The sequence below is a fragment of the Halomonas sp. IOP_31 genome, from assembly GCF_021151495.1.
GTDB lineage: Bacteria > Pseudomonadota > Gammaproteobacteria > Pseudomonadales > Halomonadaceae > Modicisalibacter > Modicisalibacter zincidurans.
The window spans coordinates 1-57671 of sequence record NZ_JAIRBP010000008.1 but is presented as its reverse complement, the minus strand read 5'-3'; the positions used below and the strand labels follow the sequence as shown (position 1 = coordinate 57671).

General features: G+C 64.5%; 52 protein-coding genes, 1 other RNA gene and 1 riboswitch (1 of these 54 running past the window's edge). Of the genes, 14 read left to right on the top strand and 39 right to left on the bottom strand.

Annotated features, from left to right (window positions below):
• The 14 genes from crcB to K7I12_RS06325 all read right to left on the bottom strand — a co-directional run.
• A protein-coding gene (gene crcB / locus K7I12_RS06390; protein WP_231663511.1) for a fluoride efflux transporter CrcB crosses the window boundary here: on the bottom strand, positions 1–207 show its 5' portion. Its footprint begins 192 nt before the window's first position; the window shows 207 of its 399 coding nt (coding positions 1–207); its start codon is at positions 205–207; its stop codon lies off the left edge, out of view.
• Positions 208–298: 91 nt separating this feature from the next.
• Positions 299–380: riboswitch (Fluoride riboswitch) on the bottom strand.
• 48 nt (positions 381–428) lie between these two features.
• Positions 429–1286, bottom strand: coding sequence for a phosphate ABC transporter ATP-binding protein PstB (gene pstB / locus K7I12_RS06385; protein ID WP_231663509.1), 858 nt, complete (start codon positions 1284–1286; stop codon positions 429–431).
• A 26-nt stretch (positions 1287–1312) separates the two neighbouring features.
• Positions 1313–2479 (bottom strand): phosphate ABC transporter permease PstA, encoded by a 1167-nt coding sequence (gene pstA / locus K7I12_RS06380; protein ID WP_231663507.1) that lies wholly within the window; start codon positions 2477–2479, stop codon positions 1313–1315.
• A gap of 22 nt (positions 2480–2501) precedes the next feature.
• Positions 2502–3758 (bottom strand): phosphate ABC transporter permease subunit PstC, encoded by a 1257-nt coding sequence (gene pstC / locus K7I12_RS06375; protein WP_231663505.1) that lies wholly within the window; start codon positions 3756–3758, stop codon positions 2502–2504.
• A gap of 100 nt (positions 3759–3858) precedes the next feature.
• Positions 3859–4887, bottom strand: a complete 1029-nt coding sequence (locus K7I12_RS06370; RefSeq protein ID WP_231663503.1) for a PstS family phosphate ABC transporter substrate-binding protein — start codon at positions 4885–4887, stop codon at positions 3859–3861.
• A gap of 103 nt (positions 4888–4990) precedes the next feature.
• Positions 4991–6202: a Bcr/CflA family multidrug efflux MFS transporter gene (locus tag K7I12_RS06365; protein ID WP_231663501.1), complete on the bottom strand. Its 1212-nt coding sequence runs from the start codon at positions 6200–6202 to the stop codon at positions 4991–4993.
• Positions 6203–6357: 155 nt separating this feature from the next.
• Positions 6358–6867 (bottom strand): STAS domain-containing protein, encoded by a 510-nt coding sequence (locus K7I12_RS06360; RefSeq protein WP_031383010.1) that lies wholly within the window; start codon positions 6865–6867, stop codon positions 6358–6360.
• A complete protein-coding gene (locus K7I12_RS06355) occupies positions 6854–8032 on the bottom strand; it encodes a PP2C family protein-serine/threonine phosphatase (RefSeq protein ID WP_231663499.1) in 1179 nt (392 codons plus the stop codon). Before K7I12_RS06355 ends, K7I12_RS06360 begins: the two co-directional genes overlap by 14 nt.
• A 12-nt stretch (positions 8033–8044) precedes the next feature.
• Complete coding sequence (locus tag K7I12_RS06350; RefSeq protein WP_231663497.1) at positions 8045–8785, bottom strand: MlaA family lipoprotein; 741 nt, start codon at positions 8783–8785, stop codon at positions 8045–8047.
• Positions 8786–8960: 175 nt separating this feature from the next.
• Positions 8961–13022: an ATP-dependent RNA helicase HrpA gene (hrpA, locus tag K7I12_RS06345; protein ID WP_442908024.1), complete on the bottom strand. Its 4062-nt coding sequence runs from the start codon at positions 13020–13022 to the stop codon at positions 8961–8963.
• 120 nt (positions 13023–13142) lie between these two features.
• On the bottom strand, positions 13143–14798 hold the full coding sequence (locus K7I12_RS06340) for an AMP-binding protein (protein ID WP_231663494.1): 1656 nt from the start codon (positions 14796–14798) through the stop codon (positions 13143–13145).
• 162 nt (positions 14799–14960) lie between these two features.
• Positions 14961–15770 (bottom strand): class II glutamine amidotransferase, encoded by an 810-nt coding sequence (locus K7I12_RS06335; RefSeq protein ID WP_231663492.1) that lies wholly within the window; start codon positions 15768–15770, stop codon positions 14961–14963.
• Positions 15763–17586: a VWA domain-containing protein gene (locus K7I12_RS06330; protein WP_231663490.1), complete on the bottom strand. Its 1824-nt coding sequence runs from the start codon at positions 17584–17586 to the stop codon at positions 15763–15765. The genes K7I12_RS06335 and K7I12_RS06330 overlap by 8 nt, the downstream gene beginning before the upstream one ends.
• A gap of 16 nt (positions 17587–17602) precedes the next feature.
• Entirely contained in the window at positions 17603–18034 is a 432-nt protein-coding gene (locus K7I12_RS06325) for a hypothetical protein (RefSeq protein WP_031383002.1), read from the bottom strand.
• Between the two features lie 52 nt (positions 18035–18086).
• On the opposite strand from K7I12_RS06325, the gene K7I12_RS06320 reads away from it, so the two are divergent.
• A complete protein-coding gene (locus tag K7I12_RS06320; RefSeq protein ID WP_231663488.1) occupies positions 18087–20222 on the top strand; it encodes a S9 family peptidase in 2136 nt (711 codons plus the stop codon).
• Positions 20223–20238: 16 nt separating this feature from the next.
• Here the strand turns inward: K7I12_RS06320 and K7I12_RS06315 are convergent, their stop codons facing one another.
• From K7I12_RS06315 to ffs, 7 genes are all read right to left on the bottom strand, one after another.
• Complete coding sequence (locus K7I12_RS06315) at positions 20239–20688, bottom strand: YcgN family cysteine cluster protein (RefSeq protein ID WP_231663486.1); 450 nt, start codon at positions 20686–20688, stop codon at positions 20239–20241.
• A gap of 41 nt (positions 20689–20729) precedes the next feature.
• Entirely contained in the window at positions 20730–21020 is a 291-nt protein-coding gene (locus K7I12_RS06310) for a YcgL domain-containing protein (RefSeq protein ID WP_231663484.1), read from the bottom strand.
• Positions 21021–21042: 22 nt separating this feature from the next.
• The gene (rnd, locus tag K7I12_RS06305; RefSeq protein WP_231663482.1) at positions 21043–22191 is read right to left on the bottom strand and encodes a ribonuclease D; all 1149 of its coding nucleotides are present in this window, start codon (positions 22189–22191) and stop codon (positions 21043–21045) included.
• 32 nt (positions 22192–22223) lie between these two features.
• Positions 22224–22829: a recombination mediator RecR gene (gene recR / locus K7I12_RS06300; RefSeq protein WP_031382997.1), complete on the bottom strand. Its 606-nt coding sequence runs from the start codon at positions 22827–22829 to the stop codon at positions 22224–22226.
• On the bottom strand, positions 22829–23155 hold the full coding sequence (locus K7I12_RS06295) for a YbaB/EbfC family nucleoid-associated protein (RefSeq protein ID WP_031382996.1): 327 nt from the start codon (positions 23153–23155) through the stop codon (positions 22829–22831). The genes recR and K7I12_RS06295 overlap by 1 nt, the downstream gene beginning before the upstream one ends.
• Before the next feature lie 65 nt (positions 23156–23220).
• Positions 23221–25065, bottom strand: a complete 1845-nt coding sequence (gene dnaX, locus K7I12_RS06290; RefSeq protein WP_031382995.1) for a DNA polymerase III subunit gamma/tau — start codon at positions 25063–25065, stop codon at positions 23221–23223.
• A 171-nt stretch (positions 25066–25236) separates the two neighbouring features.
• Positions 25237–25333, bottom strand: an RNA gene (ffs, locus tag K7I12_RS06285) — signal recognition particle sRNA small type.
• A gap of 227 nt (positions 25334–25560) precedes the next feature.
• Between ffs and K7I12_RS06280 the strand changes: the two genes are divergently transcribed.
• Positions 25561–26784 carry an ATP-grasp domain-containing protein gene (locus tag K7I12_RS06280; protein ID WP_231663480.1) on the top strand — a complete coding sequence of 408 codons (1224 nt, stop codon included), beginning with the start codon at positions 25561–25563 and terminating at the stop codon, positions 26782–26784.
• A gap of 33 nt (positions 26785–26817) precedes the next feature.
• Positions 26818–28839, top strand: coding sequence for a hypothetical protein (locus K7I12_RS06275; RefSeq protein ID WP_231663478.1), 2022 nt, complete (start codon positions 26818–26820; stop codon positions 28837–28839).
• A 113-nt stretch (positions 28840–28952) separates the two neighbouring features.
• On the opposite strand, the gene K7I12_RS06270 is transcribed toward K7I12_RS06275, so the two are convergent.
• From K7I12_RS06270 to K7I12_RS06260, 3 genes are read right to left on the bottom strand one after another with little or no spacing between them, the layout of a single operon-like run.
• Positions 28953–30470 (bottom strand): tripartite tricarboxylate transporter permease, encoded by a 1518-nt coding sequence (locus K7I12_RS06270; RefSeq protein WP_031382992.1) that lies wholly within the window; start codon positions 30468–30470, stop codon positions 28953–28955.
• Positions 30470–30922, bottom strand: coding sequence for a tripartite tricarboxylate transporter TctB family protein (locus K7I12_RS06265; RefSeq protein WP_031382991.1), 453 nt, complete (start codon positions 30920–30922; stop codon positions 30470–30472). Before K7I12_RS06265 ends, K7I12_RS06270 begins: the two co-directional genes overlap by 1 nt.
• On the bottom strand, positions 30919–31899 hold the full coding sequence (locus K7I12_RS06260; RefSeq protein ID WP_422723641.1) for a Bug family tripartite tricarboxylate transporter substrate binding protein: 981 nt from the start codon (positions 31897–31899) through the stop codon (positions 30919–30921). The genes K7I12_RS06265 and K7I12_RS06260 overlap by 4 nt, the downstream gene beginning before the upstream one ends.
• A 227-nt stretch (positions 31900–32126) precedes the next feature.
• On the opposite strand from K7I12_RS06260, the gene K7I12_RS06255 reads away from it, so the two are divergent.
• The 5 genes from K7I12_RS06255 to K7I12_RS06235 are packed head-to-tail and all read left to right on the top strand — an operon-like array spanning position 32127 to position 36754.
• Positions 32127–32747, top strand: coding sequence for a helix-turn-helix domain-containing protein (locus K7I12_RS06255; protein ID WP_231663476.1), 621 nt, complete (start codon positions 32127–32129; stop codon positions 32745–32747).
• Entirely contained in the window at positions 32747–33415 is a 669-nt protein-coding gene (locus tag K7I12_RS06250) for a response regulator transcription factor (RefSeq protein ID WP_231663475.1), read from the top strand. Before K7I12_RS06255 ends, K7I12_RS06250 begins: the two co-directional genes overlap by 1 nt.
• Complete coding sequence (locus K7I12_RS06245; RefSeq protein ID WP_231663473.1) at positions 33412–34809, top strand: sensor histidine kinase; 1398 nt, start codon at positions 33412–33414, stop codon at positions 34807–34809. The genes K7I12_RS06250 and K7I12_RS06245 overlap by 4 nt, the downstream gene beginning before the upstream one ends.
• The gene (locus K7I12_RS06240; protein ID WP_231663471.1) at positions 34806–35990 is read left to right on the top strand and encodes an ABC transporter substrate-binding protein; all 1185 of its coding nucleotides are present in this window, start codon (positions 34806–34808) and stop codon (positions 35988–35990) included. The genes K7I12_RS06245 and K7I12_RS06240 overlap by 4 nt, the downstream gene beginning before the upstream one ends.
• Complete coding sequence (locus K7I12_RS06235) at positions 35987–36754, top strand: TlyA family RNA methyltransferase (RefSeq protein WP_231663469.1); 768 nt, start codon at positions 35987–35989, stop codon at positions 36752–36754. The genes K7I12_RS06240 and K7I12_RS06235 overlap by 4 nt, the downstream gene beginning before the upstream one ends.
• A 7-nt stretch (positions 36755–36761) precedes the next feature.
• Here K7I12_RS06235 and mscK read toward each other — a convergent pair whose 3' ends face one another.
• The gene (gene mscK, locus K7I12_RS06230) at positions 36762–40103 is read right to left on the bottom strand and encodes a mechanosensitive channel MscK (RefSeq protein ID WP_084173337.1); all 3342 of its coding nucleotides are present in this window, start codon (positions 40101–40103) and stop codon (positions 36762–36764) included.
• 174 nt (positions 40104–40277) lie between these two features.
• Here mscK and K7I12_RS06225 point away from each other — a divergent pair, with 174 nt between their 5' ends.
• From K7I12_RS06225 to K7I12_RS06210, 4 genes are read left to right on the top strand one after another with little or no spacing between them, the layout of a single operon-like run.
• Positions 40278–41201 carry a phospholipase A gene (locus tag K7I12_RS06225; protein WP_035575146.1) on the top strand — a complete coding sequence of 308 codons (924 nt, stop codon included), beginning with the start codon at positions 40278–40280 and terminating at the stop codon, positions 41199–41201.
• A 59-nt stretch (positions 41202–41260) separates the two neighbouring features.
• Complete coding sequence (locus tag K7I12_RS06220; RefSeq protein ID WP_201448174.1) at positions 41261–41602, top strand: DUF883 family protein; 342 nt, start codon at positions 41261–41263, stop codon at positions 41600–41602.
• Positions 41602–41994 (top strand): phage holin family protein, encoded by a 393-nt coding sequence (locus tag K7I12_RS06215; RefSeq protein WP_031382981.1) that lies wholly within the window; start codon positions 41602–41604, stop codon positions 41992–41994. Before K7I12_RS06220 ends, K7I12_RS06215 begins: the two co-directional genes overlap by 1 nt.
• Positions 41984–42274: a YqjK-like family protein gene (locus tag K7I12_RS06210; protein WP_051907367.1), complete on the top strand. Its 291-nt coding sequence runs from the start codon at positions 41984–41986 to the stop codon at positions 42272–42274. The genes K7I12_RS06215 and K7I12_RS06210 overlap by 11 nt, the downstream gene beginning before the upstream one ends.
• Positions 42275–42381: 107 nt before the next feature.
• On the opposite strand, the gene egtB is transcribed toward K7I12_RS06210, so the two are convergent.
• Positions 42382–43698: an ergothioneine biosynthesis protein EgtB gene (egtB, locus tag K7I12_RS06205; protein WP_031382979.1), complete on the bottom strand. Its 1317-nt coding sequence runs from the start codon at positions 43696–43698 to the stop codon at positions 42382–42384.
• A 162-nt stretch (positions 43699–43860) separates the two neighbouring features.
• Complete coding sequence (locus K7I12_RS06200; RefSeq protein WP_031382978.1) at positions 43861–45042, bottom strand: NAD(P)/FAD-dependent oxidoreductase; 1182 nt, start codon at positions 45040–45042, stop codon at positions 43861–43863.
• Positions 45043–45208: 166 nt separating this feature from the next.
• On the opposite strand from K7I12_RS06200, the gene K7I12_RS06195 reads away from it, so the two are divergent.
• Positions 45209–45622: an STAS/SEC14 domain-containing protein gene (locus tag K7I12_RS06195; protein WP_084173335.1), complete on the top strand. Its 414-nt coding sequence runs from the start codon at positions 45209–45211 to the stop codon at positions 45620–45622.
• A gap of 37 nt (positions 45623–45659) precedes the next feature.
• Here K7I12_RS06195 and K7I12_RS06190 read toward each other — a convergent pair whose 3' ends face one another.
• The 12 genes from K7I12_RS06190 to K7I12_RS06135 form a co-directional block, all read right to left on the bottom strand.
• The gene (locus K7I12_RS06190; protein ID WP_031382976.1) at positions 45660–45908 is read right to left on the bottom strand and encodes a hypothetical protein; all 249 of its coding nucleotides are present in this window, start codon (positions 45906–45908) and stop codon (positions 45660–45662) included.
• 2 nt (positions 45909–45910) lie between these two features.
• Entirely contained in the window at positions 45911–46114 is a 204-nt protein-coding gene (locus K7I12_RS06185) for a hypothetical protein (RefSeq protein WP_031382975.1), read from the bottom strand.
• 217 nt (positions 46115–46331) lie between these two features.
• Positions 46332–46925, bottom strand: coding sequence for a DUF4202 domain-containing protein (locus tag K7I12_RS06180; protein WP_031382974.1), 594 nt, complete (start codon positions 46923–46925; stop codon positions 46332–46334).
• Between the two features lie 76 nt (positions 46926–47001).
• On the bottom strand, positions 47002–48591 hold the full coding sequence (locus K7I12_RS06175; protein ID WP_035575144.1) for an ABC-F family ATPase: 1590 nt from the start codon (positions 48589–48591) through the stop codon (positions 47002–47004).
• Positions 48592–48913: 322 nt separating this feature from the next.
• Positions 48914–49819 (bottom strand): ectoine hydroxylase, encoded by a 906-nt coding sequence (gene thpD / locus K7I12_RS06170; protein ID WP_031382972.1) that lies wholly within the window; start codon positions 49817–49819, stop codon positions 48914–48916.
• Between the two features lie 190 nt (positions 49820–50009).
• The gene (locus K7I12_RS06165; RefSeq protein ID WP_231663467.1) at positions 50010–51857 is read right to left on the bottom strand and encodes a protein kinase domain-containing protein; all 1848 of its coding nucleotides are present in this window, start codon (positions 51855–51857) and stop codon (positions 50010–50012) included.
• Between the two features lie 138 nt (positions 51858–51995).
• Positions 51996–52634 carry a LysE family translocator gene (locus K7I12_RS06160; RefSeq protein WP_231663465.1) on the bottom strand — a complete coding sequence of 213 codons (639 nt, stop codon included), beginning with the start codon at positions 52632–52634 and terminating at the stop codon, positions 51996–51998.
• On the bottom strand, positions 52634–53224 hold the full coding sequence (locus K7I12_RS06155) for an O-methyltransferase (RefSeq protein WP_231663461.1): 591 nt from the start codon (positions 53222–53224) through the stop codon (positions 52634–52636). Before K7I12_RS06155 ends, K7I12_RS06160 begins: the two co-directional genes overlap by 1 nt.
• 21 nt (positions 53225–53245) lie before the next feature.
• Entirely contained in the window at positions 53246–53743 is a 498-nt protein-coding gene (locus tag K7I12_RS06150; RefSeq protein WP_231663459.1) for a TauD/TfdA family dioxygenase, read from the bottom strand.
• Positions 53703–55160 carry an IS4 family transposase gene (locus K7I12_RS06145; protein ID WP_231663455.1) on the bottom strand — a complete coding sequence of 486 codons (1458 nt, stop codon included), beginning with the start codon at positions 55158–55160 and terminating at the stop codon, positions 53703–53705. The genes K7I12_RS06150 and K7I12_RS06145 overlap by 41 nt, the downstream gene beginning before the upstream one ends.
• 42 nt (positions 55161–55202) lie before the next feature.
• Entirely contained in the window at positions 55203–55418 is a 216-nt protein-coding gene (locus K7I12_RS06140; RefSeq protein WP_231663453.1) for a hypothetical protein, read from the bottom strand.
• A gap of 372 nt (positions 55419–55790) precedes the next feature.
• Positions 55791–56684: a LysR family transcriptional regulator gene (locus tag K7I12_RS06135; protein WP_231663450.1), complete on the bottom strand. Its 894-nt coding sequence runs from the start codon at positions 56682–56684 to the stop codon at positions 55791–55793.
• 211 nt (positions 56685–56895) lie between these two features.
• Between K7I12_RS06135 and K7I12_RS06130 the strand changes: the two genes are divergently transcribed.
• Positions 56896–57603: an FAD/NAD(P)-binding protein gene (locus K7I12_RS06130; protein ID WP_231663448.1), complete on the top strand. Its 708-nt coding sequence runs from the start codon at positions 56896–56898 to the stop codon at positions 57601–57603.
• The last annotated feature ends 68 nt before the right edge of the window (positions 57604–57671 follow it).

Genomic DNA, 57671 nt, shown 5'->3' with positions numbered 1-57671 from the left:
CACGAACAGTCGCCATTCCGTCGACAACGACGGCATCTGAGCGAACGACGCGAAGGCCACGCCGATCAGCCAGCTACCCAGCAAATTGGCGAGCAGCGTGCCGGGCGGCAGCGTGGGAAACAGCGCATTCAGCCAGAGACTCAGCAGCCAGCGCAAGTTGGCGCCTAGTGCCGCGCCGCCGCCGATGGCCAATATCGATAACCACATGCGTTCTTCGTCCTGTCATTTACAAGGGAAACGAAAGCAACGCGAAGCGGCCGGGAGGAAGGGACATACGATGCCTGCTACGCACCTCGGGCGCTTCGCAGGCATCATTAACCGCCGTGACGGGCGGTGGTTCGGTCTTGAAGACCCGGAGGAATGCCATCTCCGTGGCCGGTAGGTTTACCACGCCCGCCGGCTGCGGTTCAAGAAGCCCCAGGGGGTGATCAGCCGTAGCGACCGGTGATGTAATCTTCGGCTTTCTTGGTGTAGGGATTGGAAAACATCATCTGCGTGTCGTTGTATTCGATCACCTCGCCGAGGTGGAAGAACGCCGTGTAGTCGGCGACGCGCGCGGCCTGCTGCATGTTGTGGGTGACCGTGACGATGGTGAACTGCTGCTTGAGCTTGTCCATCAAGTCCTCGATGGTCGCCGTCGAGATCGGATCGAGCGCCGAGGTGGGCTCGTCCATCAGGATCACGTCGGGCTGCACGGCGATCGCTCGGGCGATGCATAGCCGCTGCTGCTGACCGCCGGACAGCGAGGTACCGGGCTGCTGCAGCTTGTCCTTGACCTCGTTCCACAGCCCGGCGTCGGTCAGTGCGCGCTCGACCAGTTCGTCCTGCTCGGCCTTGCGACCGACCAGGTCGTGCATGCGCGGTGCGTAGGCGACGTTCTCGTAGATCGACTTGGGAAACGGGTTGGGCTTCTGGAAGACCATGCCGACCCGACGGCGCAGCGCGACCTCGTCCATTCTGGCGTCATTGACGTCGCGACCGTCCATTTCCACCCGTCCGCTGACTCGCACGCCCTTGATCAGGTCGTTCATGCGGTTGAGGCAGCGCAGGAAGGTCGACTTGCCACAGCCCGACGGACCGATCAGCGCGGTCACGTTGCGCTGGTAGACGTCGATGTCGATATTTTTCAGCGCCTGGTTGTCGCCGTACCACAGGTTGAGATCGCGCACGCGGATGCTCAGTTCGTGATTGGCCTTCTCGTTGCGGCTTACCGGCCCACCGGGCGCCGGCTGACGCTGCACGCCATGGGGTTTATCGCGACTTTCGACAGTTTGCTCGTTCAGCATGATCTTGTCCTATGCAAAGTGGTGACTTACCAGCGCCGTTCGAATTTCTTGCGCAGCCACACCGCCGTGGCATTGAGCGAGATTAGCACCGCCAGCAGCACCAGGATGCCGCCGGCCGTCTTCTCGACGAAGGCACGGTCAGGCTCTCCGGCCCAGGTGAATATCTGCGCCGGCATCACCGTCGCGGCATCCGTGAAGGAACCGCCGACATCGGGGATGAAGGCCACCATGCCGACAATGATCAAGGGCGCGGTCTCGCCCATCGCCTGGGCCATGCCGATGATCGAGCCGGTCAGAATGCCGGGCAGGGATAACGGCAGTACATGATCGCGCACCACCTGCCAGCGCGAGCAGCCGACCCCGAACGCCGCCTGGCGAATGCCGTCCGGCACGCTGCGCAGCGCCGAGCGCGTGGTGATGATGATCACCGGGAGCGTCATCAGCGCCAGCGTCAGGCCGCCGACCAGCGGCGATGAGCGCGGCACGCCGAAGAAGTTGATGTAGATCGCCAGGCCCAGCAGCCCGAACAGGATCGACGGCACCGCCGCGAGATTGTTGATGTTGATCTCGATGAGCTGGGTCAGCCGGTTGTCGGGGGCGAACTCTTCCAGATAGACCGCCGTCATCACGCCGATCGGAAAGCATACCAGCATGGTCACGATCAGCGTCAGGACGGTGCCTATCGCCGCCGAGGCGATGCCAGCCAGTTCCGCCATCTTGGAGTCGCCGTTGGTGAAGAACGTGGTATTGAAACGCAACTCGGCGCGCCCGGCCTCGACCAGGCGTTCGACCACGCGGACCTCGCTGGCGCGCAGGGCGTCCTCGTTACCCTTGAGATACTGATCAACCGAGCTGTCGGCGAGCACCCACTCCATGCGGGTGGTGCCCAGCAGCTCGGGATTTGCGTCCATACGCCTGGGGATCAGGCGCAGATAACCGCGACTGACCAGCGCGCGCACGTCATCGTCGACCGCGGCCGGCGGAATTTCACGCGCCTGCTCGCTGTAGCGGACTTCGACCTGAATCTGCGCCTGCTGGAAGGCCGGCAGGCCCTTGACCAGCATGTCGCCGATGAAAACGAGCAGAAACGCCGCCGCCAGGATCAGCGCCCCCATCGACAGGTACTTGAGGCGCGCCGAGCGGCGATGACGCCGCTTCAGCTGGGCGGTGATCTCGTCAAAGGATTGGCTCATGAGCGCAACATTCCTCGTCGTGTCACAGGGTGTTGGTGCGGTACTTGTCGCGGAAGCGACGAATCATCAGGACCGAGACCATGTTGAGGATCAGCGTGACCACGAACAGCACCAGTCCCAGCGCGAACGCGGACAAGGTTTCGGCGCTTTCGAATTCCTGGTCGCCGGTCAGCGCGGCGACGATGCGCACCGTCACGGTAGTCATGTCCTCGAGCGGGTTGGCGGTCAGGTTGGGGCGCATGCCGGCGGCCATTACCACGATCATGGTTTCGCCCAGCGCCCGCGACACCGCCAGCAGCGAAGCGGAGATGATCCCCGGCAGCGAGGCCGGCAGCACCACGTTGCGAATGGTCTCGCCCTTGGTCATGCCCAGTGCCAGCGAGCCTTCGCGCATGCTGTCGGGCACCGCATTGATCACGTCGTCGGAAAGCGACGAAATGAACGGGATGATCATGATCCCCATCACCACCCCCGGTGCCAGCGCGTTGTTGTAGGACGCATCGAGACCGAAGAAGCCGGCCACGTCGACGATGATCGGAGCAATGGTGATTGCCGCGAAGAAGCCATAGACCACGGTGGGAATCCCGGCGAGCACCTCGAGCACCGGCTTGGCCAGGTCGCGTACCTTGGGCGGTGCGAACTCGGCCATGTAGATAGCCGCCATCAGCCCCACCGGGATCGCCACCAGCATGGCGATCAGCGAAATCAGGAAGGTTCCGGCGAACAGCGGCACCGAACCGAACTGCGCTCCTCCCGCGCCTTCGCCGGCACGCCCCGCGGAAGCCAGGAAACTGTCGCCCGGCGCCCAGGTGGTCCCGGAGATGAAGTCCCACAGGCTTTGCATCTGGAAAAAGCGGATCGCTTCGGAGACGATCGACAGCAGGATGCCTACCGTGGTGACGATCGACATCAAGGCCGCCGTAGCCAGCGCCAGGCGAATGACCCTTTCGATCGCCTGGCGGGCATGAAAGTCGGGGCGCACCTGCTTGAGTCCGACGAACAGGCCGATGGCGGCAATCACCATGCTGGCCGAGAGCAAGTACACCACGGGGATCTCGGCGCCCAGCAGCAGCAGCACGAAGGCGCCCAGCGCGCCGGCCAGAATCGCCGGGCCGGCCGTGGCAAGCACTGAGAACCAGGCGTACTGATCGGGCTGGGCAAACATCGCCACGCCAGAGACGCGTGTGCGTGTCGCCTTGCCACGCGCCGCGAAGAAGGCAACCAGCCCCAGCATCAACAGCACGCCACCGAAAAGCAGATAAATCAGGTTGGTCGACATAACATTCTCTTGGCAGGAGTCCGCTCCCTCAGGGCCACCCTGCATGCATGCGGGCCGGCGGCTTGCGCCACCGGCCCCACCGTTTCATGCAGCGACATGATTACTTGAGGTCGGCCAGTTCGAGCTTCTCTTGGTTCTCGACCGCCTGACGCTGTTCGCTACGCATCTCCTCGGGCAGCGGAATCAACCCCAGCCCCTTCAGATACCCCATCGGCCCGATCATCTTCTCGGTCATGAACAGATTGGCGTATTCGTACATCGCCGGCACGGACTCGGCGTGCTGGTTCTTGATATAGAAGAACAGCGAGCGGGAGACCGGATACTCGCCGGAGCTGATCGCGTCCGGGGTCGGCGCAACGCCATCGATGCTGGCGCCGATCAGCGTGTCGGTGTTCTCCTCGAGGAACGAGTAGCCGAAGATGCCGAAGGCCTTGGTGTCCTCGGCCAGGCGCTTGACGATCAGGTTGTCGTTCTCGCCGGCGTCGATATAGGCGCCATCCGAGCGGATGTCGGTATAGCCATCGCCGCCATAGGCTGGCATGTCTTCGGAGGCGGCTTCCATGACCAGTTCCTGGAAGGCGTCACGGGTGCCGGAGGTGGTAGGCGGACCATAGACGGAAATCTCGCGATCGGGCAACGAGGGGTCGATGTCGCTCCACTTCTGGTAGGGGTTGGCAACCAGCTTGCCGTCCTGCGGCACCTTGGCGGCCAGCGCCAGGAAGATCTGCTCGCGAGTCAGGTCGATCGGTTCGTTGCTGCTGGATTCGGCGAAGGCGATACCGTCATAGCCGATCACCGCTTCGGTGATGTCGGTCACGCCGTTCTGCTGGCAACGTTCGAATTCGGAAGTCTTGATGCGCCGTGAAGCATTGGTGATATCCGGCGTATCCTCACCGACACCTTCGCAGAACAGCTTCAGGCCGCCGCCTGAGCCGGTGGACTCGATGACCGGCGTCTGGTAATCGGTGGTCGCGCCGAACTCCTCGACGACATAGCTGGCAAATGGGTAGATCGTGCTCGAGCCGACGATGCGCAGCTGCTCACGCGCCTGGGCAACGCCTGCGACGCCCATCACGGCAGCGGCGATCGCGGTCGTCTTCACGATACGGCTGTTGAGGATGCGGTTCATTGTGTAACTCCTGTCGATGAGAGTGTTCAACTTTCGCCCGACACACGATGCCTAACCAAGATGACAGCTTCATGACACGATCGCCAATCGGCCTTGCACGTGACTACGCCTGCTCGGTCGCCAGTTTCTGCGCGCGCAGCGCCTGCCCCGAGAGTACACGCACTCCCAGGTTGCCGGCGATCGAAGCGCCGATCATGGTCAGTACCATCGGCCAGGCGCTGGGGATCTCGAAGGCACCGACCAGCACGCCGGCCAGCGCCCCGGAGGAGAACTGGATGCTGCCCTGCATCGCCGTTGCCGTCGCGCTCATTGTAGGAAAATGATCGAGCATCGACGACATCGCATTGGGCCCGATCAGCCCCTGCATGCCGACGAACACCATCAGCAGCGGCGCCACCGTGTAGAGCGAAGCCAGCCCGGTGGCGAACAGCACCACCAATGCCAGCCCCGCAGCGAACTGGATGCCCAGCCCCCACAGCAGGTTGCGCTGCGGCGACGAGCGCTTGAGCAGGCGGATGTTGATGCGGTTGGAACCGGCCATGATCAGGATGTTGGCGCCGAACACGAACGGGTAGACCGCCGGTGACAAGCCGAAATACTCCATGTACAGAAAGGGCGAACCGGTAATGAAGGCGAACATGCCGGCAAACGACATCGATACCGCGCAGATATAGCCCATCGCCTCGCGATGGCGCAGCACCGTCAGATAATTGCCCAGAACCTGGGCAAAGCTCGGCGCCTCGGGATCGCGGCCGTGGGTTTCGGGCAGATAGCGACCCAACAGCCACAGCAGAAAGACCGCATAAAGCGCCAGGAAGGCAAAGATCAGCCACCAGTCGGCAAGATACAGCAGCAGGCTGCCCAGCGCCGGCGCGACCAGCGGCGCCAGCATCAGGATCATCACCATGGTCGAGAGCACCTTGGCCGCTTCGCGGCCACTGAAGCAGTCGCGCACGATCGCCGCCGAGTTGACCACCGAGGCCCCGCCGCCCAATGCCTGCACAAAGCGCAGCGCCCATAGCGCCTCGAGGCTCTCGACCTGAGTGATCGCCAGGCTCGACAGCAGGAACACCACGATGCCGCCGAGCAGCACCGGACGCCGCCCCAACCGATCGGACAACGGGCCGAAGATCAACTGGCCGACGGCGAACCCGAACAGGAACAGGCTGACCGACAGTTCGGTCAGGTGCACGCTGGCCCCGACCGCCGCGGCCAGCGCCGGAATGGCCGGTAGATAAGCATCGATGGCCAATGGCGCAAGCGCCGTATTGGCTGCCACCAATAGCGCCACGCGGCGCGCATCGAGCTGCAACATAACGCTCCTTGTCAAGGCGGACGAATAACCGGGAGGGACCCAACGAGCCGCTAATGGTAGCAGCTCTTGACCGGCCCGTCGGGACGGCCCAGGCGGACAGCATGTCATCGTCGCCATGGGCCGGGACTCCAGTATGCGGGGGGGAACGCGCTACTTCAGGAGTCGCTGCGCTGCTGCTGGGCCTCGAGCAGGTCGACCAGTGGCTGGAACTCCGCACGATTGTGCTCGTTCATGCGCATCAGGATGCGATGGGCCTCGAGGATGCGCTCCTGCAGTCCCTCCTCGTCGGCTTTTACCGCCGGCAGCTCGGCCAGCCCGCCCGCCGGCTCGGCGATCGGCGCCTGGACCAGCGTGAAATAGCGCGAAAAGCCCATGACGTCGAGCATCCGGCGCACGTCGGGATGATCGACGACGATCGTCGGCGGATGGTCGAGCCGCGCCTTGACCGCCAGAGCGACCTTGGCCAGAAAGCCCAGCGCCGTGGAATCGACATTGGTCGCCTCGCGCAGATCGACGATCACCGTCGTCAATCCCGGCATGTCCGCCAGTCGCTGGGCTTCATTGTCCAGCGTGGCACACAGGGTCAAGCGAACATCCCCACATAACTTGAGCACGAAAACGCCGCCATCGAACGCCGCCTTCAATCGCCCGTCATGCGTTGTCATGATCGAATCCGCTTAGCGTCATAATAGTCAAATCATCCGGTCGTTTTTCGCCACCCGTGGCGGCATCCTGCTCGCCCGCCATCAAGGCGGTGCGCAAGGTAGCCAGATCGTCGCAGACGACGATGCGTCGCTTGAGATCGTCAAGCCGTGCCGTCAGCGTCTTGCCCGGCAGGCCTTCCAGCACCCCGTCGGAACACAGCCACAGGCGAAAGTTCGCCGGCAGCGACACGCGATAGGCGGGATACTCCACGTTCGGAAACAGCCCCACCGGCATGCCCTCACCACGCAATACGTCGACCTCGCCCCGACTTCTGTCGACCAGCACCGGCATCGGCAATTGCGCGCCCAGCGAATAGTGCACCTCGCGCTGATCATGGTCGATCACCCCGACGAACAGCGTCACGTGCTTGCCGATGCCGGTGTCGAGCAGCTCGCGGTTGAGCTGGGCCAGCCAGCGAGGCGCCAGAGCCTCGGGGCGCTGCCCATCCCATTCGCCCAGCCAGCGGTTGCACAGATAGCGCAGCAGCACCGTGACGAAGGCCGACGAAGCGCCATGCCCCGAGACATCGGCGAAGTAGAACACGCTGTAACGGCCATCGAAACGCTGATAATCGAGGAAATCACCCGACAAATAGAGCGATGGCGCCAACCAGTAATCGCAAGCCACGCCATTGATCGCCAGCGGCTGCGCCGGCAGCAGCTTGCGCTGGATATGCCAGCCGGCTTGCTGGTCGAGCCGCAGCAGCGCCAGGTGGGTTTCCAGGTTTTCGTTGAGCTCAGCCAGTCGCGCACGGTCCCGGGCATGTTCCTCGGCAAGCTGCCGATGCTCCAGGGCCCGCGCCACCAGGCGCCTGAGCACATCGGCGTGGCGCAGCGGCTCGACCAGATAGTCGACCAGGCCGGCGTCGACCGCCGGCAGCAGATCGTCGTCGATGCGCGTCTCGGTGACCACGATCGTCGGTAGCCGACGCGCCAGCAGCGGCCAGTCGTCGAGGCTCACCGCGCGCACGTGCGCAACGATCAGCACGACCTCCGCGGGCAGCGCGTCGACATGCTCGGCAACGGTCACCGTATAGGAGGCGCCCAGGCCGAGTGCCGCGGCCAGCGCATCACGCGCCTCACCGGGGCGGTCGAGAAGACCGATCAGCGTAGGGGACTTGACCATGGAGTCGAGTTCTCACTCTGCGAAATCATCCGCATTGAAATCGAAGTCGTCATCGGCGAAGCTGTCGCGACCCTGCTCGCCGTCATTGACCTTGAAGCGTCGCTGCTGCAGATAGGTATCGCGCAGAAAGCTGTAGCGATCGCCCTGGATCAACTGCTCCTGGTCGAGCACGCTGGCCCGGTAATTGATCAGCTCGAGACCGCGCAGGCCATAGCGGGTGGCGTCGTCCTCGACGTAGGTCACCGGGTCGGTATACCAGTCCGCCGGTAGCCCGCTGGCATGGCGCAGGGTGCGCCCGCCGAGCAGCGGCAGCACCACGTAAGGCCCTTCGCCGACGCCCCACACCGCCAGCGTCTGGCCGAAGTCCTCTTCACGCACGCTCCAGCCCATCTGGGTGGCCGGATCGAGGACGCCACCCAGCCCCAATGTGCTATTGACTAGCAAGCGCCCCGAGGCGACCCCGGCATTGGCCCATTTCCATTGCAGGGCACTATTGATGATCGTGCGCAGCTCGCCGAGGTTGCTGAAGAAGTTGCCGACGCCATCCTGTACCGGCTGCGGCGTGATGAAATCGTAGCCTTGGGCAGCCGGCTTCAACGCGTAACGGTCGATAGTCTCGTTGAAGGCAAACACGCGACGGTTGAAGCCTTCCCATGGGTCCGCCGGATTGACGTCCTGCGGCGCCTGGCTGGCACAGCCGGCGAGCGTGGCCGCGGCAACGAGCCCCAGAGTTGCTTTACCTAAGTTTTCCATCAGCTCACCTTTAGTAACATTATGCTGCCGGCACTGTAGCCGGCTCCGAAGGAACACACCACCCCCAGCGCGCTGGCCGGAAGATCATCGCAATGCCGCTGGAAAGCGCTAATCACGGCGTGTGTCATGGCGTTCTCCTCACGGCGGCCGAGCCGCCTCTCGCCCGTTGGGCACCTCAGGCCTCATGACGACCGGTGATCTCGGCCCAGCGGCGTTCGAGACGCTTGGCGGATACCGGCATGCGCGTGCTCAGCTGCTGGGCGAACAGCGATACCCGCAGCTCTTCGATCCACCAGGCGAACTCGACCAGCGCCGGGTCCTCCCAGCCATCGCGACGCTCGGCCTGACGGCGATTGGCCAGTCGGGTCTCGAAGTCCTGAGCCTCTTGCATCAGCATCTGATCGCGCATGCGCTCGCGCGGGGCCTTCTCGAGACGGATGCGCGCCGCCTCCATGTAACGTGGGTACTCCTGCAGCCATTCGCCTGCTTCGCTGACGAAGCCGGGATGGACCAGCCGCTGCATCTGCGCCTTGAGATCGCCATAGACCAGCGCCAGCGACAGGCTCAGGTTGCCTTTCAGCGCCTGGGTCACCGCCAGATGGCCCTCGAGCGCGCGCTGCAGCGTCGCCACCAGACCCTCGCCATAGGCCATGAGCTCGCCACGCCGCTCGTCGAGACGCTCGCTCAGCGCCTGGCGCGAACGGGGCAGCGGGTCGAAGGCGATCTCGTGAAGAAACACCGCCGCCACCAGATCGTCGGCGAGCTGCGCCTTGCTGCCGACCTTGGCGAACAGCAGCGCGCAGCGCTCGAGCCCCGGCAGGCGCTTGAGCGCCTTGACCTGCTCGGGCAGGCGCTGCATCGCCAACCGCTTGATGCCGTGTCGATGCGCCTGGTGCGCCTTGGCCGGGTGATCGAACAGCGCCACCGCCAGCGCGCCGGCTTTTGCCTTGTCGTCACGGCTGGAATTGCGCTTGGCGTCGCCCTGCTCGACCAGCGCCGGGTAGGCGGCGACCCGAATGCCCGCCTGGGTCGTGCTGCGCGACTCGGCCAGTGGCGTTTCGGGCAGGTCGTCGACCGCCTGGCGGGTGTCACCGGCCGCATCCAGGGCCTGGGCGCCGGCGTTGGCGGCCGCGGCGAAACGCCGCTCGAGCGCCGCTGGATCGCGGCCCTGTCCCAGTTCCCTGCCTTCATGATCGACCACTCGCAGGTTCATCACCAGGTGCGCTTCGAGCTGCTCGCTGCGCCAGTCCTCGGGAGCGAGCCGCAGTCCGGTCTTGACCCGCAGGAACTCGCCGAGCGCCTCGCTCAGCGGCACATCGTCGGGGCTCAGCGTCTCGAGCGCGGCATCCACCCAGTCGGGGATTGGCACCACCTGGCGGCGTACCGACTTGGGCAGCGACTTGAGCAGCGCGATGCACTTCTCGCGCAGCAACCCCGGTACCAGCCACTCGAGGCGCCGGCGCGGCAGTTGCGACAGCATCGCTGCGGGTACGGTCAGCGTCACTCCATCATCCTCGGCGCCCGGCGCGAAATGGTAACTCAACGGGTAGCGCACGCCCTTGAGCGTCAGCGTGTCCGGGTAGTGTTCCTCGCTGACCTCATCGGCCTGGCGGGCCATCAGGCTGGCCTTGTCGAGCTTGAGCACCTCCGGGCCGTCGCGTTCCGCCTGGCGCCGCCAATGCTCGAAGCCCTTGCCGTTGACGATTTCTTCCGGCAAGCGCTGATCATAGAAATCGAACAGCGTTTCCTCATCCACCAGAATATCACGCTTTCGCGCCCTGTCCTCCAGATCTTCGACTTCATCGATCAACGCTCGGTTGTGGGCGAAGAACGCCGCCTGGGTCCGGTATTCGCCCTCGACCAGCGCGCGACGGATGAACAGCTCGCGGGCCTCGGCGGGGGCGATCGGCCCGTAATGCACCTTGCGCCGGGCGACGATCGGCAGGCCGAACAGCGTGACCTGTTCGAAGGCCACCACCTGGGCGCGCTTCATTTCCCAGTGCGGCTCGCTGTAGCTGCGCTTGACTAGATGACCCGCCAGCGGCTCGATCCATTCCGGCTGGATGCGCGCCACGTCACGCGCATAAAGCTTCGAGGTCTCGACCAGTTCGCCGGCCATCAGCCACTTGGGCGATTTCCTGGCCAGCCCCGAGCCGGGATGAATGAAGAACTTGCGGTTGCGCGCGCCCAGATACTCGCGGTTCTCGGTGAGCTGGCCGATGTTCGACAGCAGTCCGCTGAGCAGCGCCTGGTGGAAGGTCGCCTGTTGCCGACGAACGGCTTCACGTGTGGCCGCCTGCCCCGCCTCGTCAGCGTCGGCGGACGTCTCGGCCGGGGCGGCGGCCGGCACGTGAATGTCCATGTCGCGCAGCAGCTGGCGCAGTTGCCTGAAGGTGTCATGCCATTCGCGCAGCCGCAGGTAGTTAAGATACTGCTCGCGACACCAGCGTCTTAACTGATTGCCCGAGAGCGCCTCGCGGGCCGCCTCGAAGCCGTTCCACAGATTGAGCCAGGCGGCGAAGTCGGACTCCGGATCGTTCCATTGCTGATGCTTCTGATCGGCGGCCTGACGCCTGTCGGCCGGGCGCTCGCGGGGGTCCTGGATCGACAGCGCGCTGACCACCACCAGCACGTCGCGCAGGCAGTCCTGCTCGGCGGCGGCCAGCACCATGCGCGCCAGCCGCGGGTCGATGGGCAGCCGCGCCAGCCGCCGGCCGAGCGGCGACAGCCGGTTGCCCGCGTCGACCGCGCCGAGTTCGAACAACAGCCGGAAACCATCCTTGACGAAGCGCGAGTCCGGCGCGTCGACGAACGGAAAGGCCGAGATGTCATCGGGTTTCAATGACAGCAGCGAGAGCATCGACAGGATCACCGAGGCCAGGTTGGTGCGCTGGATCTCGGGCTCGGTATAGGCCGGCCGGGCGAGGTAGTCCTCTTCGCTGTAGAGACGGATGCACACACCCTCGGCGATACGCCCGCAGCGACCCTTGCGCTGATCGGCGCTGGCCTGGCTGACCGGCTCGATCGGTAGCCGCTGGATCTTGGCGCGGTAGCTGTAGCGGCTGATGCGCACCAGCCCCGGGTCGATCACGTAGCGGATCCCGGGCACCGTCAATGAGGTCTCGGCGACGTTGGTGGCGAGCACGATACGTCGCCCGGCATGGCTCTGGAACACCCGGTTCTGCTCGGCGTTGGAGAGCCGCGCGTAGAGCGGCAGGATCTCGGAGCCCCTGAGGTCGGCGCGGCGCAGGGTATCGGCGGTCTCGCGGATCTCGCGCTCGCCGGGCAGGAAGATCAGCACGTCGCGCGGGCCGCTGAACCAGCGCTTGTCGCGCTCGATGGCCTCGATCTCCTCCACCGCGTGGAGGATGCCCTCCTGCAGGGTGCGGTCCTCCTCGTCGTCGGCGTCGCGCACCAGCGGCCGGTAGTGCAGCTCGACCGGGTAGGTGCGCCCCGAGACCTGAACCACCGGCGCCGGCGTACCGTCGTCGCGGGCGAAGTGCCGGGCGAAGCGCTCGACGTCGATGGTCGCCGAGGTGATGATGATCTTAAGGTCGGGCCGCCGCTGAGTCAGCCGCTTGAGATAGCCGAGCAGGAAGTCGATGTTGAGGCTGCGTTCGTGGGCCTCGTCGATGATGATCGCCTCGTAGCGCTCGAGGTCGGGATCGTGCTGGGTCTCGGCCAGCAGAATGCCGTCGGTCATCAGCTTGACCAGCGTGGCGTCGTTGGTCTGGTCGGTGAAGCGCACCTGGTAGCCGACCTGAGCGCCGAGCGGCACCTCGAGCTCCTCGGCAAGCCGCGTGGCCACCGAGCGCGCCGCCAGCCGCCGCGGCTGGGTGTGGCCGATCAGCCCGCGCCGGCCCAGGCCCAGTTCCAGGCACAGCTTGGGCAGCTGGGTGGTCTTGCCCGAGCCGGTTTCGCCGGCGACCACCACGATTTGATGCGCGCGCAGCGCGGCGAGGATGTTCTCGCGCTTCTCGGCAACCGGCAGCGACTCGGGATAATTCAGCATCACCGGCTGCGCCCGGCGCTTTTCGAGCAGCGCCTGCGAACTCGCCAGGCGCGCGTCGAGCTCCCGCAGCGCACGATCGATCGGCTGGCCGGCCTTGGCCCGCTGACGCAGCTTGGCCAAGCGCCGCCCCTGTTCGCGGGCGTCGCGCAACAGACAGGCGTCGAGTTGGGCCCGGCGACTGTCCAGGGCCCCTAGAGCATCGGGATGCGAAGCGGTAGCGCGCAAATCGTCCTCGCTGAATTCAATAAACGACCGGCCCGCCACGGTCGTGCCGTGGCGGGCCGGTTATTGTATCGCCTTGCTGCACCCGCGAGCCAATCGCTGCAGGCGACCTGCGATATCCGCTCAGGAATCGCGCAACTCGCGACGCAACACCTTGCCGACGTTGGTCTTGGGCAGCTCGTCGCGGAACTCGACGAACTTGGGCACCTTGTAGCCAGCCAGTTCCTTCTTGCACCAGCTACGCAGGGTCGCCGCGTCCAGCGACTCGTTGCGGGCGACGACGAACAGCTTGATCGCCTCGCCGCTGTCCTCGTCGGGCACGCCGATCGCCGCCGCTTCGATCACGTCAGGGTGACCGGCGACGACGTCCTCGATCTCGTTGGGATAGACGTTGAAGCCGGAGACGATGATCATGTCCTTCTTGCGATCGACGATGCGGATGTAACCGTCTTCCTGAAGTACGGCGATATCGCCGGTGCGCACCCAGCCCTGGGCATCGAGGGTCTTGGCGGTGTCCTCCGGGCGGTTCCAGTAGCCCTTCATGACCTGCGGCCCCTGCACGCACAGCTCGCCGGCCTCGCCCAGTGGCAGGTCGTTGCCGTCGGCATCGATGACCTTGACCGAAGTGCCCGGCACCGGTTTGCCGATGGTGCCCAGCTGGATCGCCGCGGGCGGGTTGAACGAGACGATCGGCGAGGTCTCGGTCATGCCGTAGCCCTCGGTGACCGGGCAGCCGGTGACCTCTTCCCAGCGCTGAGCCGCAGCCTTGGTCAACGCCATGCCGCCCGAGATGGTCAGCTTGAGCGAGGAAAAATCCAGCGCGCGGAAGTCCTCGCGGTTGCACAGCGCATTGAACAATGTATTGAGCCCGACGAAGCCGGTGAAGTGGATCTTGCGCAGCGTCTTGACGAAACCGTCGATGTCCCGCGGATTGGGGATCAGCACGCTGTGATTGCCGGTTTCCATCAGAAACAGGCAGTTCACCGTGAAGGTGTAGATGTGATAGACCGGCAACGGCGCGATCACCGTCTCGCAGCCCTCGCCGAGCACGTCGCTGATCACCGCCCGGGCCTGCAGCATGTTGGCGACCAGATTGCGATGGGTGAGCATGGTGCCCTTGGCGAGGCCGGTGGTGCCGCCGGTGTACTGCAACGCGGCGATGTCGTCGCGGTCGCGCTCGAGCGGGCGATACGAGTGCTTGGCACCGCGCGCCAGCACGTCGCGAAAGCCCAGGGCGCCGGGAAGCGAGTACGCCGGCACCAGCTTCTTGATGTGGCGCACGGCGAAGTTGATCAGCGCACGCCTGGGCAAGCCATGCAGGTCGCCGATCTCGGTCACCACTACATGACGGATGTCGGTCTTGTCGATCACCCGCTCGAGCTTGTCGGCCATGTTGGCGAGAATCACGATCGCCTTGGCGCCGGAATCGGCGAACTGGTGATGCATCTCGCGCTCGGTGTACAGCGGGTTGGTGTTGACCACCACCAACCCGGCACGCAGCGCACCGAATACCGCCACCGGAAACTGCAACAGGTTCGGCAATTGAATGGCGATGCGATCGCCCGGCTCGAGTTCGGTCTCGTGCTGCAGCCAGGCGGCGAAATCCGCCGCCAGACGGTCGACGTCGCGATAGCGCAACACCTGGCCCATGCAGCTGAACGCCGACTTGTCGGCGAAGCGTTCGACCGAAGTCGCGAAGACATCGGTCACCGTGGCGTAATCCTCCAACCCCTGCAGGGCCGGTCCGGAAATATGAGGCGCAGTGGCGTGCTGGCTCATGAGCTGATCTCCGCTGATGCGTTCGACCGGAGTCGACGGACTTTCTTGTTTTGCCACTCGGCAAGCGATCCGCCGGTGCGCTTTATGGCCGCAGGCCCCTGGGCACGGCCAGTTCGGTTTACCTTAGCAGACCGCACCCGGACGTAAAACGACCGATTCAAACTAACGTTCAATCGCCGGCCGTGCCGCTGTATCGGCACTGTAGCGGGCCTGAATCTCGCCGTCGCGCCAGACCAGCAGCTCCCCCGGCTGCATGGCGGTCCAGTCCTCGTTGGCCGTCAAGGGCTCGGTGGCCATCACCGAGACCACATCGTTGAGTGTGGTGTGCTCGCGAAAGTCGACACTCATCTCGGTGTCGCTGAGATGGGCATGGCCAAACGGCGCACGGCGGGTAAGATGAACCAGCTTGGTCGAGCAGTAGACGTACAGATGCACGCCGTCCGAGAACAGCAGATTGCACACGCCCAGACCGCGCAGTTGCTCGCACAGCGCATGCAGCGTCGTCCACAGCGGGCCGGGCTCGGCGGGCGGCTCGGCAAAGCGCTGACGCAACTCGCCGAGCAACCAGCAAAAGGCATGCTCGCTGTCGGTATCGCCCACTGGACGGTAGAAGGACAGCGCCAGCGCGTCCCAGCCCTGCAATTGACCATTGTGAGCGTAGCACCACGGACGCCCCCACATCTCGCGGGTGAAGGGATGGGTATTGGCCAGGCGCACGTTACCGACATTGGCCTGGCGGATATGGCTGATCACCACGTGGGACTTGATCGGATAGTCGCGGATCAAACGGGCGATCGGCGAATCCGCCGAGGGGCTGGGATCGCGGAAGTCGCGATAACCGCCCTGCTCGTAAAAAGCGATGCCCCAGCCGTCGCGATGCGGTCCAGTGCGTCCGCCGCGATGCAAAAAGCCGGCGAAGCTGAAGCAGATATCGGTGGGCACGTTGGCGCTCATGCCCAGCAACTCACACATGGGGCTCCTCCCGCTCGGCGTGATGGCGGCGCGCACCACGCCGCCGATGCCGCCGACGCCGCCGGGCGTTGCGACGCCGGCGCCAGAGCAGCAACAGCACGACCAGCGCAGCCAGCAGCCACCACAGCGGATTCCGGCGCGTTTCGCGGGCGGCCTGCTGCAAGTTCGTCGGCGCCTTTTCCCACAGCGACTCGAGCCTGGACGGCAACGCCGCCAGCCACTGCCCCAGCGCATCGCCCAGCGCATCGAGCGACGAGCCGGAAGCCGCGGGCTGCTGATCCGGCTTTGCTTCCTCGAGGACCTCGGCCTCGGGTCGGTCGAGGCTCACCCCGCGCAGCCCGGTATCGGCCTCGGGGTTGAGCATCACCGGGGGCAGCTCGATGGTTCGCGTATCGCCATCCAGCGTCACGTTGGCCGTCAGCGTCAACGCCAGCGAAAGCGACTCGTCGATCGCCGGCAGCACGACCCGCCAGCGCTTGTCGCCCTGCGTACGGACCGTCAACGACTCGCCCTGCAGTGTGGCGGCGATCCGCGTGTTGTCGCTGTTAAGCAGCGGATGCTCGGCGCGCAGCGCGACGCTGCCGGCTGCCTCATCGAGCTTGGCGCTGATCGGCGCCAGTACGTTGACCGCCTGGCGTCGTTCGCGAATGAACCGATCACCCTTCGCGACCACCGCCAGGCGTGCATTGCCGACCTTGCGCGGCGGTGCCAGAACGCCGCGATAACTGTCGCCGTCGCGCTCCAAGACGACCGACTGGCGCACCCGGCCGTCGATGTCACGCAGTTCGGCGCGCATCTCGAGCCCCGGCGGCGCGTCGGTCGCCGTATCCGGCTGGTTCAGGCTGGCCTCGATCGGCGTCTCGAAGCCTTGATAGAGGGTCGTCGGCAGTTGCGGAGCGCGAAGTGCCAGGTCCGACTCGATGCTGATCCGACTGTCGGGCCCGACTTCGCCTTCGATACGCCATTTCCCGGCCTGGGGCTGCGGAACGCGGATGATGTCGAAACGCGGCTGGTGCTGCCAACGGATCGCAGGGGAGTGCTCCTCCAGCGTGTGACGGGTGCCGTCGGGGCCGATCAGCGCCGGCTCCGGCGAGTCCGGGTCGTGAAACAGCAAGGCCGAGAACGCATCGACACGCTCGTCGATCGGAAAGCTCTGGGTGTCGAGCGGCACCTGATCGCGGGGGAAGATACGGTCGAACACATCGAGGAAAGCCCGCAGCAATGCCGCGGGATCCTCGGCGACCGCGTAGAGACCGCCGGTTTCGCGGGACACGCCCGCGAGCAGGCTCGAATCCACTCCCGACGAAAAGGCGATGGTATGGACCACCACCGACTCGTCGGCCAGGGTGGGCGCCAGCTGCTTCAGCAGGCGCTGGCGTGACGCCTCGTTACGGCCACGCTCACCGCCGCCGGGTATGTCGATCATCCCGTCGGTGAGCAGTATCAGGTGCCGCTTGCCATCGGCGGGCGCCGCGCTGGCCGTCTCGCGGACCGCCTGTTCGATATCGGTGTATTGCTGATAGTCGGACAGCGCCGGTTTCAACGCCAACGCCCGTTGGCGCCAGTCCGCGTCGACCGTCGCACTCGGCAGCGGGTTGGCCACGCGGCTGCCGAATGTCCACAGGCCGCCGCGTGCGCCCTCGGGCAACAACGTCACCATCAGTTCCAGCGCACTGTCGCTGAGGCGGTTGGGGTCGTTGCGCTTCATGCTTCCCGAGACATCGAACAGCATGCGCACGTCAGGGGGCGCCGACTCTGCGGCCGCTAGCGTCCCGCACAGCAGCAGCGTCAAGGCCGCAGCAATCAACCCTCGCATGGCAGTGCCCTTGCGCCTAGCCAATGATCGGTTCACGCCGCGGCGTCGACGCCGGGTCGTGATCGTCGCCCGCACTGTCATCGTTGCCCGCGTCCGGGCTGGCACGGCGACGCAGCCCCCACCAGGCCAGCACGCCGAGTGCCGCGCCCAGCACCGTTCCCAGCAGCAACAACGCGGCGGCGCTTCCCAGTGCAGCCATGTTGCCTTGCAGGAAGGCAATGCCGGCTACCACCACCGCCGGGGCCATGCCATGATAGGTCGCATCCGCATCAAGCAGCGGCAGGGTGAAACTACTGGGTATCCAGACCAGCCCTGCCACCACGCCGGTGACGACGAACCGCGGCAACCTCGGCAACCAGCGTATCGCCAGGTAGCCGGTAATCAGCACGACCAGCGACAATGCCACGTAACTGAACCAGAGAAGTGGCATCGAGTCGGAAATCAGCATTGCTCCAGGTTCTCCCTCTACACGTTTTGTTCATCATGGTACACCGCGTCCAATGAAAGCACAGCAGCCCGTTCCAACACCGCCCGAGGCCCCGATCACGCGCTTCAGGCGCTCCGCGGATATTGACTGGCACTGGCTTGAACAGCGCGACGATCCGCAGGTGGCGGCCTTTCTCGAAGCCGCCAATCGTGAATGCGACGACTGGTTCGAGCCGCTTAAGCCACTAATCGAGGCGCTCTACCAGGGCCACCTGGCGCGCCGGGAGCTCGCGGTCAGCGGCCTGCGCACGCCCCTCGAACGCTACACCTACTGGAGCGAGACGGCCGCCGACGCCGATTATCCGGTGTGGTGGCGCCACCCCAATGACCACGCCGAGCGCCCGGAGTGCCTGCTGGATCTCGAGGCACGTGCCGACGAGCGGCATTTCCTCGAGCTCGGCGACCTGGCGATCTCGCCCGCCGAGGACCGCCTGGCCTGGACCGAGGACAGCCGCGGCGACGAATACTTCGATCTGTATCTGCGCGCCCTGCCCGACGGCGAACCGCGCCTGGTGCTCGAAGGCATCGGCCCCGAGCTGACCTGGGCCGAGGACGATCGCACGCTGCTGTTCACCCGCTACGACGCCACTCAACGCCCGGCCAGCGTGTGGCGGCTGGACATTCACGGCGGCGAGCCGGTGATGCTGTTCGAGGAGCGCGATGTCGAATTCTGGGTCGGTCTGGGCAAGACCCGCTCGCGGACCTGGCTGGTGCTCGAGAGCGCCTCCAAGGATACTTCCGAGTGCCACCTGATTCCCGCCGCCGCGCCGCACACCCGGCCACGCTGCGTACGCCCCCGGGAAACCGGCGTCGAGTACGCGCTCGAGCATCGCCCGGGGTATTTCTACGTTCTGCACAATCGTCAGGCGACGCACTTTCGCCTTGACGTGGCCGAGGAGGACAGCCCCGAACGCTGGCGAGCATTGATCGCCCATCGCCACGCTCAGACCCTGGAAGGTGTCGACGCCTTCGCCTGGGGCCTGGTGATCACCGAGCGCGACCACGACCAGGCCCAGGTGCAGTTGCGCATCGTCAGCTTCGACGCGAATCACGCCATTAGCGGCGACCGGCGCCTGCCGCTGCCCGAGGCGCCCTGCAGTGTGGCGCTCGGCGACATGCCCGACTTCGCCACGCGCCGCCTGCGCCTGCGCGAGGAGTCGTTCACCCTGCCGCCGCGCTGGATCGAGCACGACCTGGACGGCGACACACGGCGCCTGCTCAAGGCCCAGCCGGTCCACGGCGACCTGGCGCCCGAGCAACTGGCCTGTCGGCGCCTGTGGGCCACCGCCCACGATGGCGAGCGCATCCCGGTATCGGTGGTGGCGCGGGCCGACCTGCTCGGCGCGAAGGCGTTGCCCACGTTGCTCTACGGCTACGGCGCTTACGGCGAGGTGCTCGACCCATGGTTCTCGATCGCCCGGCTCGAGCTGCTGTCGCGCGGCGCGGCGTTCGCCGTCGCCCATGTGCGCGGCGGCGGCGATCGCGGCGAACCCTGGTACCTGGCCGGCAAGCTCGAGCACAAAGCGAACAGCTTCCGCGATTTCCTCGCCGCCCGTCAGGCGCTGGTCGAGGCCGGCCTCGCCGACGAGCGACGAATCGCCGCCTACGGCGCCAGCGCCGGCGGCCTGCTGGTGGGGGCGAGTCTCAATCTCGATCCCGGCGCTTTCTGCGCGGCGGTCCTCGACGTGCCGTTCGTCGACGTGCTGCGGACCATGGAGAACCCCGACCTGCCGCTGACCACCGCCGAATACACCGAATGGGGCAATCCCGACGAGCCCGCTGCGCGACGCCGTATTCGCGACTATTCGCCACTCGACAATCTCAGCGACCAGCCCTACCCGGCGCTCTTCCTGCAGGGCAGCTGGCATGACTCGCGAGTGCCCTACTGGGAACCGGCCAAGCTCTATGCCCGGCTCAACGAACTACGCGGCGCGCACCTGGCCGCCGTTGGGCACGACCCGATGGAGGGCCGCCCCGCGGAGGGCCGCCCCGCGGAGGGCCGCCCCGCGGATCGCCGCCCGATCCTCCTACGTAGCGACATGAGCTCGGGGCACGGCGGGGCCTCGGGGCGTTTCAAGGCCTGGAAGGACAACGCCCGTCAAGACGCGTTCCTGCTCTGGGCACTGGGCCTTGCGGAGAGCCGCGACTAGCTCGCGACGAGGGGCGTCACTCGTCGATCGACAGGATGTCGATGATGCGATCTTCCCAGTCGGCTTCGTCGATGGCGTCCTCGGCGATCGCGAAACTGGCAACGCCGATCCCGGCACGCTGCACGCTGCCGGGATCGCCCGAGACCAGTGGATGCCAATCGGCCAGCCCACGCCGCTCCGATAGACGCCGATAGGCGCAGCTGGCCGGCAACCAGCGAAACTGCGCGACCCGCTCGCGGGTCAGCGGCACGCAGCCGGGAACCCGGGCACTGCGATTGGCATAGTCGCTGCACCGGCACGCCTTGATATCGAGCAGTTGGCAGGCGACATCCAGGGTGGCGATGTCGCCGCTCTCTTCGTCCTCCAGCTTGTGCAGGCAACAGCGCCCGCAGCCGTCGCACAGCGCCTCCCACTCCTCGCCGGTCAGTTCGGCGAGCGAGTAACGCTCCCAGAAACGCTCTCGCAACACGCACTCCCCGGTCGGCGATGCGACACCGACCCTGCTGGCTAGTCGGGCAGCTCGGCCGGCGCCCGATACAGGTTGAGTAGATAGTCATCCTTGCCCGGCGGCATCTGCAGGTAGTAGCCCTTGTCGGCAATGGCCGCCAGCACCTCGCCGGCATCGGCCCGCGCCAGCCAGCGCTCGGGGCCCAGCAGCAGGGTCAATACCGGCTGCGGCTTGCCGAAACGCTCGAGCAGCGCCTCGGGCACCGCGTCGAAACCTTGGCGCTTGTCGACGAACAGATATATCTCGTCCTTGCGCGGACTACGGAATATTTCGCATAAACGCTTGTCCATCTTGGCGATCCTCGTCGCGTTGCTATACCGAGCCCTGGGCATCGACAGCGGCGCCATCGAGCGCTTGGCGTAGCGGTTCGGCGAGCAGCTCGCCGCGCCAGCCGTCGGGCAGCGGCAACGCCCGGCCCTCGAGATCGGCAGCCACCAGCGCCTCCAGTTCGCGGCGTCGGGCCAGTACCTCGGGTGCCACGCCGAGCCGCTCGGCGGTTTCGCCGACACAGCGCTTGAGCCGCTTGAGACGCTTCTTGAACGGCCCCGACAGCGGCGACGGCAAGGCCGGCGGCAGTTCGGCCTCATCGAGCTGCGCCGCCTCGCGGACCAAGGCCAGCAACGCATCGCCCTCGCGCTTGACCAGGCTTGGCTTGATGTCCTCCACGGCCGCCAGTTCGTAGCGGTTGGCCGGCATGCGCTCGGCCACGGCGAACAGCACCTTGTCGCTGACCAGCCAGTTGCGCGGCAGATTGCGGCTACGCACCTCGGCTTCACGCCAGGCGGTCAGGCGCTGATAGGCGGCGATCGAGCGCGGGCCGAGCCGCCACAGCTGGCGATGGCGGCGAAACCACTCGCCGTCGCTGTCCAGGCTGCGCTGAGCCTGGGCCACCAGCGCGGCGCAGTCGGCTTCAAGCCAGCTCAGTCGCTGGCTTTCGAGCAATGCCTGTCGCTGCGCCTCCCAGAGCGTCGGCAGGTAGATCACATCGAGTGCTGCATAGCGCCGCTGGGCCTCGCTGAGCGGCCGCACCAGCCAGTCCGAGCGTGTTTCGCCCTTGGGCAGGCTGTCGCCGGTCCAGTGCTCGACCAGCCGCTGGTAGCCGATCGCCGGGTCTTCGGACAGCAACCCCTGGGCCAGTTGGGTATCGATCAGCGGCTGCACGACCACCCCGCTCCAGTTGAACAGCACCTCGAGATCCTCACTGCTGGCATGCAGCAGCTTGACCGGCCCTTCGGGGCCCAGCAGCCGGCATACCGCCGGCGTCGCGGCAAGCGCCTGAGGATCGACCAGGTAGGCATGCTCGCCAGCCGACAGCTGAATCAGCGCGGCCACCGGATAAAAGCTCGACTCGCGGAAGAATTCGGTATCCACGGCCAGCCAGCGGACGTCGGCGAGTTCGTCGCAGACCGCATCGAGGGCATCGGGGGTGTCTATCCAGTGACTGATCGGTTCCTGGGGCATGAATGTCCTGCAGTGAATGAAACGAAGAGCGGTCAATCGCCCTGGAAGGGCAAGCGACCGTTGAAGGCGCGGCTGAGGGTACCGCCGTCGACGTACTCGAGTTCGCCGCCCATGGGCACGCCATAGGCCAGACGCGACAGGCGCAAGCCGCGCTCGCGGATCTGTTCGGCGATGTAATGCGCGGTCGCCTCGCCCTCGACCGTGGGGTTGGTGGCGAGTATCACCTCCTCGACACCGCCCTCGTCGAGCCGCGCGTCCAGCAGCGCGAGGCCGATGTCGTCGGGGCCGATGCCGTCCAGCGGCGAAAGGTGTCCGTGCAGCACGAAATAGTGGCCGTGATAGCCCCCGGCATCCTCGATCGCCAGCATGTCGGCCGGCGATTCGACGATGCACAACAACGCACCATCGCGCCGTGCACTGCGACACAGCGTGCAGGTCGGCTCTTCGGTGAGGGTCCGGCAGCGCTGGCAGTAACCGACCTGCTCGAGCGCCGTGCCGAGCACTTCGACCAACCGGCGTCCGCCGTCGCGCTCACGCTCGAGCAGGTGCAACGCCATGCGCTGGGCGGTGCGCGGGCCGACGCCCGGCAACACGCGCAACGCTTCCAGCAAGCGATCGACCAGCGGTGAAAAGCTCATCAGAACGGCATCTTGAAGCCGGGCGGCAGATTGAGCCCCTCGGTGGCTTCCTCCATCTTGGCGCGGGAGCTGGTCTCGACCTTGCGCACCGCGTCGTTGACCGCGGCGGCCAGCAGATCCTCGAGCATCTCCTTGTCCTCGTCCATCAGGCTCGGGTCGATGACCACCTTGCTGACGTCGTGGCGCCCGTTCATGGTCACCGAGATCATCCCGGCGCCGGCTTCGCCGGTCACCTCGGACTTGGCGATCTCTTCCTGGATGCGCTGCATCTTTTCCTGCATTTCCTGAGCCTGTTGCATCAGGTTGCCCATTCCGCCCTTGAACATGGCGATCACCTCGTGGCTATGGCTGTCGATTGACGTGGTTGGCGCGTCGGGTCGCGGCATCGCAACTACCGGGCCGTCGGCGTCCCGGCCTGCGGCGCGACGCTCTGCTCGAGCAGCCGCGCGCTGAACGTCCGCTCCAGTTCCTGGATATGCGGGTCATCGCGCAACGCTTCAACTGCCTGGGCATGACGCTCGCGCGCCTCGCGGTCGCTACGCGACCTGGGAGTCTCGATGGCCGCCGGCAGCTCGGCGGAGTCGATGCTGATCCGCCGTTCGATGCCTGCCGCCGCCAGTGCCTTGCGCACCCGTTCGACGTGCACCTCGGCGTTCATGGCCGCCTGACCGGGGTCGAGACGTAACTGGAGCGTCTTGCCATCGTCGTGCTCGACCATGCAGTGCGCCGCCAGGTTGCGGGTCAGCCCGGACAGCGAAAGGCGCGGGAACAGCTCGAGCCAGGCGACATGATCGATCCCCCCCGGCGCGGCGTGCACAGCGTCCCCATGGGCTTCACCGATCCCCGGGGGCTCGCTCGGCGCGGCGTCTGACGGCTCGGGAAATGCAGGCGCCTGCGTAGATGCCTGATCAGCGAGCTGCTCGTCGGCTTCCCAGGGCGGGCGTTCGGCGGCCGTCGGCGGCGATTCGGCGGGTGCCGGCGGCGTTTCGTTCGGCGCGTCGGATATCGGCATCACCGCGCGTTCCTGCTGGCTGGCTGACGACTGCGCCATGCTTCCGGCGCCCCCCTCGCCGGGCGACGCCTCGCCGGGCGCAGCCTGCGGGGTCGAGTCGCCGCGCAACGGCAAGGGCGTCTGCGGCGGCCTGGGCACCCCCTGGGGGCGAAAGGCGAGCATGCGCAGCAGGGTCATTTCCAGCGCGGTGCGCGGCTCCGGCGTGCTGTCCATGTCGCTGCGGCCCTGCAGGCCGATCTGGTAGTAGAGCTGAACGTCCTCGGCAGTGAACCGCGCCGCCAGCGCCAGCAGCGTCTCGCGATCGCCATGCCCGTTATCGAGCGCATCGGGCACCATCTGGGCGATCGCCAGGCGATGCAGGATGCCGGTCAGATCGTCGAGCACGCCGGCAAAGTCGGGGCCCTGCTCGGCCAGGCTGGCGATCTCGGCGAGTACCCGCGCGGCATCGACCTCGGCCAGCGCCTCGACCAGCGCCAGTAGATGGCGATGATCCAGCGTCCCCAGCATCGCCGCCACATCCGCGTGCTGGACGCGCCCCTGGCCGAAGGCGATCGCCTGATCGGTCAGGCTCATGGCGTCGCGCATCGAGCCCTCGGCCGCCTTGCCGAGCAGCCACAACGCGGGCTCCTCGAAGGGCACCGACTCGGCGTCGAGCACCTTGGCCAGGTGTTCGACGATCCGTTCGGGCGGCATGTTCTTGAGCGCGAACTGCAGGCAGCGCGACAGCACGGTCACCGGCAGCTTCTGGGGATCGGTGGTGGCGAGCAGGAACTTGACGTGGGGCGGCGGCTCCTCGAGCGTCTTGAGCAGCGCATTGAAGCTGTGGGTCGAGAGCATGTGCACCTCATCGATGAGGTACACCTTGTAGCGCCCCTGCGAGGGGGCGTACTGCACGTTGTCGAGCAGCTCGCGGGTATCCTCGACCTTGGTCCGCGAGGCCGCGTCGACTTCGATCAGGTCGACGAAACGTCCGTCGTCGATGTCCCGGCAGGTCGAGCATTGGCCGCACGGCGTCGAGGACACGCCATTCTGGCAGTTGAGACACTTGGCGAGAATCCGCGCCAGGGTGGTCTTGCCGACCCCGCGCGTGCCGGTGAACAGATAGGCATGATGGAGACGCCCCTGATCGAGGGCGTTGATCAACGCTCGCTGGACATGCTCCTGACCAACCAGCTCATGGAAGGTGCGCGGCCGCCATTTGCGGGCCAGTACCTGATAGCTCATGCAGCGCGGAAGTCCTTGCGGCTGGGTCGGGTCGGCCGTGAGGCCCCCGAGGATATGCGCGAACAAACGTGGCGACGCCGGAGCGACGACGTATTCGCGTCGAATCGATTCATTCTAGCGGTTCGCCGCAGGGGGGAAAAGCGAGGTTTCGGGGATCGGAAATGGAGGCGGCCCCATCAGCCACATCCCGGCACACGCAGCCACCACTACCGTTGCTCCCTTCCGGGCCTGGCGGGGTTTGCGGTTTAGCGTTGCGAGAGGACCGATAGGGCCACCATAGACGATTGTTCGAGAAGCTTTAGCGATAACTTCGAAGCCTTTCGACAATCCGCGAACTGGCAATCCGTTCAACGACTTGCCTAGTGCGAGGCGCACTATAACAGCGGCTTTTAGCCCTAGCAAGGGTAAACCCGGGGCGAGCAAGAGGCATGCTTTGTAGGCTAGGCTAGGTAGTGACGAATCTGATCAACGAACAGCCCACGGAGGGCATAGACCATGGATAAGGACCCGAACAAGGGTTACGTCGCATTGCTTGGCTGGAGCCTCAACGCCGTCGAGGCCGCCGACAACTTCGATCGGCGTTACGTGGTCGTCGCACCGGAATGGGCCGAAGACTACTGCAAGCTGCACGACATCCCGTATGTCCCCTGGAACTTCGAGCGTCTCAACGATCGTTCGATGGAAATCGCCGAGACGCTCAAGGAGATGGGTGTCAACGTTGCGATTCCGCTCTACGAGGAGACCGTGGAATGGGCCGGGGCGATCAACTCGGTACTGCTCGACAATCCGCGCCTCTATGGCCAGGCGCTGTTGCTGCGCGACAAGGCATTGATGAAGCGCCGCGCCCAGTTGGGCGGCATCCGCGTGGGGATCTTCGAGGAAGCGCACGACCGGGACGACGTGATCCGTTTTCTCAAGCGCGTCAACCAGACGCTGCTCAAGCTCGACGGCGACCCCAACGACCCCATCCACCTCAAGGCCTTCGACAAGGCCGGCTGTCTGGGGCACCGGGTTATCCGCACACCCGACGAGGTCGACACCATCCCCGAAGAGGAATTTCCGGTGCTCATGGAATCGCACCTCGATGGCTGGGAATTCGCCGTCGAGGCGTGGATCCACAACGGCAAGATCCGCTTTCTCAACATCTCCGAGTACGTGACCCTGGGCTATTCGGTGTTCGTCCCGGCGACCCCCGAGCTCGAGAAATATCGCGAATCGATCACCCGGCAGATCGAGAAGCTGATCAAGACCTTCGACATCGACTTCGGCTTCGTTCACCCGGAGTACTTCGTCACCAGCGACGGCGAGATGTACTTCGGCGAGGTCGCCTACCGTCCGCCCGGCTTCAAGGTCTTCGAACTCCTCGAGCGGGCCTACGGATTCAACGCCTACCAGGGGCTGATCCTGTCCTTCGACCCGAGGACCACCGAACAGGAGATCACCGACTTCTTCCCCCGCGAAGTGGTCGACGCCAAGGGCGTCGCCGGCTGTTTCGGGGTCTATCCGCGGCGTCGCGTGGTCAGCCGCCTGGAGATGCCCGAAGAGACCGAGGACCACCCCTACTTCGAGTCCCACGAACTGACCGCGCCACTCGAGGAAACCGTCACCAAGCGCACGGCCTTCGGCACGCACTGGGGCCTTTTGTACTTCTTCGGCGACGACCCGCACACCATGCGCGACCTGCTCAAGCGCCAGGAAGAGCTGGATTTCTATGTATAATCGCGCCCGTACCGTTGGGCACAAGGAGCCCTTGTGACGAGCCACGACGAACACACTGCCGATAGCACCAAGCTGGACGAGCTGCTGGCGAAGCTCGACGAGGCCATCGAGATTCTCGCCAAGGCACGCGACTTCGCCAAGCCCGGCAAGCTGCGCCGGGTCTTCGACAGCGCCCGCAAGGTGATGCTGCAGCCCGGCGGCTGCGCCGCCATCGAGGCACGCGCCCAGGCGATCGAGGCGGCCGGGATTTTCAATGGCTCCGACTGGGCCCAGCCGCAGATTCTGGTGCCTTCGCTGACCGTGCATTCGCTGCAGGGCGGTGCGAACGATACCGTGGTGCTCGAGGCACTCAGCGAGTTGCGGCTGCTGGCGGTGGCGCGCGGCCGCTACGAGCATGCGCTGATCTCCGCCGAGCAGGCTCACCACTATCTGACCCAGGTGTTGGCGATCAATCTCGAGCTGCTGTTCACCGCGCCCAGCGAAGCCGAGCGCGAGACCCAGGGCCGGCTGGCATTGCTGACGCGCTCGCTTTTTGCGCACCTGGCCGAAACCATCGGCTACGAGCACGTCATCGACCAGTTGATCGATGAGATCTGGCGCATCCTTCAACAGCGACCGATCCAGGTCGATTCGATCAAGCGCATGATCACTCAGATCGCCCTCTGCCAGGCCAACCCCGACATCGACCTGGGCAACAGTGGCCAGGGCGCCGACCGGCTGGTCAGCAGCCTGTTCGGCGCGACTCAGGCATCTCGCGAGGATCCCGGGGTCGAGGTCTACCTCGAACGCCTGCAGGCGATGGATAGCGGCGCCCTGCAGTACGAAGCCACCGGTTTCGCCCGCGCCATGCACGATACCGGACTGGTCTCGGCCTATCATGCGGTGCTGTTGCGCTATCTGCTCGACCACGGCGATCACTTGCTGTCCGAGGCGCTGGGGCTTTCGGCGACCGGCCGCGACTGCCTGCTGTGCTATCGACAGCTGGTTCAGGCGCTGATCGAGGAAGGCGTTTACGCCGCCACGCCGCAGGCGGTCTACGGTCTGGCGCTGCTGCTCGAGCGCGGCATCCTCTATCAGCCGCCGGTCGCCCCGGCGCTGTGGCGCCAGATCGGCTTGCCGGTTTCCGCGTGGTCGCAGGAGCGCATCCGCATGGCCTACGGCGATGCGGTAGCGCCACGCGCGCGGCTGCTCGAGGGCGTGCTGTGCATGCTTGGCCTGCCGCTGGGCGTCGGCCAGGGCAACAACCCGACCTGCCAATCGGCGCGGGCGCTGTCGATGTGGGCCTACAACGATCCCGACTATCTCTTGCAGATGGTCGCCTGGGCAGCCCGCGACGACGAGATCATCATGCACTTCGAGGGCATGCCGCTGTCGTCGATGGCCAGCCTGTCCGGCGTGGCCTCGAACCTGCCGCTGGATCTCGACCCGGTATCGCTGATCGTCGTGCCGCATCTCGACCGCATCTATGCCGAGATGGGCCGGCGCTGCATCGGTCGCGAGGGCGACCCGCATCGTTGGGTCAATCCGGAATTCCATGGCTGGTGGGCCGGCCGCGGCTTTCGCATCAACGTCGACGTCGAAACCGGCCAGCTGCATGACCTCGAGGAGTTCCTGCGGCATTTCTACGCCAGCTATCACCCCTATTACAACGGCAACCAGCCGTTGATCCATCCGCAGCCTGCCGGTATCGCGGTGACCGACAGCGCGGCGCGCTTCATCGGCTGGCACGCCATCACCCTGCTGCGGGTCAATCTGGATCCGCAGGACGTGATGCGCGCCTATTTCTTCAACCCCAACAACGACAGCGGCCAGGACTGGGGCGACGACATCCAGGTCAGCACCTCGGGCCACGGCGAGCGCTTCGGCGAGGCTTCGCTGCCCTTCGAGCAGTTCGCCTCGCGGCTGTACATCTTCCATTACGACCCGCTGGAGCACGGCGAGCTGGCCAACATTCCCCAGGAGCAGCTCGATCGGGTGATCGGCCATGTCTATCGAAGCTGGGGCGCCGACCGGGTCCCGGCCGCCGAACTGCAGGCGCACAGCGGTCCGCGTTGAACGCACCGCTGAGTTGCACCCACGCTTCTTGATTATTCGACCACCCGGCATGCAAGACGGCCCCGCCAGCAAGCAGCCAGCGGGGCCGTGATTCTTCAGTGCAGCGCGGACGCTCAGTCCGGCTGATTGCCGGCGGCCGCCTGCATGCGGCGACGCAGGATCGGGCCGACGATGACCGGCAGGATCAGCCCGGCGATCGCCACGATCCACAAGCCCAGCGCCAGCCCGCTGTCCCACAGCACCGTCCAGTCACCGTCGGAGAGGGTCAATGCATGGCCCAGATTCTTCTCCATCTCCGGCCCCAGCAGCAGACCGAGGATGATCGGCACCATGGGAATCTCCAGCTTGCGCAGGAAGTAGCCGAACACGCCGAAGGCGACCATGAAGTACAGGTCGAACGCCGAGTTGCTGATCGAGTAGATGCCCACGAAGGCCACCATGGTGACGATCGGCAGCAGGTACATTGGCGGCACCGACAGCAGCTTGACGAAAATGCCCACCAGCGGAATGTTGAGCAGCAGCAGCAGGAAGTTGCCGATCAGCAGTGCCGCGATCACGCCCCATACGATATCCGCGTTCTGGGTGAACATCAGCGGCCCGGGAGTGATGTTCATCGAGATCAGCAGCGCCAGCAACACGGCGGTGGTGCCGCTGCCCGGCACGCCCAGGGTCAGCATCGGCACCAGCGCACCCGACGAGGCGCCGTTGTTGCCGGCCTCGGGGCCGGCCACGCCGCGCGGGTCGCCCTGGCCGAAGTAGCCTTTCTTGCCGATGATCTTCTTCTCGACGGTATAGCCGATGAAGCTGCCCAGCGAAGCGCCGGCGCCCGGCAGCACGCCGGCAATGAAGCCGAGGACGCCGCCGCGAATGCTCGACGGCATGATTTCACGGATGTCTTTCCACGAGAGCTTGAGCTTGTTGACGACCATCTTCCCCTTGCCGCCACCGGCACGCTCCTCGATGAAGAACAAAAGCTCGGAAATCGCGAACAACCCGACGATGGCGATAATGAAATCGACCCCTTCGTAAAGTTTCAGCATACCGAAGGTATAGCGCTGGGTGCCGGTGGCATCGATGCCCACCGTGGCGATCATCAGGCCAATCGCCGCGGCCAGGATCGTCTTGACCGGGTTCTTGCCGGTGATGCCGCCCAGGGTGGCGAAAGCCAGCACGAACAGCGCGAAATATTCCGCGGGCCCGAAGGTCAAGGCAAATTTGGCCAGGATCGGCGCCAGCAGAATCAGCCCGACGGTGGCGATCAAACTGCCCATGAACGAGGCGATCGCCGAGATCGCCAGGGCTTCGGCCGCCTTGCCCTTCCTGGCCATCGGGTAGCCGTCGAGGCAGGTCATCATCGCCGGCTCGTCACCGGGAATATTAAGCAGGATCGACGAGATACGGCCGCCATACATGGCCCCGGCATACACCGCCGTGAGCATGATCAGAGCGGTTTCCGGGCGCAGGCCCAGGCTGAAAGCCAGCGGGATGAGGATGGCCACCCCGTTGGCCGGGCCGAGACCGGGCAACGCGCCTATCAGGGTACCCAGGAAGGCCCCGATCAACGCGAACATCAAGTTATGTGGCTGAAGCGCGACGCCAAAGCCATCGATCAGATACCCCAGGGTTTCCATCAGCTTCCCTCCAATACGCCAAGCAGACCCAGCGGCAAGGCCAGGTCGAGACCGTAGGTGAACAGGGCAAAGACCACGATGCCCGCCACACCGCCGGTCACATAGGCGCGCACCGGAGCAGCACCCATGCGCCAGCACAGCGTGCCCACCGCCAGCAGGGTGGAGACGATAAAGCCCAGCGGCTCCAGCAACAGCGTGTAGGCGATCAGCACCAGCACGGCGATGACCAGCTCCAGCGCCGTGCGGCTCTTGGGCCAGGCATTGTCGGGATCCGGCTTGACGATCAGGTAGAGGCTGGAAAGCACCAGCACTACCGCGATGATGATGGGAAAGGTCTCGGGCCCGATGGCCTCCGACCCGCCGAACGGCACCGGGAACTGCGTGGCACCCCAGCCGTACGCGACGGCCAGGGTGAGCATCAGTATTCCGAAGATGCGGTCGTTGAGTGTCATTTAATCAGCCCGATGTCCTTGGAAAGCTTTTGGATATCAGAGATCTGGGTCTTGACGTACTGCTCGAACTTGGCGGACTCCGGATGGAACGGCATCAGCCCGTTCTGTTTCATGACCGACTTCCACTCTTCGCTCTTGTACACCGTATCGATCGCATTCACCCAGTACTGCTTGGCTTCCTCGGACACATCAGCCGGCATGTAGAAGCCGCGCCAGTTGGCACCGATGGCGTCGATGCCCTGCTCCTTGGCGGTGGGAATGTCGCTGAGTTTGCCGGGCAGGCGCTCTTCGGCCAGTACCGCCAGCACGCGCAGGTCGCCGGACTCCATGAACCCCTGGGCCTCGGAGATATCGCCGGTGAAGGCATCGACTTGACCGCCGACCACCTGGGTCATCGCTTCGCCACCGTTGTTGTACGACAGATAGGGAATCCGCGGCAGGTTGTCGACGCCGGCCGACTGCGCCGCGATCAGCACCTTGAGATGGTCCCAGCCACCCTTGGCGCTACCGCCGGCGAACTTGACGCTGCGCGGATCCTTCTTGAGCGCATCCATCAGTTCGTTGAGGTCGTCATACTTGGAATCCTTGGCGACCGCGATGATGCCGTAGTCGGCGCCCAGCGCTCCGAGCCAGTTGACCTGTTCGGCGTTCATGCCCGGAAACTGGCCCTGGGCCAGGCGGGTGGTAGTGGCGGTCGAGGCCGCGACGAGCAGCTGATCGTCGCCGGCGCGCTTGCTGACGGTATGGGCGTAGGCCACACCGCCTCCGGCACCCGGCATGTTGACGGTCTGCACGCTGCCCGGTACCAGGTCGAGCTCCTCGAGCACGTTACCCACGCTGCGGCAGGTGAAGTCCCAGCCGCCACCCGGGTCGGCGGGCGCGATACATTCCACCTTGCCTTGCGGCTCGAAGGCCATGGTCATGCTGCTGACCAGGGTCAGCGAAGCAGCGGCAAGAAGCTTGAGAGGCATTCTCATCGACATTGTTCTAGTCCCCTTGAAAAGAAAAGATGAGCGAAAGGATCGCTTGCAGGAACTCGACCGCTGACCTTACAATTCCGTAAGGAAGAATGGCGTTCCTCAGGATGGAAATTAGGCGGATGCCTTCCACGAGTCAACGCCTATCCAGGGGCTTAATACCAAAGTTGAACCCGGCGAAACGCACGAGCGACGTTCGACAAGCGCATCGAGAGAAAGGCACGGACATGGCACAGGACCGGGTTGAAGCGGTAGAGCGAGCGCTGACGATCCTCGACGTCTTCGATGCACCCCAGGAGCGCTTCACACTGGCCGACCTGGCCAGTGCCACCGGCTTCTACAAGAGTACGCTGCTGCGTCTGCTGGGCTCGCTGGAGCGTTACGATTATGTCCAGCGCGGCAGCGACGGACGCTACCAGCTGGGCCACAGCCCGGTACGCCTGGCGCGGCGTCACCCGCCCGGCCGCCAGCTGGCGGCCTGGATCCAGCCGGCGCTCGATGCGCTGGCCGAGCACAGCGGCGAAACCGCGGCGCTGCTGGAAGTCGCCGCCGGGCGCGCCGAGTGCCTGCTCGTCGCGATGCCCGGCGTGGCGCTGCGCCATGAACTGCGACCCGGCGAGCACTGGCTGCTCGGCGACCCGCGCTCGCCGGCGCTTGATTTCGCTGGCGGCATCATGGTCTGCCAGGCGCTGGACACCGTGCTGGAATCCCGCGCCTTGTGGCTGTCGCTATCCGGTCCCGCCGGCCGTCTGCAGCCGCCGGAAGCCGCTGCCCGGCTCATCGCGGCCGTGGGCGATCTGACGCGCAGCCCCGCCTCCCGCCAGGCCGCCGCACCGGAGGCTCGCTGATGCAACTGCTGCTGATCGAAGACGATGCCCTGCTCGCCGAAACGCTTGAGGATGCCCTGCGCCTCGAAGGCTACTCGGTGCTCGCCATCGCCGATGGCGAAGTCGGCTATCAGCGCCTGGCCAGCCCCGCCCCCCCGCATGGCCACGAGCTGATCCTGCTCGATCTCAACCTGCCGGGACGCAGTGGCCTCGAGATCCTCGAGACCCTGCGCCATCACGACAGCGCCACGCCGGTGCTGATTCTCACCGCCCGCGGCGCCATCGAGGACCGCGTGCGCGGACTCGACCTGGGCGCCGACGATTACCTGGCCAAGCCGTTCGCGCTCGATGAACTCGAGGCGCGGGTGCGCGCGCTGCTGCGTCGTCAGAAACCCGGCGTGCGCCTGCAGGTCGGCAGTCTCGTGTTCGACAGCCTGGCGCAGCGCTTCACGCTGGGCGGTGAGCCGCTCAGCCTCCCGCCGCGGGAACAGCGCCTGCTGAGCTGCCTGATGCGCCGCGCCGGCGAGCCGATCGATCGCCGGCAACTTGCCAGCGAAGCCTTTGCCGGCGAAGCGCTCGGCGACAACGCCATCGAGGTCTATGTCCATCGCCTGCGTCGCCGGCTGGGCGACAGCGACGTCACGCTGCATACGGTGCGCGGCCTCGGCTACCTGCTGGCACCGACATGACCGGTCGCGAGCAGAACAACGCCGCCACGACGGGCGGTGGCAGCCTCTACCGCCGGCTGATGGCCTGGCTGCTGCTGCCCCTGCTGGGGCTCGGCGCGTTGATGCTCATCCAGGCTTACCTGGGCGCGCGGGATACCGCCGACCGCGCCTTCGACCGACTGCTCGAGGCCGCCTCGCTGGCGATCGCCGAGCAGGTCAAGAAGCAAGACGACCAACTGTGGCTGGATCTTCCCCCGGCGGCGCTCGAGATGCTCGCCACCGACGCCGAGGAGCGGGTCTTCTATGCGCTCTACAATGAGCGTGGCGAATTCGTCACCGGCAACGCCGATCTGCCGGCCCCGGTCCGCCAGAGCGACGACCCTCAGCCGCTGCAGTACAGCGACACCAACTGGCGCGGCATGGCGCTGCGCGTCGCCGTGCGCACCTCGCAGCTCGAGGGCTGGAGCCAGCGCGAGCGTTTCGAAGTGCGCGTCGCACACACCCGCGAAGGCCGTGAGCGGCTGACCTGGGCGCTGTTCCAGGGCAGCCTGGGGCGCATCGCCGCCATGGCCCTGCTCGCCGTGGGCGTGGTGCTGCTGGCGGTACGCGTCGCCCTGGCGCCGCTGACCCGGTTGCGCCGGGCGATTCGCGAACGCGACCCGCGCACGTTCGCCCCGCTGTCCCTCGAGCTGCCCCGCGAACTGGCCGAGCTGCGCGAGACCCTCAACGAGCTGTTGGCGCGAATGCGCCGCGTGCGCGCCAACCAGGAACGCTTCGTCGGCGACGCCTCGCATCAGTTGCGCACGCCGCTGGCCGGGATCTCGGCGCGCGCCGAGCTGGCCTTGCGCAAGGACCAGCCCCAGGCTTGGCACAGCGCCCTGGAAACCATCCAGGAAGCCAGTGCACGCACCGCCCGGCTGGCCGTTCAGCTGCTTTCGCTGACCCGACTCAACAACCCCGAGGCCAAGCCCGAGCTGAGCCGCCTGGAACTGACCGCCATCGCTCGCGAGGCGACCCGCAGCGCCCTGCACGCCTGCTATCGCGACGGCGTCGACCTGGGCCTTGAGGCACCCGACGAGCCCGTCTTGATCGAGGGCATCGGCTGGCAGCTCGAGGAAGCGCTCGCCAACCTGATCGACAATGCGCGACGCTATGGCGCGCGGCACATCACCGTGCGAGTGAGCGCCGCCCCGCCCGCCCTGGAGGTCGAGGACGACGGTCCGGGCATCGCCGCCGAATGGCGCTTGCTGGTACTGAGGCCTTTTCATCGCGGTCGCAACGCCGGCGAGGGCTCGGGGCTGGGCTTGGCGATCGTCGATGGCATCGCCCGCGCCCACGCCGCTCGACTGACCCTGCACGAAGCCAGCGGCGGCGGCTTGCGCGTGACCATGACATTCCTGGGAGACCGTGCATGACGACACCCCACACCAATCGGCTGGTCGCGCTGCTGGCCGGCCTTGTGCTGAGCGGCCTGAGTCTCGGCGCCTTCGCCCAGGCGCAATTGAACTATCCCGCGCTAACCGACGGACCAGCGCTCAACGACGGACCGGCTCGGAACGGCGAGCGGCCCCGTTCGCGCCTGGTCATTAACGCCGCGCTCGATACGCCGTTGATCGCACCGCTGCTGGAAGATTTCCAACGTCGCAACCCGGATATCGGGATCGTCTATCGCAACCTCTCCACCCTGGCGGTATACCGCACCTTTCTCGACGCGGGAGCCGCCGAGCGCGCCGACGTGGTCATGTCCTCGGCGATGCCCTGGCAGTACTGGCTGGCCAACAACGGCTATGCGCAGCCGCTCGACAGCGCCGCGGCCCGCGCCTGGCCGGCCTGGGCGCGCTGGCGCCAGGAGCTGTTCGCGATCACCTTCGAGCCGGTAGTGATCGTCTATCGCCGCGACGTCGCCGAACGCTTCGGCGCGATCGACAGCCACGCCGATCTCCTCGAGCGCCTTGAGCGCCATGCCGAGGCGCTGCGTGGGCGCGTCGTCACCTATGATCCGGCAACCAGCGGCGCCGGCTACAGCTATGCCATCGAGGAGGCGCGCCTGTCACCACGCTACTGGGAGCTGGTGGCCGCGCTCGGCCGGGTCGATACCGCGCTGGTCGGCACCACCCGCGAAATGCTCGAGGGGCTGGCGCAAGGACGCTACTGGATCGGCTACAACCTGCTGGGCAGCTACGCCCGGGAATTCGCGCGCGAGCACCCCGAGCTGGAAGTCGTGGTGCCCAAGGACTATGCGCTGGTGACGCACCGGCTGGCCTTCATCGCCCGGGATGCCCGCAATCCGTACGCCGCACGCCGCTTTCTCGATTACCTGCTGAGCGAGCAAGGCCAGCGCGCGATCGGCGAGCTCACGCCACTGGGGACGATCCATCCGGCGCTGCACGGCCCGGGGAGCGCCAATGCCCTGCGCGAGCGGCTGGGCGATGCGCTGCGTCCGATCGACATCGGCCCCGGCCTGCTGGCGACCCTCGACAACCTCAAGCGCGAAGCGCTGCTGAGCCGCTGGAGGCGCGAGTTCCAGCGCGCAACCCCGCCCGCCGACATACCCGCCGCTGCGCTCGACGTACCACCCAGCGAGGCGGCCCGATGATGCGACTCGATCAGTTGCTGCTGGCGCTGGGTCTGGCGCGCTCGCGCACCCGCGCCCAGCGGCTCATCCGTCACGGCCGAGTGACCCTCGAAGACGCCCCGCAGCGGCCGCTGACCAAGCCCGGCGAGAAAGTTCCCGACGACAGCCGCCTGGTAATCGCCGAGGACGCCGAGGAGCGCTATGTCTCCCGCGCGGGACTCAAGCTCGAGGCGTTGCTGGATGCCCTGGAGCTACGTCTCGATGGGCGCGTGGTGCTGGATGTCGGCCAATCCACCGGTGGCTTCACCGATTGCGCACTGGCACGCGGCGCGGTCCACGTGATCGGCATCGAAGTCGGCCATGACCAGCTCGATCCGACGCTGCGCGACGCTGTCCGCGTGACCTGCATCGAAGGCCTAAACGCCCGGGCAATGGCCGGCGATGCCCGACTGCACGCCGCCATCGAGCGATGCTCGCCGCTGCGACCGACGGCAGCGGTCATGGACGTTTCGTTCATCTCGCAGACGCTGATCGTGCCCCAACTGGCGCAGTTGCTGGCCGGCGGCGGCGATCTGCTGTCGCTGGTCAAGCCGCAGTTCGAGGTCGGCCCCGGCAATGTCGACGCACGCGGCATCGTCAGCGATACACGCCTCTATGTTGGCGTCGAGGCGCGCATCCACGCCTGCTGTGTCGAGCATGGCTTCAGCGTCGAAGCCTGGCGCGAAAGCCCGATCCGCGGTGGCGACGGCAACCGCGAATTCCTGCTCCACGCGCGACGCCGCTGACCGCCCGTCAGGTCTCAGCGTCGTCCGCATCGGACTGCCCGCGCGGGCCCGGTCTGCGCCGGGGTTCGTCAACGCCGCCCAGCGGGCGGGCGGCGCCACTTTGCGAGCTCACCTGAGCCACCTGGCCATCGCTGTCGTGCAGCCAGACATCCATCTGATTGAAGGCGACGCGAATGCCGTGCTCGCGGAACAGCGCATCCAGCCGGCGATTGATCTCGTCGGCCGCGTAGAGCCTGTCGAGCAGGTCGTTGACGAAGACTCGCAGCTCGAAGTTGAACGCCGTGGCGCCGTAGCTGGTGCAGAACACCTGCGGCTCGGGGTCCTTGAGCACGCGCTTGTTGTCGTCCGCCACCGCGCGCAACAGCCGATGCACCGTATCCAGGTCCGAGCCGTGCGCCACGCCGTAATTCAGCACCACTCGGGTGATGTTGTCCGACAGCGACCAGTTGATCAGCTGGTCGGTGACGAAGGTCTTGTTGGGGATGATGATCTCCTTGCGATCGAAGTCGGTCACCGTGGTCGCACGGATGCGGATACGGCTGACCGTGCCGTGCAACTGGCCCAGCGTGATGGTGTCGCCGATCCGCACCGGGCGTTCGAAAAGGATGATCAACCCCGAGATGAAGTTGGCGAATATTTCCTGCAGGCCGAACCCCAGCCCCACGCCCAGCGCCGCCACCAACCATTGCAGCTTGTCCCATGACACGCCCAGCGTACCCAGCGCGATGACGATGCCGGTGCCGACGATGACATACGACAACAACGAGGAAATCGCGTAGGCACTGCCCTGCTTGAGCGACAGCCGCGAGAGCACCATCACCTCGAGCAGGCCAGGCAGGTTGCGTGCCATCAATGACGTCAGGACCACCGTGATCAGGCTGGTCAACACGTCGGCGATGGTGATCGGCGTCTGACCGATCGCCTCGCCGCTGCCCTGCTCGATCGTCCATACGGCGATACTGTCGAGATACGCCAGCGCGGTCAGCAGGTCGGCCCAGACCAGGTAGAGCACCAGCGTAAAACCGAGGAACAGGATCAGCTTGGAGAGCCGCAGCGACTGCTGGTTGACCTGTTCGAGATCCAGCGGCGGCTCCTCGATCAACTCCAGTCCGCCCTCGGCGCCCTCCTGGGCCTGGGCGCGGCGACGCGCCACCGCGCGCCGGTAGGCCAGGCGCCGAGCCGCCACCGCCAAGCCGCGGACCACTGCAGCCTCGATAAGTATCCAGGCGCCCAGGATGTACAGGCTGAACACGAAGCGGCCGACCAGTTGCAGCGCGGTGTATTCGTAACCCATCACGATCAGCCCGGCGAGTACCACGGTCACCAGCGACAGCGCCAGACCCAGCAGCAGCCGGAACACCTTGGTCCCGAAAAACGGTATGTGGGCCAGGATCAAGCGGGCGATCAGCACGCTCAACGCCAGCAGCCCGCTCAGCAGCAGAAACAGCGCGATCGGCTGCTCGGCCAGGGTCGGACCGTTGTCGCGTGCCAGGGTGCTGATCAACAGCACCGGTATCAACGCGACACCAAGCCACCACAGCAGCCGTCGCAACCGCGAGGCATAGCCGCCGGGCCAGTGGAAATGGCGCACCGCGACGCCATCGCTGATCAACAGCCGCCGCGCCAGTTCGATCACCCCCCAGGCCAATGTCAGTTGCAGCAGGGCCATGCCCAACAGCTGCGCATTACCCTCGGTGCCCTTGGCCAGCGCCAGCCCGGCGCCGGCCAGCGCCAGCGGCCAGGGCGCGGCCAGCAACGCATTCATGGCGATCGCCCGCGGCGTGTGCATCTGGGTGTCGCGCTTGAGTCGGCCGATCTCGTCATGCAGCGCCAGCAGGCGTTGCTTGATCCGTCGCCGACGCAACAGCAGCACGCCCGCCGACAGCCATACCGGCAGCGCCCACAGGGCCTTGGCCTGCAACGGCTGCCAAAGCGCCGCCAGGCGCTCCTGCCAGATGGCCGGGCTGGCATTGGCGGCCAGCGTGGCGGGCAGCTTGCGTAGCCAGCCGAGATCGAGCGGGCTGCGATTGGCCACCCAGAACAACTGCTCCTCGATGGTCGAGCGCAGCGAACGGCTGATCGATACCAGCTGCTGCTGAGTGAGCTGCAGATCGATCGCGGTGGTCAACAGCTCGCCATATTCCTGCTCGAGTTGGTCGATGAGCTCACGCCGTGACCGGTAGAGGCCGGACAGCGAATCGAGCAGTGCCGGGGTGGCCTCGACGTCGGCATCCCCGATCCGCTGTCTGGCCAGCGCTTCAGCATCGCGCAGCGACTCGCGTTGACGGCTCAGTTCGAACTGCTCGAGACGCACGTCGGCGATGACCTCCTGCAACCCGTCCTGGGCATCTATCGAGGGTAGCGAGCTGCGCTGTTCGCGCAGAATGCGCGACAGCAGCAGGCTGCCGCGAATCGCCTCGATCTGCTCGTTGAGGGTGCGCTGTACCTGGCGCACCCGGTCCAGTTGAGTGCGCACCTTGATGGCTTCGCGTTCATAGCGATAGCGGCGATCGATGGCGTCGAGCAGCGACTGGCTGAGTTCGCGGTTTGTCGACTGAGCCCGCATCACCATCGGATGCTCGTTGGCGATCAACGGGTCGCGACTGGCCGCTTCGGCAATCGTCGACTCGAGTTCCTCGCGACGGCGCTGGTCGAGAATGGCCTGAAGCAGATCGAGTCGGTCCTGGAGCGCCTTGTTCTGTCTGATCAGCGCATCGCGACGTTGCTGGGCGAGTTCGCGGCTACGCGCGTTGGTCTCCAGCTGGCGACGCTTGAGGGCCAGTTCGCGCTCGGCAAGCTGCATCTCGACCTGGATCTTCCAGACTTCGGGTCCGTCCGCGCCGGTCGGCAGCTGATCGCGGGCAGAGCGCAACGCTTCGATCCTGTCCAGCGATTCGCTGATCGTCGCCTGGGCGCGTTCGGGCAGGGTCTGGGCGGCGATCAGCCGCGAATTGGCATCGGCCAGGCTATCGCGCAGGCTCTGCAGCCGATCAAGCATCTCGCTGACGTTGGCTTCGAGTTCATCGCGGGGGGTATTCTTCAGCGCCTCGGCGCTGGGCAGCTCGGCGTTTTCGGCTTGCCGGGCAGCACGCTGCAGCCGCTCGATCGCCTGGGGACCCTGCTCGAGGCGCTGTTCGAGCTCAGTGCGCGCCTGGGCGATGTCCTCCAGCTTGTCGAAGGTATCGAGCACGCCACGCAGGATATCCATGGCTGCCTGCTCGCTGCTGTCGGGCTTGTCGATGGCCTTGAGCGTCTCCAGACGCTGCGAGACCCTGTCCCGTTCAGGCAGCGCCATGTCCTCCTGCGCCCATGCCGGGCCACCCAGCAAAGCGATCATTGCGATCGCCATCAGCCATCCTGTCCACCACCGCTGATTCGCCACGCCTGCCCGCCTTTACTGTCGACTGTTTCGCCAAGCGATTGTGCGGGGACCCACGATCCTTGGCAATTGCCGCCGGGAATTGACTTGCCGGCAAGTCATGGTAGAAACGACTATCCGAATGTCTTCCTACAGGATGTCCCTATGGCTGCGCCGATCGCTCTGCCGATCTCACTCTTACTGGCCGCGTCACTCACCCTGCTGCCCCTGGCGGCCATCGCCCAGGATGCCGAACAGGGAGGCGCCACTGAATCGGCACTCGAGCAGGCGCAGAAGCGTCGGGAATACGAGAACGAATCCAACCGCAACCCCTTGGCCATCACCGCCTATCGGCGTAATTATCTGCTGCCCTGGACATACAACACCGATCCCAACCAGGGCGCTTTCAACGCCATCAGCGACGACGCGGAGGCCGATAGCTCCGAGGTGAAATTCCAGCTCAGTCTCAAGATCAACGTGCTCGACGATCTATTCGGCGACAACGGCGATCTGTATTTCGCCTACACCCAGCGCAGCTGGTGGCAGGCCTATAATTCCGACGCCTCGGCGCCGTTTCGCGAGACCAATTACGAGCCCGAGGTCTTCGTCAGTTTCGACAATGATCTCTCGTTTCTCGGTTGGACCAACACCTTGAACCGCATTGGCCTTGCCCATCAGTCGAACGGCCGTTCACAGCCACTGTCGCGCAGTTGGAACCGGGTCTACGCCGACCTGCTGTTCCAGCGCGGCGATTGGGCGGTGAGCATCGCACCACACTGGCGGATACCCGAAAGCAAGAGTAACGACGACAACCCCGATCTTGAAAGCTATGTCGGCTACGGCGACATCACCGTCGCGCGGGCCTTCGGCGACCAGGAGCTGTCGGTGATGGTGAGGGGCAACCCCGGCAAGCATAACTACGGCGTACAGCTCGACTATTCCTTTCCGCTGGCCGGCAAGATTCGCGGCCACGTGCAATATTACGACGGCTACGGAGAAAGCCTGATCGACTATGACAACGACGTTCAGCGTCTTGGCATCGGTTTCAGCCTCAATACCTTTCTGGCGGGTATACCCGGCAGCCGTTGATACACCAAGTCATGCTGCTATGATGAAACTGTTATTCACCGTCAAAGGAAAGACACCACATGGCCATGTTCCCCATCGGACAGCATGATAACAACACCAGCACCGCTCAGTTGAAGGAAGATCTCCGCCAACTGTCCCATACTGTCGAAGAGTTGATCAACGCGACTGCCGAAGACTCCCGCAGCAACGTCAAGGAAATGCGCGACCGCGCCCAGCGGAGCCTCAAGGAAACCCGCGGAAGACTCGAAGCCCGCGGTGAAAAGCTTTACCACGATACGCGTGACGGCGTTCTCGATAGCGCCGATCTGTGCGACCGTTACGTCCACGAGAATCCCTGGACCAGCATCGGGGTCGGCACCGCTGTCGGGGTGGTGATCGGCTTGCTGCTTGGACGTCGCTGATGACCGATGGCCAGGGACCGGCAGAGCGTGTCATTTCGGCGGCACGACGCCTGATCGGCAATGTCGTCGCCATGGGCGAGACGCGTCTACGTCTCGCCGTGCTCGAACTCGAACTCGAGCGAGACCGCCTGCTTTCGCTACTGTTGCTCGCCGGAGCCAGCCTGATCCTGTTCTCGTTCGGCGTCGGCATGCTGTTGTTGCTGGTGGTCGTCCTCTACTGGGACGACCATCGCCTGCTGGCCATTGCCTTGTGCTCCTTGGTGCTATTGCTGGCTGCCGCATTGCTCGCGGCCAAGGCCAAGCAGATCGCCAATCAGCGCAAGTTGATGGAAACGACCCTGCATCACATGCAGCAGGATCGTCAGGCGCTGGAGTCATCGCATGACGCATAACGATCGCCTGGCGCGACGCGATCAGCTCGAGACGCAGATCCTGCAACAGCGCCTCGACATGGGCATGGCTCTGCGCGATTGGCGCGAGGCCACCGCACCGATCGACCATGGCTGGCAGAAACTCATGCAATGGCGGGCGCCGACCATTGCCGCACTGGGCCTGGTATCGTTGCGCGGGGTCACCCGGCCACGCGCGACCGGCCGGATGATACGTCGGGTGATGACCGGCCTGCTGCTGGCCAACCGGCTAAGGGCGGTTTACCGCGCCATCAATCGCTGATGCCGCTCACCGGAAAATGCCGAACCCCGCCACACCGGCGGGGTTCGGCGTCTTGATTGACCCTGTTTCAGCGCCTCGGGCGGTTCGCCCTGTCGCTTGCGCTGCGCTCATGCGTCGCGGGCCAGGCGCAGGCCGGAAAACGCCCAGCGCGCCTGGGGCGGAAAGAAGTTGCGATAGCTCGCGCGGATGTGCGAGCGCGGCGTGGCGCAACAGCCGCCGCGCAGCACCATCTGCCCCGACATGAACTTGCCGTTGTACTCGCCCAGGCTGCCTGGCAGCGTTCGAAAGCCTGGATAGGGGCGATAGGCGCTGCCGGTCCATTCCCAGACATCGCCGTATAGCCGGCCCGGCGCGGCGCCATCCGTGGCTTTCGCCACCGGCTGAAGATGATCGTTCTCGACGAAGTTGCCGTGGATGTCCACGCCCTCGGCGGCGACTTCCCACTCGGCCTCGCTGGGCAATCGCGCTCCGGACCAGCGCGCGTAGGCATCGGCCTCGTAGAAGCTGACATGACACACCGGGGCGTGCTCGTCGACCGGCACCAGGCCGCCCAGCGTCATGTGATACCAACCGTCATCGCGCTGCACCCAGTAAAGCGGCGCCGTCCACGCCTCGTCCTTGACCCTTTGCCAGCCATCGGCCAGCCAGTGGTCGGGGCGCCGATAGCCGCCATCGCGGATAAACGCCAGAAATTCGCCATTGGTGACCGGACGATCGGCGAGTTCGAAGGCCTCGACGAACTGCCGGTGGCGCGGCATCTCGTTGTCGTAGGCGAAGCTGCCGGTAGCCGACTCATGGCCGATCAGGCGCACGCCGGCGGGATAATTCAGCCAGGCCAGCTCGCCGGGCGTGGCCGCCGGCGACGTGGCGAGATCGTCGCGCAGGTCATCACGATAGACCGGGCACAACGGGTTCTGCGCCAGGATGTGCTTGATGTCCATGACCAGCAATTCCTGGTGCTGCTGCTCGTGATGAAGCCCCAGCTCCACGCGACGGCGGATCTCGTCGACATGCTCGACGGGCGGCGCTTCGAGCAGTCGGGCCATGGCCTCGTCGACATGGGCGCGATAACGGTATACGTCGTCTACGGTGGGCCGCGATATAACGCCTCGTTCGGGGCGTGGGAAGGGCGTGCCGTGGGTCTCGTAATAGGAGTTGAAGAGGAAGTCGTAGGCCGGATCGAGCGACCGGTAGTCCTTGAGAAAAGGGATGAGCAGAAAGGCTTCGAAGAACCAGCTGACATGGGCGATGTGCCATTTCGGCGGGCTGACATCGGGCATGCTCTGGACCATGTAGTCCTCCCGATGCAGCGGCGCGCACAGGCGCTCGGTTGCAGCGCGCACGCGCTGATAATCGCGCAGCCACTCCTTGGTGTGCCGAGTCTCGAGGGTGTCGCTTGCGAGCTGATGAGCGAGCGGGGCCATGGGTACACTCCTTTGCGCTGGGCAGGGTCCGTCAGTTTCCCTCTCAGCGTAGGCGCCATCTCACGCCCTTCAAGTGCGAAATCGACCCGGTGCGGCGCACGAAGCCGGCCATGCGCTTGAGGAGCCCGGTCACCTCAGCCGCCACGCGATGCCCCTGGGCCGCTACAACGCCAGGCCGCAGGCCACCGCCGAGGCCCAGGCCCATTGGAAGTTGTAGCCGCCCAGCTCGCCGGTAACGTCGAGCACCTCGCCGATAAAGCGCAGCTGGGGCAGTTCCCGGACCGCAAAAGTCTTCGACGAAAGGGCCGCCGTATCGACGCCGCCCATGGTCACCTCGGCGGTGCGCCAGCCCTCGGTGCCCGCCGGTTTGAGGCGCCAGCGATTGAGCCGCTCGGCCCACGCCTCGAGCTGGGCGTTGGAACGCTCGGCGAGCACCCCGTCGTCGCCGTACCATTCGATTAGAGCCTGGGCCAGGCGTCTGGGCAGGCGTTCGGCGAGCCACGTCGACACCAGCCGTCGCGGCGCCGCCCGGCGTTCCTCGCGCAGCGCCGCGCCGGCATCGAGCCCCGGCAGCAGATCGACGACGAGCTCGTCGCCGGGCTGCCAGTAGCTCGAGATCTGCAGCATCGCCGGCCCCGAAAGCCCGCGATGGGTAAACAGCAGCGGCTCGCGGTAATAGCCGCCGCGACAGCGCACCGCGACCTCGCAGGCGACCCCGGCCAGCGCCGCGGCGCGCGCCTTCCACTGCGAGGTCAGGGTGAACGGCACCAGCGCGGCGCGGGTCTCGGTCACCGCCAGGCCGAACTGGCGGGCGACATCGTAGCCGAAGCCGCTCGCCCCCAGCGTGGGGATCGACAGCCCGCCGGTGGCGATCACCACCGCCCCGCACTCGATCCGCCCCGCCGCGGTACTCAGGCGCATGCCCTCGGCGTGACGCTCGATGCGCTCGATGGGCGTGGCGAGGCGAATCGCCACGCCGGCCCAGTCGCATTCGGTGAGCAGCATGTCGAGAATCGGCCGCGACGAGTCGGCACAGAACAGCTGACCCGGAGCCTTTTCGACCGGCTCGATGGCGTGGCGCTCGACCAGCTCGAGAAAGTGCTCCGGGCGGTAACGCTTGAGCGCCGAGATGCAGAAGTGCGGGTTGGCCGAGAAGAAATTCGCCGGCGCGGTGTCCAGGTTGGTGAAGTTGCAACGCCCGCCGCCGGACATCAGAATCTTCTTGCCCGGCTTGCTGGCATGATCGAGCACCAACACGCGTCGGCCGGCGTAGCCGGCGGTCAGCGCGCACATCAGGCCAGCGGCGCCGGCGCCGATGACGACCACGTCGGGATGGCTAGGCATGCGGGAAACTCCGGACGACTCGAGACGGCGGTGCATTCTAGCCTGCCGCGCAATTTCGCCGCCAGCGTATGGCATGAACTTGTCCTCGACCTGCTGCCGGAGGGCGAGGCACTGTGCTCTTCGAGTGCTACGCTTGAAAGGCCCGTTCCCATTCGAGGAAGCCGCCATGCTCGAATTGCTCACCGCCCCGGCTGCGCACGTCGTCGCGCTGCGCGTCAGCGGGCGGCTCGACGCCCACCAACTGCAAACCGCCATCGACGCCATCGAGGCCGCCAAGCAGGCCCACCCGCGGGTCAGCCTGTACGCCGAGATCGATGCGCTGCGCTGGATGAGCGCTTCGGCGCTGCTGCGCGACCTGGGCTACGGCCTGACCCAGCTCGGCCAGCTGAGCCATTTCCACCGCGCCGCGGCGGTGACCGATCAACGCTGGCTGCGCCCGCTGGTCGCGGTCGAGAATCAGCTGTTCAGGCCGCTCGAGGTGAGGCTGTTCGCCAATGCCCGAAAAGCCGAGGCGTTGGCCAGGGCCTGCGAATTGCCGGTGGTACATGCGGGCACGGGCGGCCAGCGCCGGGCGGACTAGGCCGCACCCTGGATGGCCTTGATGAGTTCGGCCTTGGTCATCTGGCTACGCCCGGCGATAGCCATCTCCTGGGCGCGCTGATAGAGCGCCTGGCGCGCCGGCTCTCGGCGTAGGGCACCACCTGTTCGGCCTCGGGCTCGACCATCACCTGACGGACCGGGGCGCGGTCCTTGCGATGCAGCAGGCGAAAATGCACGCTGCGATCGGCCAGCGCGGCGTAGAGCTTGACCGGCACGCGCGCCTCGCCGAAGCAAAGCGCGCCGCGCCACATGGCACGGGCGCTCATCGTCACACCTCCTCTCGGCAGTCGGGACAGACGGTCTCGCGGCTCTCACGCAACTCGACCACGCAGAACGGGCAGATCGGCTGGTCGCAGTGCATACAGTAATAACCCGCCTCGACGTGGTAGCGGCGCAGGCAGAAGGGACACTCCTCGTCGCCGGCCTGCAGCCACCAGGGCAAGGCCGGGGCTGTCGCATCCTGGGTCATCATGGCGTCTTCGCGTATTGCACCTGCCTTTGCGAATTCACTGTTAATGGTTTCGCCGAATGACAGTGATCACCTACAAGGCTAGCCGAGCCAGCAACGCGCGCAACCGTCGGCGAAGGCGGCTCTGGCAAAACGCCGACCCCGACAGCTTCCATCCGCCGGCCGACGTCGCCGATCTGCGCCTATCAAGTTGCGTTGAGCGGCTTCGAGCTGGACCCGCTCAGGCCAGGGCGCGCTCGAGTAGTTGCTGCGCGCGCGGCGGCAGGCCGATCGTCGCCGCCAGTTCATGGCCGCGCGGCGACATCTTGTGCCAGGTCTTGCGCAGGATGCGGATCAGCTTGTCGTCGTCGTGGCGGCTGGCGAAGTCCGCGAACTCGCGTTCGAGAAACACCAGGCAGGCGCTATCCTCGAGCGCCTGGGCATCGGGATCGCTGCGCAGGCGCTCCTTGCGGATCATCTGCGCGACGTGCTCGCAGCTGGCCTGGTCGTAGCCGCTCTCGCGCAGCACCGCGGCGGCGGTCTCGGCCTGGCGACGTCCCAGCTCGCGCCGCCAGGCAAGGTAGCCCGGGCGATCGCGGGGATAGTCGTCGCGCGGGATTCGCCAGCGTTGCAGGTGCTGGGCGCGCACCGCCAGTTGCAGCACTTCGCTGGCCTCGGGGGCAACGCGCCCCAGCCATTCGCTCATCCAGCGCGCATAGAGCAATTCATAGGGAATGTGCTCGCCATCCTCGGTCCGCTCGAGCCGCGGGTCTTCGCCGTGCAGGGCGTCCAGCCGCTCGAGCGCGGCCTGAAAGCGGGGATTCTGGTCAGTCACGGTTGGCTTCACCTCGGAAGAACTTTACGTTTCACCATACGGTATCGCGCACTGGACACGCCAATCGCCGACTCGCTCAACCGTAGACGCCCTGGCTGCGCAGGTAGTCCTCGTAGCGGCCGGTGAAGTCGGTGACGCCCTCGCCGCTCATGTCGAGGATGCGGGTGGCCAGCGACGAGACGAATTCGCGATCGTGACTGACGAAGATCAGCGTGCCGGGATAGTGTTCCAGCGCCAGGTTGAGCGCCTCGATGGATTCCATGTCGAGGTGGTTGGTGGGCTCGTCCATGACCAGCACGTTGGGCTTTTCGAGCGCCAGCTTGGCGAACAGCATGCGCCCCTGCTCGCCCCCGGAGATCACCTTGACCGACTTGCCGATGTCGTCGCTGGAGAACAGCATGCGTCCCAGCGCCCCGCGGATAGCCTGCTCGCCGCCGTCGGTCCACTGGGCCATCCAGTCGTAGAGCGTGGCATCGAAGGCGAAGGCGTCGGCATGGTCCTGGGCGAAATAACCCACCTCGGCGGCGTCGGTCCACTTCACCTTGCCGTGATCCGGCGCCAGCGAACCGGTCAAACAGCGCAGCAGCGTGGTTTTGCCGACGCCGTTGGGGCCGATGATCGCCAGGCGTTCGCCGGCTTCGAGCTGCAGCCCCAGCTTCTCGAACAGCGGCGTGCCGTCGTAGCCCTTGGTCAGACCCTCGACGCTGAGCGCGCCACGATGGATCTTGCGTTTCTGCTCGAAGCGGATGAACGGACTGACCCGGCTCGACGGCTTGATCTCGTCGAGCTTGATCTTGTCGATCTTGCGCTGGCGCGAGGTGGCCTGCTTGGCCTTGGACGCGTTGGCCGAGAAACGGCTGACGAACTGCTGCAGCTCGGCGATCTCCGCCTTCTTCTTGGCGTTGTCGGCGTGCATGCGCTCGCGGGCCTGGGTCGCCGCGGTCATGTACTCGTCGTAGTTGCCGGGGAACAGCTGGATCTCGCCGTAATCGAGATCCGCCATGTGGGTGCACACGCTGTTGAGGAAGTGGCGGTCGTGGGAAATGATCACCATGGTGCTGCTGCGCGTGGTCAGCACGCCTTCCAGCCAGCGGATGGTGTTGATGTCCAGGTGGTTGGTCGGCTCGTCGAGCAGCAGCACGTCGGGATCCGAGAACAGCGCCTGGGCCAGCAGCACGCGCAGCTTCCAGCCCGGCGACACGGCACTCATCAAGCCGAAATGCTGGGATTCGGGAATCCCCAGTCCGAGCAACAGCTCGCCGGCACGCGCCTCGGCGGTGTAGCCGTCGAACTCGGCGAACTGGGTCTCCAGCTCGGCGACGCGCATGCCGTCGGCCTCGCTCATCTCGGCCTGGGCGTAGATCGCCTCGCGTTCGGCGGCGACCTGCCAGAGCTCGACGTTGCCCATGATCACGGTGTCGATCACCCGATGCGCTTCGTAGCCGAACTGGTCCTGGCGCAGCTTGCCCAGGCGAGTGCCCGGCTCGAGCATCACCTGCCCCGCCGACGGTTCGAGTTCGCCGCCGAGGATCTTCATGAAGGTGGACTTGCCGCTACCGTTGGCGCCGATCAGGCCGTAGCGGTTGCCGTTGTTGAACTTGACCGAAACGTTTTCGAACAGGGGCTTGGCCCCGAACTGCATGGTGATATTGGCTGTGGAAATCACTGAGGGTCCAATCGAAGAAGGGCCGGCAAGAGAGACCGGCGCGGGAATGGCCGAGCGGCAAAAGTGCGCGATTGTACCGATTCGCCACGCTTTCTTCATCCGTGGGCAGCCAGCCGGCGACGAAAAAGGCACCCTCGCGAGCGCCCTTGAAAGCCGACGATGCAGCCCTGCTCGTTCTAGAACCGGGCTGCCAACTGCCGAGCCAGGTTTTCGCAAGGGCGCTGTGAATCCTTCCATGGACGCTACTTTCGCCCTCCATGGCGAAAGACCCTTGCTTCAACCTGGCCGCGGCAGCCGGGTGAGGCAGGCTTTGAATGCATTCTCATTCAACCGGCGTCAGCGGCCGCCAGTCCTTGCGGTTGGCCAGGAACTCGGGACGCGGACGGTTGCCGCAGTACGGGTCGTGCAGCGTATTGTCGACGCTGTTGTAGACGAAGAACAGGTTGCTGCGCGGCCAGCACGACATGTTGATGTTCGAACCGTGCAGGGTGTTGCACTCGAACATCACCAGCGAACCGGAGGGCCCTTTGGGCGCTTCGATGTCGCCCTTGACCATCAGGTCGCGCAGGCTGGCATCGTCCGGCACGCCGATGTCCTGGCTCTTCAGCGACTCCTTGTAGTTGTTCTCCGGCGTGCGCCCGACGCAGGGCACGAAGTACTTGTGCGAGCCAGGCACCAGCATCAGCGGACCGTTGAACTCGCCGTTGTCGGTGAGGATGATCGAACAGCTCACCGAGCGCATGCGCGGCATGCCGTCCTCGCTGTGCCAGGTCTCGAAGTCGGAGTGCCAGTCGAAGCCCTTGCCCTTGAAGCCGGGCTTGTAGTTGATGCGCGACTGGTGGATGTAGACATCGCCGCCGAGGATCTGCTGGACCATCGCCAGCAGGCGCGGATCGCGGGTCAACCGGCTGAACCGCTCGGATACCTCGTGGATGCCGAAGATCGAGCGAATCTCCTCCTTGCCGGGCTCGAGAACGGTGCCTTCCGAGAGCTTGAGATCCTCGTCGCTCTCGTAATCGCGCAGCTCCTGCAGAAACGCTTGCATCTCGTCCTCGCCGAAGAAGCTTTCGAAGGAGAGAAAACCCTTGCGGTCGAATTCGTCGAGTTCATCCTCGCTGAGCGGACCCTTGCGTTGCTCGCCTTCGCTATGGACCACCGGGTCGATACGCTCGAACATCCCCAATTTGCGTTCCAGTCGGGTCGGGAACAGGTCTTGAGTCTCTTTCATCGCAAACTCCTCCATTAGTCTGCTGTAATGCGGCGCGCTGCCGTCCGTCCTGTAAACGTAGATGGGGAGGCAGGCCCCAGCAACGCCGTCTCGTCACTGCCTGTCGCCTTCCTGACGACTCGCTCGAGGCTACGCCTGCGAGGTTCGCATGTATTTAGCATGTGTTAAACCGATGGCCAGTCGGTTTGCCTCAACCGTTCGTCAGTGACGCTTCGCTACGCGGATCCCGGGGATAGAAACGCGCCGGCAGCCGGTCGATATGCGAGAACACCTTGGTGTCCTTGTAGGGCATCTTCATGTAGCCCGACACGCCCAGCCCGCTGATCTGCGGAACCGCCGTCAGCATCGCATCGAGACAGGCGCGGAATTCGGTCTCGCGCGCGGGGTCGAGCAGCCGGTAGTAGCTGTGGATCTTGAGGTGGGTGGGCAGCGCCTCGAAGATGATCAGCCCGGTGTGATGGATGGCGTTGAGCGCCTCGAGCTGGGCCATGATCGTCGCCGGCAGTTGCAGGAACTCCTCCGGATCGGGGCCGTCCTCGAAATACGAGTGCACCCGGGTGTGATCCTCGAGATCGGGCGCCGCGCTGACCTCGTAGGGCAACGTCAGCTCCGCTGCGGGCTCGAACGGCGCCTGGGGCGAATCACGGTCGATATGCAGGGTATCGCGGGCGTTGAACAGGCAGCTCTTGAAGACGCCACGGCGATAGATCGCCCGCGCCAGCGAGACCATGTTGTTGACCGCCGCGACGAACGCCGTCTTGAGTTCGAGATCGTGCAGGTTGAGCACGCTGTCGATGTATACGCCGTCGCTTTCCCAGCGCACCGCCAGGCCGCCGACCACCGGGTAGCGCCCGAGCCGGCTGACCGCGGCGAGAAACGCCTTCTCGGTCTCGCCCATGCCCTGCATGAAATTCTTGTAGTAGCGGTCGAGCTGGACGTCGTTGACTGCGCTCAAGGTGTCGCTGGCGGCCTCCTCGCGCAAAAACGACTTGCGCGAGCTGTAGACCACGGTATCGATCTCGCGGTTGCTGGGCCTGACCCACACCGGCACCCGCGCGGTCTCCGCCGGCTCGGCCAGGTCGAGCATTACCAGCCGCGCCAGGCGCGGCATCTCGCTGATGAAATGATCGCCGCCGCGGTGACGCCGCGCCGGGTCGGGGTCGAGCATCGCCTCGAGCATGCGCGCGAACTCCACCGGCAGGCCCAGCGCGGTGGGCGGAATCGCCCGATGACCGAAGCGGCACGATTGCGCCGAGGCCAGCGCATACAACGTGGCCGCCGTGCCCTGCTCGTCGAAGCGCGGCGACGACAATCCGCCGTTCAACTGCTCGTCGCCGATGAAATAGACGTCGCCGAGCCGCGCATTGGTGTGCTGCAGGTCGGCGGACATCAGCTCCATGACGTTGGTGGTCACGAACTGCTGGCCGGCGTCCAGCTGGGCGAATACCGACGAGCCCCAGTCGATCAGCGCGATGCGCTCGGTGGCCGGGTCGAAGACCAGGTTCGAAGGCTTGATGTCGCCATGCACGATCGGCCGCGCGTGCGGGCCGTTCTCGCGGCGTAGATGGCGCAGGATGTCGGCCAGCTGAGCGGCGATGCGCACCACCAGTCGCGGCGACAACCGCCCGTGACGTAGCGAGTACTCCTCGAGATTGATCCCCGGGGCGCGCTCCATGACCAGGATCGACTGGCGATTGAGGCGCTGGTAGGCGACCAGCCGGGGCACGCGCGGGTGATCGACCTGCTCGAGCATGAACGCCTCCTCCTCGAGGCGGTCCTGCAGATGCTGCGCCAGGGTGATGCGCGAGAACTTGAAGACATGCTCGGCGTCGTGCGCCCCGCCCTGCGGCAGCACGCCGGCGAACACGAAGCCGTAGGCGCCCTTGCCCACCAGCTCGATGGCGCGATAGCCGAGCTGTTCGAGCTGGCCGCGGCACAGCGCCACCCAATCCTTGAGCTTGCGGGCATCGTCGTGGCTGAGCAGGTAGATCGACTGCTCTTCGGGGATGTAGAACTGCTCTAGCCTGTCCTGGGCCATGCCGACCGTCCTGCCCGCAAAAAAACGCCATGAATCGCCATTTACTACTACAGCCGCAATTGCTTAATCTACACTAGATAAGTCGATCCTGCTTACCAAGAGAAAGCTAGCATGGGTTGCGCAGCGCGCTCTAAACTGTCAAACAAGAGGTATGCCCAAAAAACTTAATAGCATTTTGATTGCAAGTATTAACAACAACCCTCCAACGAGCGAGCTAAGCACATTCAGAGCTTGTATTGAGAGAACAGCAGATAGCTTTGTCCCCAACCATGTATACAGTAACAGGCTAAGCAATGCTAGAAAGATATGTATGGCAATGAGGACAAAGGAACTAGCCATGTATTCTACCCATCCATCCGATGTTTGGGCGATGCCTGGCAAGAAAGAAAGATAGAAAGCCAGGGGTTTGGCGTTAAAGAAGGATATAGCGAAACCATTAGCAAAAGGACTGTTTGTTGATTTATTTTTATCGGGGTCAGGAGCCTTCTTATAAGAAATAAGCATTTTCACCCCAATATAAAATATAAAAAATAAACTTACAGCCTTTAGCATCCTCAGAAATATAGGCGACACCAGATAAGAGATATAAGACAATAGTGACGTCACTGCTGTCAGCAACAATATTGCCAGCAAAACACCTAGCATAAGTCTATAGGATTGCTTGACTGGCGATGTTGCGGCAACAACAAATGCAAGTAAAGTGCTTGGACCCGGCGTTATTACCAAGCCACCTATCATTCCTGAAAACAGGAAAAAATTTAATTCATCTCCAGGCATTATTTCTTAACAACCACCATTTCACCTTTCCCTACGCCTATGATTGAGCTATCAACGCGCGGGTCCTCTTCTGCTCTAGCTATTACACTTTCGATTTCCTGTCGGTGACTTATAGCGTTGTCAGCCACTAATATACCTCCTTTAACAAGCCTCGGAACGACTTTCTCGTAAACCCCGATGTAAACATCGCTCGTCGCATCCAGAAAGCAGAAGGAAATGTTGTCAAAAGAATCAAGATAGCCTCTTGCGTCCCCTGAAACAAGCTCTATATAATCTCCGCTGTTAGTTTTAAAAATGGTTTCCCGCGCCAAGTCAATCTTGTTTGGAAGAATCTCAAAGGTTGTTAACTTTGCTGACTTCTTTCGACATGCTAGAGAGATCCAAAGGGCAGAATAGCCTGCGCTTGTGCCTACTTCAATGAAATTGCCTTCAGGAGCCACATTGGCTAGTAGGGCTAAAAACTCTCCTGTCTCAGCCGGCACCTGACGCAACCGCAAATCATACTCTCGATCAAATTCTGCATCTTCGCTATTTATTTCCTCAAGCTCTCTCATTCTGTCTATTATGGGCTTGTTAAGATAATTATTCATATCGCCTCCCGCAGGCTATTTCTAGTAAATTACGCAACGTTTTAGCCTACGGTCAGCATGCGCAAAGTGCTCACGACCGTGTAGACACATGTGGTTATTCCAAATAACTGCAGAGCCAGGCTCAAGCAATATTCTAGCTGCCTCTCTATTAAATAAATCTTCTATTTTATCGATAACACCACCACCCCTTAGATATCCGTCTCGTTCAAGACCATCTTGAGTAGGATGATAAGATTTTGTTTTAAAAAGGTTATGGCTATACCTTACCAAGTTATCTATAGTTATTGGCTGCATACCTGCTTCACCCCCAAAATCCCATGTCTTTTCGCTAAGTGTGTGCTTCTCCTCTTCGCTCAATAAATCAGCAATTATCTTCATCTCGCATACAAGTGTTCTTCCACCCTCTGAGCCAGAATTACTCTCGCACCATAAACCTACGTACCTAGGTGGTATCACCAGCCCTTTAAAGGTCGCCTCATCACCGCTTTCTTCCGGCGAGCAATCGCGCGGTGGACACATGGGGCTTGCCTTTGTCATTTTGGCGCTTTGGAGGCGGTTTCTTCGGACCGCGCCGATGCTTTTGGAATCGCGAGAGGCGGACCTTGCCGGCGAGAAATCGCAGGACCTTGATGAACTCAGTCTGCTCGAGCTCACGGAAGCCCCGCCAATGGGGCTCGGGTATCGCGATCATCATGCCGCGGTAGACGTTGGAGAGTTCGTCGGCGAGATAGTAGCCGGAGAGATTCGCCTCGATGGTCTGTGCACCGTGCATGCTGCGCATCGCTGCCTTCAGTACCGCCATGACGATGTAGGCGATCAACGCGACACAGAAGCCAAACAGCGCCGCCCGCGGATAGCCCAGCGTCTGGATCTCGGCGTTGAGGTGCGTCGCAAGCTCCTGGAAGGCGGTCTCGATCGTCCAACGCTCGCGGTAGAGCTCGGCGACTTTGCGTGCCGGCGCCACGCGCGCCGGCAGATTGGTCAATAGCGCGATCGTGCGGTCACCGTCGCGGGTGGCCTGGTTGAGCGTGAGCTCCACCCGGCGTAAGACATGGACATGGCCCTGCGGGTCGACCACCTCGACTTTTTGCTGACGGACGCTGCCGGTCTCCGTCTTGCCGGCCAACGTGAGCACCGAGCCCGCGACGGGCTTCCAGGCGAGCTTCTTGTGCTCGCGCAGGATGAAGTGGCTGCCGCTATTGACGATCCCGGTCAGGAAACCGTTGGTGCAGAAGTTGCGATCGCCGATCCACAGATCGCCGGGCGCGACCGTCCCGAGCACCGCCTCGAGCAGGCTGCGCTCCTGGGCATGACCGTCTTCGCAGGGGAAGACATCGATCGGCAGCGCCAACGCCGGATCGAGCACCACCAGCGATTTGCCCGGCAGCGGGCCGGCGCTCATCGCGCGGAGCTCCTGGAGGCGATGCTCGCTGACGGGCAGGCAGTTGCCATCGAGGAGCTTGACCCGATAGCCCGGCAGCAGCGGCGCCAGTGCGCCGTCGAGCCCCGCGATGAGCGTACGCGCCTCGCCCGCGGCGTAGCGCACCAGCTCCGCGGAGGTCTGCGGCTCGATGCTCTTCAGCTTGTCGTAGACGGCGACGATGGAGGTCGGGACTTCCTCCTTGGCCGCCTGGTAGGCGGCATTGATCGACCGTTGGCTGCCACAGACCACCTGCGACATCAGGCTGAACACCGACGAGAACAGCAGCTCACGCGTATATTGGGTCGACTCCAGGCGCTCGAACCACGCGTCGAGCCGCTCGGGGTGCAGCAGCCGCTCAGCCAATCCGCGCGCCATGACGGAGGCAGGACTGGCTTCGACGAAGGCATCAAAAATCTCGTCCAGCATCGGGAACCTCGGGACAGCCGAATGTCCCGGGCTATTCTTGTGATTCACCTTCGAAATGTCCAGCTTCCTCCCGGCGCTGGCGACCACCTGACTCAGCGCGGCGCCCGCGGCCCCGGCATAGGGGCACCTTTAAAGGGCTGGTGGTATCACTTGAAAAGGAAATTCAGTATGCGCAGGGATTGCTGCTTGTCCTCTAGAAGAAGACTGAAGTATTTTATTATTTTCGGTAGCAACCGTATAAATGATGCCACCGTCCGCCTGCTCGCCCAGATCTCCTAAACTCTTTGCTAGGCTGATGAAATTGTTCTCGGAAATGCTTTTTATATAGATTAAGCTTCTATTCATTGTCCCTCCTTCGCAAGCAGCTCTTTTAAACCTTTCCTTAAAATATAGCAGACAAGTTCCCAGCCGAAGGGCTATCGATTAAAGCACATTGTAATGTTTTTCTTGTGCCCAAGGATTCATTACAAGCAAGGAAAAGCTACTTTGGCGAAACTAGCTTTGACCAGCCCTCCAAACATCGCGTACAGCGTGCGGCCAGAATTAATTTTATTGGCATAACCCGTCCTTGTTGAAACATCCGTCACTCACTGTTGCTACATGGCATGGTAATCGGCCTGCCGAGAAAGTGCTTCGGCCAACTCAGCTTCATACCTAGGCAGCCGGAGGTCCAATGACAGTCTGTGCATTTGGATATCACGAAAAAAGATACCCTTCTCAGACTACGGAGTGTCGCGGCTCGGCCATGATCACCGCCTCGCGCAAGGTATCGACGAATCGTGCCAGGGCCGGCGTCCAGGTGTCTGGCTCTGGCGCAGCAAAGTAGGTATCGACTTCCGCAATGGGTTTCGGCAGTTCCAGATAGTGAATACCGAAGCGATGCTGGTGCGCCTCGACCGTCACCCGGGGAAGGACGGTGTACCCCATCCCGGCAGAGACGCAGCCGAGCATCGCGTCCAGGGTGCCGAACTCGAAAATCCGGGCTGCATTGACACCATAGGAGGCCAGCAGCAGTTCGATACGCTGGCGATAGCTGCACCCTTGGCGAAACGCTAGAAAAGCAGTGGTTAGCAGTTCTTCCGAGGCAGGCATGGCTGACAGGGGCTTGGGGCCGACCAACACGAGCTGTTCGCTGAACGCCTTGAGCAAGTGATAGCGGCGATGTTCGAGACGTCCCGCCACGAACACACAATCCACCTGTCCGTCCATAAGCATTTCGACCAGATCGGCCGTTGGACCGGTCTTGAGCTTGATATCGACCTCGGGATACGCCGCGTGGTAGGCCGCCAGGATCGGGGGTAGCCGTAGCGCCGTGGTGGTTTCCATGGCTCCGATGCGCAGTCGGCTGCATGCCTTTTCGCTGCCTTTGAATAGGCTCAACGCTTCGTCATGAGCAGTCAGCATGCGCTCCGCATATTCCACCAGGGCGCGCCCGGCAGAAGTGAGCCGGGCGCGCCCCGTACGGTGCACAAGCTGGGCGCCCAGCTCCTCTTCGAGTTTTTTGATATGGGCTGTCACATTGGACTGCACTGTATGAAGCCGTTCGGCGGCCGCGACGAAACTACCGGTTTCAGCCACCGCCATGAAGATACGTACCGATTTGAGTTGCATGCTGAATCTCCCAACCAAGACGAAGTCATCTCAGAACAAGATAGCGCATATCACGACAAATCGTTTTTAGAAATGCATTCGTGGTGCGTACGCTATCCCTGCGCCACGTTGCGCACTGGAGAGGTGCGCTTTGATCGCTCAGGCCTCGGCGGATGCCTTGCCTCCTCCCAAGGCCTTTCAAAACTGCGTCATCGTCAGGGAGACGTCAGCAATGCAGCGCGATACATTATCGATCGCTATCGTTGGGCTCGGCCCCCGCGGGATTAATGTACTGGAGCGCATCACTGCGCATGCCAGCTACGGAACCAACGCGCCTCGTCTGCAACTTCATCTTATCGACCCTGGTGTGCCTGGCACCGGAATTCATCACCCAGACCAGCCGGACTACCTGTTGCTCAATACGGTGGCATCCCAGATCACTATGTTCATGGATAAGACTATCGAGAACGCGGGTCCCCTACTGCCCGGGCCGAGTTTGTATGAATGGGCAGCCGGCACCCAGTATCTCGACAGCTCGATGGGTTCTAACAGTTACCTGCCGCGCCGACTATTCGGGGAATATCTCAACTGGGTGTTCCACTATTTGGTGCTACGCCTCGAACGGTACTGCGACGTCCACCTCCACCCCTGTGAGGCGGTTGATCTACAGCGCAACTCCAATAACGGCTTCACCATCACCCTGACAGGGGGAGGCTCCGTAGCGGCAGATTACTTGTTCTTGACTACGGGCCACACTGAAAACCACCCCGATCGGCTGGACCGGGAGCGGGAAGATTTCGTGGCGTCCCACCACGACATAAACCACTTCCTGCACTATGTGGTTGCGTCTCCCTATCCCATCGACCAGCAACTGCGCGACATTCCTCCTAGCCCGGATATTTCATCAGACATGAAAAAAGCGGCTGAAAATCGGTTATAATTCAAGCTCCTACACAAGAATCAACCGCATCAACCGCCATGACGAAATGTACCATGCCGACCGCCTCG

Coding starts and splice junctions, on each gene's coding strand:
- pstB (WP_231663509.1), bottom strand. CDS start 1,286: ATGCTGAACGAGCAAACTGTCGAAAGTCGCGATAAACCCCATGGCGTG.
- pstA (WP_231663507.1), bottom strand. CDS start 2,479: ATGAGCCAATCCTTTGACGAGATCACCGCCCAGCTGAAGCGGCGTCAT.
- pstC (WP_231663505.1), bottom strand. CDS start 3,758: ATGTCGACCAACCTGATTTATCTGCTTTTCGGTGGCGTGCTGTTGATG.
- K7I12_RS06370 (WP_231663503.1), bottom strand. CDS start 4,887: ATGAACCGCATCCTCAACAGCCGTATCGTGAAGACGACCGCGATCGCC.
- K7I12_RS06365 (WP_231663501.1), bottom strand. CDS start 6,202: ATGTTGCAGCTCGATGCGCGCCGCGTGGCGCTATTGGTGGCAGCCAAT.
- K7I12_RS06360 (WP_031383010.1), bottom strand. CDS start 6,867: ATGACAACGCATGACGGGCGATTGAAGGCGGCGTTCGATGGCGGCGTT.
- K7I12_RS06355 (WP_231663499.1), bottom strand. CDS start 8,032: ATGGTCAAGTCCCCTACGCTGATCGGTCTTCTCGACCGCCCCGGTGAG.
- K7I12_RS06350 (WP_231663497.1), bottom strand. CDS start 8,785: ATGGAAAACTTAGGTAAAGCAACTCTGGGGCTCGTTGCCGCGGCCACG.
- K7I12_RS06340 (WP_231663494.1), bottom strand. CDS start 14,798: ATGAGCCAGCACGCCACTGCGCCTCATATTTCCGGACCGGCCCTGCAG.
- K7I12_RS06335 (WP_231663492.1), bottom strand. CDS start 15,770: ATGTGTGAGTTGCTGGGCATGAGCGCCAACGTGCCCACCGATATCTGC.
- K7I12_RS06330 (WP_231663490.1), bottom strand. CDS start 17,586: ATGCGAGGGTTGATTGCTGCGGCCTTGACGCTGCTGCTGTGCGGGACG.
- K7I12_RS06325 (WP_031383002.1), bottom strand. CDS start 18,034: ATGCTGATTTCCGACTCGATGCCACTTCTCTGGTTCAGTTACGTGGCA.
- K7I12_RS06320 (WP_231663488.1), top strand. CDS start 18,087: ATGAAAGCACAGCAGCCCGTTCCAACACCGCCCGAGGCCCCGATCACG.
- K7I12_RS06310 (WP_231663484.1), bottom strand. CDS start 21,020: ATGGACAAGCGTTTATGCGAAATATTCCGTAGTCCGCGCAAGGACGAG.
- rnd (WP_231663482.1), bottom strand. CDS start 22,191: ATGCCCCAGGAACCGATCAGTCACTGGATAGACACCCCCGATGCCCTC.
- recR (WP_031382997.1), bottom strand. CDS start 22,829: ATGAGCTTTTCACCGCTGGTCGATCGCTTGCTGGAAGCGTTGCGCGTG.
- K7I12_RS06295 (WP_031382996.1), bottom strand. CDS start 23,155: ATGTTCAAGGGCGGAATGGGCAACCTGATGCAACAGGCTCAGGAAATG.
- dnaX (WP_031382995.1), bottom strand. CDS start 25,065: ATGAGCTATCAGGTACTGGCCCGCAAATGGCGGCCGCGCACCTTCCAT.
- K7I12_RS06280 (WP_231663480.1), top strand. CDS start 25,561: ATGGATAAGGACCCGAACAAGGGTTACGTCGCATTGCTTGGCTGGAGC.
- K7I12_RS06270 (WP_031382992.1), bottom strand. CDS start 30,470: ATGGAAACCCTGGGGTATCTGATCGATGGCTTTGGCGTCGCGCTTCAG.
- K7I12_RS06265 (WP_031382991.1), bottom strand. CDS start 30,922: ATGACACTCAACGACCGCATCTTCGGAATACTGATGCTCACCCTGGCC.
- K7I12_RS06260 (WP_422723641.1), bottom strand. CDS start 31,899: ATGAGAATGCCTCTCAAGCTTCTTGCCGCTGCTTCGCTGACCCTGGTC.
- K7I12_RS06255 (WP_231663476.1), top strand. CDS start 32,127: ATGGCACAGGACCGGGTTGAAGCGGTAGAGCGAGCGCTGACGATCCTC.
- K7I12_RS06250 (WP_231663475.1), top strand. CDS start 32,747: ATGCAACTGCTGCTGATCGAAGACGATGCCCTGCTCGCCGAAACGCTT.
- K7I12_RS06245 (WP_231663473.1), top strand. CDS start 33,412: ATGACCGGTCGCGAGCAGAACAACGCCGCCACGACGGGCGGTGGCAGC.
- K7I12_RS06240 (WP_231663471.1), top strand. CDS start 34,806: ATGACGACACCCCACACCAATCGGCTGGTCGCGCTGCTGGCCGGCCTT.
- K7I12_RS06235 (WP_231663469.1), top strand. CDS start 35,987: ATGATGCGACTCGATCAGTTGCTGCTGGCGCTGGGTCTGGCGCGCTCG.
- mscK (WP_084173337.1), bottom strand. CDS start 40,103: ATGGCGATCGCAATGATCGCTTTGCTGGGTGGCCCGGCATGGGCGCAG.
- K7I12_RS06225 (WP_035575146.1), top strand. CDS start 40,278: ATGGCTGCGCCGATCGCTCTGCCGATCTCACTCTTACTGGCCGCGTCA.
- K7I12_RS06220 (WP_201448174.1), top strand. CDS start 41,261: ATGGCCATGTTCCCCATCGGACAGCATGATAACAACACCAGCACCGCT.
- K7I12_RS06215 (WP_031382981.1), top strand. CDS start 41,602: ATGACCGATGGCCAGGGACCGGCAGAGCGTGTCATTTCGGCGGCACGA.
- K7I12_RS06210 (WP_051907367.1), top strand. CDS start 41,984: ATGACGCATAACGATCGCCTGGCGCGACGCGATCAGCTCGAGACGCAG.
- egtB (WP_031382979.1), bottom strand. CDS start 43,698: ATGGCCCCGCTCGCTCATCAGCTCGCAAGCGACACCCTCGAGACTCGG.
- K7I12_RS06200 (WP_031382978.1), bottom strand. CDS start 45,042: ATGCCTAGCCATCCCGACGTGGTCGTCATCGGCGCCGGCGCCGCTGGC.
- K7I12_RS06195 (WP_084173335.1), top strand. CDS start 45,209: ATGCTCGAATTGCTCACCGCCCCGGCTGCGCACGTCGTCGCGCTGCGC.
- K7I12_RS06190 (WP_031382976.1), bottom strand. CDS start 45,908: ATGAGCGCCCGTGCCATGTGGCGCGGCGCGCTTTGCTTCGGCGAGGCG.
- K7I12_RS06185 (WP_031382975.1), bottom strand. CDS start 46,114: ATGATGACCCAGGATGCGACAGCCCCGGCCTTGCCCTGGTGGCTGCAG.
- thpD (WP_031382972.1), bottom strand. CDS start 49,819: ATGAAAGAGACTCAAGACCTGTTCCCGACCCGACTGGAACGCAAATTG.
- K7I12_RS06165 (WP_231663467.1), bottom strand. CDS start 51,857: ATGGCCCAGGACAGGCTAGAGCAGTTCTACATCCCCGAAGAGCAGTCG.
- K7I12_RS06160 (WP_231663465.1), bottom strand. CDS start 52,634: ATGCCTGGAGATGAATTAAATTTTTTCCTGTTTTCAGGAATGATAGGT.
- K7I12_RS06155 (WP_231663461.1), bottom strand. CDS start 53,224: ATGAATAATTATCTTAACAAGCCCATAATAGACAGAATGAGAGAGCTT.
- K7I12_RS06150 (WP_231663459.1), bottom strand. CDS start 53,743: ATGTGTCCACCGCGCGATTGCTCGCCGGAAGAAAGCGGTGATGAGGCG.
- K7I12_RS06140 (WP_231663453.1), bottom strand. CDS start 55,418: ATGAATAGAAGCTTAATCTATATAAAAAGCATTTCCGAGAACAATTTC.
- K7I12_RS06135 (WP_231663450.1), bottom strand. CDS start 56,684: ATGCAACTCAAATCGGTACGTATCTTCATGGCGGTGGCTGAAACCGGT.
- K7I12_RS06130 (WP_231663448.1), top strand. CDS start 56,896: ATGCAGCGCGATACATTATCGATCGCTATCGTTGGGCTCGGCCCCCGC.